Origin of the sequence: Halopseudomonas aestusnigri (genome assembly GCF_002197985.1) — a bacterium.
GTDB classification, from domain to species: domain Bacteria; phylum Pseudomonadota; class Gammaproteobacteria; order Pseudomonadales; family Pseudomonadaceae; genus Halopseudomonas; species Halopseudomonas aestusnigri.
On record NZ_NBYK01000008.1, the window covers coordinates 21,187 to 73,727 of the forward strand.

Below are 52,541 nucleotides of genomic sequence, written 5' to 3' on the forward strand. Positions count from 1 at the left end.
TAAAAGGCGAAAAGCCATCCGTCAGACGACACCGCAGCCGGCAATGCCATGCAAAACTGAACGCACCCGAGATGCACGTCCTGACGGGCGCTCCCACGCAGAGCATGAGAGCGATCAACGATTCAGCAGCTACCGCCCCAACAACACCTGCACACTCACCAACTGCACACCCTCTCCCTCCAGCTGCGGCAAACGACGTTCCAGGTAAGCCAGGGTTTCCGGGTAAGGATGGCCGATCAGCACAGCTGCGCCGTCCTTGCGCGCCTTCGCGACAGCCAGAGCGAACTCGTGATTGATCTCCGCCTCGGTCCGCTGGTTATCGAGGAACACGTCGCGTGACACGCTCGGCACCTGTGCAGCCTTGGCGGCAAAAACAGCCTGAGTCTGAGCGGTGGTGCGACTGTCGACAAAGAACAGCTGCCGCTCGGCGAGCACCTGCATCAGCCAGTCCATGCGCTGACGATCCGAAGTCAGACGACTGCCCATGTGGTTGTTGACACCCTGAATCGGACTGAAGGCATTCAGGGCGAGTTGCAAACGGGAGCGAAACTCGGCTTCCGGCATGGCCGTGGTCAACCCGCCGGGGCCAATCGACAGGCCGGCCATGTTTTCCATCGGCAGATGCAGCATCACCGGCTTTCCGGCTGCCGCAGCTTCGGCGGCCAGCAGCTGTGAGTGGGGAAGAAACGGCAGGATGGCCAGTGCAACCGGCCCGGGCAATGCCACCAACTGGCGGCCAACCGGCAGGCTCTGACCCACGTCATCAATGATGATCGCCAACTGCGGCATCAAGGGCGGTGCGATGGGCAACACCGGCGGAACCGGTTCGGGCTCGACAACCACCGAGGGCACCTCGTCCGCTGAGGCCGGCGGCGCATCACCCGGGACGACGGGACCAACAGCAGCGTCCGCCTCGACCACGGGCAGGTCAGACGACTCGGTTGATGGTGCCGTTGCTGTCACCGGGACGGGCGCTGACTTTTCAGGCGATTCCTCGTCCGAGCAGGCGCCCAGCAACAGCGCAAAACCCAGCGCAAGCGCAGGCAACACGCCAACGCGCGACAGAAAGGTCCAGCTCATTTGTCAGTCTGCGGAGCGCGCACGCGTGGCGATGTTCAGCCCCTTGAGCAGGCTCAGCGCCTGGGTCAGTTGATAGTCGTCGTCGAGCAGGCTGCGCTCCGGCTTGGGCTCGCTGCCCGTGGGCCGCTCGTTGCCACTGGCGTTATTGATGTGGCCAGCCAGATCGGCCTCACGGAAGCCGACCTCGCCCTCGTCGACTGTCAGATGTCCGCGCTCGACACGGATATCCGGCACGATGCCCTGGGCCTGAATCGAGCGTCCGCTCGGCGTGTAGTAAAGCGCGGTGGTCAGCTTGAGTGCCCGGTCATTGTTCAGCGGCAATACGGTCTGCACAGAGCCCTTGCCAAAACTGTCGGTACCCATGATCACACCGCGTCCCAGATCCTGCAGGGCACCGGCAACGATCTCGGAAGCCGAGGCCGAGCCACCGTTGATCAGCACCACCAGCGGCACGCTGCCGGAGGGATTGGCACTGGTCGCATTGAAACGCATCTCGGCGTTACTGAGGCGGCCCTTGGTGTAGACGATCAGGCCGCTGTCGACAAAGCTGTCGACCACCTCGACCGCCGCCTGCAAAACGCCGCCGGGGTTGTTGCGCAGATCGAGCACCAGCCCCTTGAGCTGACCGTTGGCATTGAGGCGATTGATCGCCGCCCGCACCTCGTCACCGGTGTTGATCTGAAACTGGGTAACGCGCAAATAGGCATAGCCCGGCTCAAGCTCCTCGGTCTTGACGCTCTTGACCTTGATGATGGCGCGCGTGAGGGTCACCTCAAACGGACGTCCTTCGCCACGCACCAGGGTCAGCCGAACCTCGGAACCCGGCTCGCCGCGCATGCTGTCGACCGCGTCCATCAGACTCATGCCCTTTACCGGCTGATCGTCGATCTTGATAATCAGGTCCCCGGCCTCGATACCCGCCTCGGCGGCTGGAGTGTCGTCAATCGGAGATACGACCTTGAGGAAGCCGTCTTCCTGCCCCACTTCAATGCCCAACCCGCCAAACTGACCTTCGGTGGAGTCTTGCAGGCCGGTGTAATCTTCCGGGGTAAGGTAGGCAGAGTGCGGATCAAGACCCTCGAGCATGCCGCGAATGGCGTTTTCCAGCAGGGTGGCGTCATCCACCGGCTCGACATAGGATCCGCGAATGCGTTCGAATACCTCAGCGAAGGTGCGCAGCTCGTTCAGCGGCAGCGGTGCGGCAGCGGGCTGGGAAGCCGACTCCTGAGCCTGAACCTGTGACAGGCCAAAGGCCAGGGCAAACCCGGCCACCAACAGACGACGCGCTGCGATCATGTAACTCTCCAGTCCGGAATATTCAACAACCACCCGTGATCTGCAGCGGGCGCTGTCACCCGGACAGCATACACCAGCCCAGCGGATCCAGCGCCTGACCACGGTGACGAATGGCAAAATACAGTGACGGCTCGCTCAATCCGCCACTGCTGCCGACGGTGGCAATGGGCTCACCGGGCTGCACCCAGGCTCCCACTTCCTTCAGCAAGGTTTGGTTGTGACCATACAGGGTCAGATAGCCACCGCCGTGATCAAGAATCAGCAGCAACCCAGAGCCACGCAGCCAATCGGCAAACACCACCCGGCCACCGTGAATGGCATTGACCGGAGTTCCGCTCGGCGCATTGATTACCAGGCCATCCCACTTCAATCGGGAATCGGCACCGCGCTGACTGCCGAAACGCGCCGCCACCTGCCCCCTGACCGGCAACGGCATCTTGCCACGTGCCTGGGCGAAGGGCAGGTTGCCTGCCGGTACCGGGATGCTGACTACCGCTTCCTCGAGACGCTTGATCAAGCGTGTCAGCTCGGCGCGCTCGGCTTCACGGGCGCGCAGCTGTTCGGCCTGACTGCGCTGCTGACCTTGCAGTGACGCCAGCAACTGGCTGCGCTTGCGCTGCTGAGTTTCAAGCGCGGCAGTACGTTCGGCCAGCCCTTCGCGCTGCTGCTGCAGGCTCGTCTGCTGGGTGACTATCTGTGCGCTGGCCTGCTGCAACTCGGCGATGGTGTCGTTGAAACGGGTGATTTCCCCGACCCGCGCCTGGCCGACGTAGTCGTAGTAGCGCAGCATCCGCGCCATGCGGCCCGGGTCATCCTGATTCAGCAGCAACTTCAAATAGCTCTGCTGACCGGCCATATAGGCGGCGCGCACCTGACGGGCGATCTGCTCCTGCTGAGCCTTGAGCGAAGCCTGCAGGGTGCGGGTCTGCTCTCGCAGGTCGATCAGACGGCTCTCGCCATCGCGAATCTGCTGCTCAAGCTCGCGTCGTTCGCGCTGCAGGCGACCAATGTCCGTCTCGCTTTCCTTCAGCTCGGCCTCCATGCCGGAGACCTCCTGCCGCAGGCCCTGCAACATGTCCTTCAGCCGCTCAATATCCGCCTGGGCCTTCTCCAGCTCGGCACGGGCAGCACGCGAATCTGACGGCTGATCTGCGGCCAGTGGTGCAACCCAACCACATATCGCAGCCAGCAGCATGGCCATCAGCGGCCGACGCCAGCGTCCCTGCTGAGCACTGGGCATCGGCGCTTACTTCACGCTGGTGATAATGCTGCGACCCGTCATCTCGGCCGGTTGCGGCAGGCCGAGCAGGGTCAGCAGGGTTGGTGCAACGTCGGACAGGATGCCGCCGTCACGCAGCTCGACCTGACGCGGGCCGACATAGACGAAGGGCACCGGCTCGCAGGTGTGCGCCGTGTGCGCCTGCCCGGTATGCTCGTCGGACATCTGTTCGACGTTGCCGTGGTCGGCGGTGATCAGCGCCTCGCCACCGACCTTGGCCAATGCGGTGCTGATACGGTCAATGCAGCTGTCGAGACATTCGACTGCAGCAACTGCCGCGTCGAAGACACCGGTGTGGCCGACCATGTCGCCGTTGGCGTAGTTGACGATGATCACGTCGTAGCGCTGCTGCTCGATAGCCTCGACAATGCGATCGGTCACTTCCGGCGCACTCATCTGCGGCTGCAGGTCGTAGGTCGCCACCTGCGGGGACGGGATCAGGATCCGCTCTTCGCCTTCGAACGGTTCTTCACGGCCGCCGGAGAAGAAGAAGGTCACGTGGGCGTACTTTTCGGTTTCGGCGATACGCAGCTGGGTCTTGCCCTGCTTGGCCAGGTATTCACCCAGCACGTTTTCCAGTGTTGCCGGCGGGTAGGCGCAGGGCGCCGGAATGTCGGCGGCGTACTGGGTCAGCATCACGTAGCCGGCCAGCTTCAGCTCGCGCTGGCGAGCAAAGCCGCTGAAACCCGGTTCAACGAAGGCACGGCTCAGTTCGCGGGCGCGGTCGGCGCGGAAATTCATGAAAATGACAGCGTCACCATCCTCGACTCTGACCGGCGCACCGATAGTGGTGGCCTTGACGAATTCGTCACTCTCGCCGCGCTCGTAGGCGGCAGCCAGACCATCGGCTGCGGTCTGCGCGCCGAACTCGCCGCGACCCTCGGTGATCAGATTGTAGGCCGACTCAACCCGCTCCCAGCGGTTGTCCCGATCCATCGCGTAATAGCGGCCGATCAGGCTGACGGTGCGACCCTTGCCGAGGCGGGCATAGGTATCTTCCATCATCTGCAGCGAGGGCTCGGCACTCTTTGGCGGCGTATCCCGACCATCGAGGAAGGCGTGCAGATAAATGTGCTCGGCACCACGGCGGGCCGCCAGCTCAACCATCGCCGCCAACTGCTCTTCATGGCTGTGCACACCACCCGGCGACAGCAGCCCCATGACGTGTATTGCGCGACCGGCAGCCACGGCCTTGTCAACCGCGCCGCAGATCACCGGATTCTCGAAAAAGTCGCCGTCCTGAATCGACTTGGTCACGCGGGTGAAGTCCTGATAGACGACACGGCCAGCACCCAGGTTCATGTGGCCAACCTCCGAGTTGCCCATCTGACCGTCAGGCAGGCCTACATCCATGCCGGAACCCGACACCAGGGTATGCGGCGCGCTGGCCCAGAGTTTGTCCCAGACTGGCGTCCTGGCAGCCATGATGGCGTTGGAGTCGGGGGATTCACTGTAACCGAAGCCGTCCAGAATCATCAAAACCACAGGTTTGGGCGCTGCTGTCATGGCAAAAACTCGCGTTGGAAAGATCGGGAAAGGGTACTGCGTGCCTGTCGGCCGCCAACAAGGGTCCCAGTTTACTGGTCGGGCGGCGGCCTGTCATGCTCGGTTCCCGCCAACCTTGGTGTATACTCGCGAGCTTTCAGCGTCCCGGAAGCCAGTTCAATGCAGTTTCTCCAACATCTGATCGAATTCATCGGCAATCACTATCTGCTGACCACCGCCTTTCTAATCGTGCTCGCCCTGCTGCTGTTCACCGAGGGCCGCAAGTCAGGCAAGGCCCTGACTACCAGCCAGGCCACCACCCTGATCAACCGGGAACAGGCGGTTGTGATTGACCTGCGCTCAAAGAAGGACTTCAGCGCAGGCCATATCGTCGACTCCATCAACATTCCCTACGACGCGCTCGAAAAACGCATGGGCGAACTGGACAAGCACAAGGGCAAGCCGTTGCTGCTGGTCTGTGCTGCAGGTCAGCACGCGGGCAGCTGCGCCAAGCAGCTCAAAGCTGCCGGACACGAGAACGTCGCCCGCCTGGCAGGCGGTATCTCGGGCTGGCGTGCAGACAACCTTCCGTTGGTCAAATAACATGGCAGACGTCGTCATCTACAGCAGCAATTATTGCCCTTTCTGCATGCGCGCCAAGCAGCTGCTGGCCAGCAAGGGCGTGCAGTTCCGCGAGATCTGTGTCGATGGTCAGCCCGCCGTGCGCGCCGAGATGACCCGCCTGACTGGCGGGCGCACGTCGGTTCCGCAGATCTGGATCGGCAACACCCATGTCGGCGGCTGTGATGACCTGGTCGCCGCGCAGCGCTCTGGACAACTGGATGCGCTGCTGGCAGGGTAAGCAGCGCTTTCAACCCGAAAAAACAACCATCACTTCAAGGATTTTTCACGATGGCCGAAGAACAGAACAATCAAGCCGCCAACGGCGCACAGGCAGGTCAGCCGCAGTTCAGCCTGCAGCGCATCTACGTCAAGGACCTTTCCTTCGAGTCGCCGAAGTCGCCAGCCGTTTTCCAGAGCCAGTGGAATCCTCACGTCAATCTGGATCTCAATACCCGCAACACCGAGCTGCAGCCGGGTATCTATGAAGTGGTTCTGACCGTCAACGCCACCGTGACCACTGGCGAGAACGAAGTCTGCTTCATCGCTGAAGTACAACAGGCCGGCATCTTTGCCATCGACGGCCTGGATGAAGCGGCCATGCGTCACACCCTCGGCGCGTTCTGCCCGAACATCCTGTTCCCCTACGCCCGTGAAACCATCGACAACCTGGTACTGCGTGGCAGCTTCCCTCCCCTGATGCTGTCCCCGGTCAACTTCGACGCCCTGTTCGCCCAATCCGAACAGCGTCGCGCTAACGAAGCGGCGGGCACTGCCTGACAGGCCGCTGTTTGCCGGGCCGCAGAGCCCGGCAAACGCCTCGCATCAACACCGGTAACCACCGGACCTTGTGCGCTCCAAGGCGCATGCTCTAAGGTAGGCGTCCGCCCCCGAACGAAGACGGAATCTCGCATGACCCTGCCGGCCTCTCGCCCCCTCTATCTGCTTGCCCTGATTGTCTCCGTCCTGCTGATGGCTGCCGCTCTTTACCTTGAGCACGTCGTTGGTCTGGAGCCCTGCCCGCTGTGCATCATTCAGCGTATTGCCCTCATCGTCGTCGGTCTGATCTGCCTTGCCGCAGTGCTGCATAACCCCGGCCCGAAGAACGGCAAGCGCACCGGCGCACGAACCTACGGCGCCCTGCTGATGCTGGCCAGCCTTTTTGGGGCAGGCACTGCCGGCCGCCAGGTCTGGCTGCAGCACTTGCCACCAGATCAGGTGCCATCATGCATTCTGCCGCTGGACTACATGCTCGAAACCCTGCCCTTCTGGGATGTGCTGAGCCAAGTCTTCAGCGGCACCGCCCAGTGCGCAGAAGTGACCTGGACCTTTCTCGGCCTGAGCATCGCCGAAGGCACCCTGATCGCGTTCATCTGCTTCTCTGTCTTCGGTGTAATGCAGATCCTGCGCAAGGTCGACTGATTGCAGCACAACCGGCATCAGAAGCCTTGATGCGGCGATACCGACTGGCCTATTCTGATGCCAGCCCGGGATTCATTCACACCCACTAAGTCGGCCAGACCGACACTGCCGAAAAGAGGTGGAAGATGCTGGAAACCTGCAGAACCTCCCAGGAGCGCTGGGGCGGTGTTCACCAGTTGATCGACCGCTGGCTAGCCGAACGCAACCAGCTGATCCTGGACTACACCCAGCTGCGCAAACGCACGCCGGTGCCCGACTCCGCCGACACGGCACTGTCGGCCTTCTGTGACGTGCTGGTCGACTACGTTTCCGCCGGTCATTTCGAAATCTACGAACAGCTGCTGCGTGAAGCACAGGACTTCGACGACCAGCGCGGCATTGAGCTGGCTCATCAGGTCTATCCGCGCATCGAAGCCATTACCCTCGAAGCCGTTGCATTCAATGATCGCTATGGTCAGACAGCCAGCATCATCGACGAGACGCAGATGCAACAGCAGCTGGAACAACTGGGCGGCCTGCTGCATGAACGTTTCGAGCTTGAAGACTGTCTGATCGAAGTACTGCATACCGCTCACAAGGATCTGCTCGGCGCCGTCTGAGCAATCCGCAGACCAAGGAACAGCTGCTCGTGACCAGCACAGACAAGCCGAAAACCGCCGACAGGGTTGCCTCACCTCTGCATCTGCTGAAGACCCTGACACGTACCCTCAACGAACACCTCACCGAGGCCTGCGAGAAAGCGATCAAGGATGCGGGCAAGGCCCTGGAGAAGCTCCAGCGCCAGCAGGAAAAGCTCGAGGAAAAGCTCAAACAGAGCGAAGCAAGGCTGGCCGAGCGCACCGCCGAGGATCCGAACAAGCCGGCAAGCAAGACGCGCCGCAAGATCGCCGACCTGCGCGCAGCGCTGGAAACGCTTGAGCAATCACGCAACAACGCCGAGCGCTATATCGCTCAGCTGGAAGCCGACGTGCGTCAGACCCTGCGCCTGGCCAAGGGGCTGGACCGCATCGACGCCCAGGTGACCCAGGCCCTCGACAAGCGCGACGCGCCCAAACCAGCCGCCAAGCCGCGCAACCGCCGCGCTCCGACCAGACGCAAACCCTCGGCAGCCAAGCCTGCAGCTCAGCCCGCTACTGAAGCGAACTGAGCTGACGCTCCAGGCATAGCGCCAGCTGCTCCACCAGCTCGGCGCGACGCCCGTCCATCTGCCCGATGCAGCCCGCCGCAAGGCATTGCTGCAGCCCTGCCGCCGTCAACTCGCTGCGCTCAAGCCAGACAGCCAGACGCGCCAACTGACTCAGTTCCGCCTCGACCTCCGCCTGCTTGGCTATCTGATACAGCGCCTGAGACTGGGGGTCGCCGGCGAGACCGCGACGAGCCTCACGCGCCGGCAGAATAACCGCATCCCGCCAGGCTGCCTGCTGCAGATGCAGCGCCTGCCATTGTGGCGCCGGCAGGGCACACCGCTGCAGCCAGAGCCAGATAGTCAGCAACAGAAGCAGCACGTCTTCGTCGCACTCGTCCTGCAGCGCCAGCAGCAGAGGCGCTGCACCCGGCCTGGCGTACAGCCATTGCGCCCATTGCGGCAAGCCGATGGTTGTCTTACTCATTGTGCTTCTCCCGCCTTGCGGCGCTGATATACTCCCGCCCCATGATAAGCATCGACTCCCTTACCCTGCAGCGCGGCCCCCTGCGACTGCTTGAACACGCCAACCTCACCCTGCATGCCGGCCAGAAAGTCGGCCTGCTGGGGACCAATGGTGCCGGCAAATCCAGTCTGTTCGCCCTGTTGCGCGGCCAGATCGAACCCGACGCCGGCAGCTGCAGCGTACCGGCCGACTGGCGCATCGCGCACATGCAGCAGGAAGTCAGCGCGCTGGACCGCAACGCGGTCGACTATGTGCTCGACGGCGACCAGCGCCTGCGCGATATCCAGCGGCGGCTGGCCGAGGCCGAGCGCCTGGAGCAGGCCGAGCAACTTGGCGCACTATACGCCGAACTGGAAAGCCACGGTGGCTTCAGCGCCGACAGCCGCGCGCGTACCCTGCTTGCCGGCCTGGGGTTCACCACCGAACAATGCAGCCGCCGCGTCGGTGACTTCTCCGGCGGCTGGCGGATGCGCCTGAACCTGGCGCAGGCGCTGATGTGCCCCTCCGACCTGCTGCTGCTCGACGAACCGACCAACCACCTGGACCTGGACGCCATCCTCTGGCTGGAAGACTGGTTGCGCAACTACCCCGGCACCCTGCTGCTGATCTCCCACGATCGCGACTTCCTGGATGCGGTAGTTGAGCACATCGTGCACTTTGAAAACCGTACACTGCACCTGTACCGCGGCGGTTTCAGCCAGTTCGAGCGTACCCGCGCAGAGCGCCTGGCACAGCAGCAGTCAGCCTTCGAGAAGCAGCAGGCCGAGCGCGAGCACATGCAGAGTTACATTGCCCGCTTTCGAGCCAAGGCCAGCAAGGCCAAGCAGGCGCAAAGCCGCCTGAAGGCGCTGGAGCGGATGGAGGAGCTAAGCCCGGCGCATATCGACTCGCCCTTCTCGTTCAGCTTCCGTGAGGCCAGTAACCAGTCAACCCCGCTGCTCGACCTGCATCAGGGCACCCTTGGCTACGCTGGAACGGCGATTCTCGAGCAGGTCAAACTGCAGCTCGCGCCGGGCGCGCGCATCGGCCTTCTGGGCCCCAACGGCGCCGGCAAGTCTACCCTGATCAAATCGCTGGCCGGCAGCCTGCCGCTGCTTGGCGGCGAACTGAAGACCGGCGAGCATCTGGCCATCGGCTACTTTGCCCAGCACCAGCTCGACAGCCTCGACCCGCAAGCCAGCCCGCTACTGCATCTGGCACGCCTGGCACCGGATGAGCGCGAGCAGGTATTGCGCAACTTCCTCGGCGGCTTTGACTTCAAGGGTGACCGCATCGAAGAGCCGGTGCTGAATTTCTCCGGCGGCGAGAAGGCCCGTCTGGCACTGGCGCTGATTGCCTGGCAACGCCCCAACCTGCTGCTGCTGGACGAGCCAACCAACCACCTCGACATGGAAATGCGTCACGCGCTGACCGTCGCCCTGCAGGCCTTTGAAGGGGCCATGCTGCTGGTCTCACACGACCGCGCCCTGATCCGCGAGACCACCGACGAGCTCTGGCTGGTCGCTGATGGCCGCGTACGCAACTATGAAGAAGACCTCGACAGCTACACCCGCTGGCTGGCGCAGTTCCGGCAGCAACAGGCCGCGGCGGCGGCCCCGGAAGCGAGCTCAGGTGCGCCCAAGGTAGACGCCAAGGCCCAGCGCCGCGCCGCGGCCGAACAGCGCCAACTGCTGGCGCCGCTGAAAAAGGCCGCAGAAAAGCTGGAGAAGGAACTGAACAAGGTCAGCGACCTGAACGCCGAGGTGGAGAACGCGCTGGCCGACAGCAGCCTGTACGAGGCTGCCAGCAAAGACAAGCTGAAGGAGCTGCTGAACCGTCAGGCCGAGTATCGCCAGCAGATCGCCCAACTGGAAGAAGACTGGCTGATGGCTCAGGAAGAGCTCGAAGCCCTGCAACAGGAACTCGGCAACAGCTGAGCGAGGAGCCCGCATGACCCTCTGGATCGACGCCGACGCCTGCCCCAGGCCGGTACGTGACGTTACCGTCAAGGCCGCCCGACGCAAGCAGATCGAACTGGTACTGGTGGCCAACAGCGCCCAGCAACTGCCGCCGGGCCCCGGCATACGCCAGGTAACAGTAGCCGCCGGCGCCGACGCTGCCGACCATTACATCATCGAGCACTCACGACCCGGCGACCTGGTGGTCACAGCCGACATCCCACTGGCTGCCGGCCTGGTCGACCGCGGCGTCACTGCCATCAACCCCCGGGGCCAGATCTACGACAAGGGCAGCATCGGCGAGCGCCTGGCAGTGCGCAACCTGATGGACGAACTGCGCGGTGCCGGACTGGCCGGCCGCAGCGGCCCGGCCCCCTACAGTGACAAGGACAAGCAGGCCTTCGCCAATGCCCTGGACCGCCTGATCGCGAGACTCTGAGGCCTCAGCGGCCGGTCCGGAACTGAGCCGCATCGCGCATCAGTACCACTCGCACCTTCTCCAGCTCGGCGGACAGGCGATCCAGCTCGACAGCCTCGGCGGTGTTGGCCAGCGCAACGGCTTCGACCTCGTGCAAATGGGTAGCGACATCTTCGCCGACCGCCGACTGCTCCTCCGTCGCGGTGGCGATCTGCGCGTTGCGCCCGACGATACTGGCGATCTCGCTGACAATGCCGGCAAGAATCTCGGCGCTGCTTTGCGTTACCTGCAGACAACGATGCACCGAGGTGCGACTCTGCTCCATCGCGCTGCGGGCCGACTCGGAGGCCTGCTGCAGACGGGAGATGAAGTCCTGGATCTCGCTGGTCGACTGCGCCGTGCGCTGCGACAGATTGCGCACCTCGTCGGCCACCACGGCAAACCCGCGGCCCTGATCACCGGCGCGCGCGGCCTCGATGGCGGCATTGAGCGCCAGCAGGTTGGTTTGCTCGGCGACACCCTTGATCACATCGACCACCTGGTCGATATCGATGGCGAGCTGCGCCGCGCCATCGACCGCCTCGCCGGTTTGCGCGATGTTATTCTCCAGTGACGCCACCTCGCGGGCAATCTCCTGCATCGCCGCATGGCCGTCCTGGGCACGCTTGTCAGCCTCACTGGAGGCCCGCGCCGCATCGGCCGCATTGCGCGCGACGTCGGCAGTCGCCTGGCTCAGCTCCAGCATGGCCTGCACCATATACCGCGTCTTGTCCTGCTGCTGCTCCGAGCCCTGACGCAGATCACTGGCGCCCTTGCTGACCGAACTGCCGAGCTGGCCAAGTTGCTGCATGCTGGAGCTCAAACCGGAGACCATATTTTCCAGGGTATCGAGCAGGGCATTGAAAGAATCAAGCATGGGCGAGCGCATATTGGCCCGACAGGTGAGATCCACGCCGCTGCCGTCACCGATCATACGGGCGACGGTCTGCCCCATGACTTCGCCTTCGCGCGCCTCATTGAAGGACATGCGTGCCAGATACACCAGCACGCCCGCTTCGATGATGACGTATCCGGCGTGCACCATTACCAGCCCGAAGGTCACGCCCTGAGCCAGCCAAACCCCGGCCTCCTGCATCTGCAACACATAAAACGCCAGGTGATGCACGGCAATGACGATGGTGGCTACGACGATCGGTCGCCAGTCGCGATAGATGATCAGGAACGCCAGCAGCACGAAGATCGAAAAGTGCATCTCCAGCGTGCCCTGCGCCTGATTGATGTGCAGCGCCGCCATGACCATAAACGCGGCGGCGACAAAACAGCGGAACAACAGGCTGCCGCGGATCAGCGCATAAAGGCTATGGGCCAGCAGCACCGTTCCGCCACCAACCAGCATTGCCTGCAACCAGGTGCCGTGCCAGGCGGCGAGCCCCAGCGCACCCAGCAGGCAAAGCCAGAGTACGCCCAGCATGGCGCGATCGGCATGCAGGTAGTGCGCTTCAAGGGTCAGACTTTCGGGAACCGGTTTCGACATCAGCAGAGCTCTCCAAGGCAGGCAGATCACACAGACAGGCAACGGCATCCTGCCGGGTGATGGTCACCTTGCGCCCCGCCAGCAAAGCCTGAACAACCGGCTCCACAAAACTGCTGTCGGCACTGCAGTGCGCTCCATCGCTGTAAGGTCCAACATAGGCCAGACTTCCGTCCGCTGCCCAGATGGCAATAGACGGCGCACCCGGCCAACCGGACCATGCTTGAGGTATCGGCCAGTAAGGCAGGTTACTCAAGCCGGCCGGCATACCACTCGTCGGATACTGTCCGGAGCGGGCGAAACGCACGCCCTGCTCCGCGAAGCGTCTGGTCATTTCCTCAACATAGGCCTCGTGGCCGGCGCTGCAGGGGCAGTTTGACTGCCAGACATGCACCACCTGCACCTGCCCGGGAGCAAAAGGCGGCGCCACCTGCTCGGCCTGAAAGAAAACAGGTCGCTCAAATGCCTTGATATAGCGCCCCTCAAACCGCCAGTAGGCCCACACCAGACCAGCCAGCCAGGCAAGCAACGCAACTCCGACAAGCACTCTGCGCAGCCAGATATTCATTTCTTATTCACCCCGCGATTGGACACGGCATTGTGCCACAGCCGAACGACGGCAAAACCGGGTGCGGCATTCTGGCCTGATCAGGATTTGTGCAAACCCGACCACATCTCGGCGCCCTTCAAGTTGGCAGCGCGGCGGTGATGATTTAAGGTCTGCCGCACCGGTGGCCGGGTATGACCGCCGCCCCCCGTCACGGACGAAACAGCGCTGACGGCCTGCCAAGGTCGAGGATGAGTGCGCACATGCTGGCTGATCTGGATATCAAGACCCTCACCGTCACCCTGACAGTCGTTACCCTGGCTGTAACCCTGCTGCTCGCTCTGGCAGCCTGGCAGGCACCTGCCGAACGCGGCGTGCGGCAATGGGCTCTGGGCAATGCATCGCTGATGCTGGGTCTGCTGCTGAATATCAATCAGGACCGTATCCCGCACGGGCTGTCGATTATTCTGGCCAACGGCCTGATGACCCTGGGACTCGGGCTGGTATGGCTGGGCCTGCGTCAATTTCGAGGCCGCACCCAGCCGCAGTGGGCGCCAATAGCAGTCAGCCTGATCACCATGCTGCTGCTTTGGGTGTTCCGCTATCAGATCGACAACCTGACAGTACGCTATGCCATCAGTTCGCTGGTGCTGGGCGGATTCTGCCTGCTCTGCGCAACCGAGCTGCTGGTTGCCGAACGGCCGCCGATGCGCACCGCCAGCTGGTTCAGCGGGATCATCGCACTGACCTACGGATTCATCCTGGTTGCCCGACCGGCAGCCTCGCTGACCGGCTGGAACGGCCCAAACGACCTGCTCGGCGGGCCGCTTCAACTGATTACGGTGCTTGGCGCAATGGCCGCACAAATCGGCATGGCCTGCGGCCTGATTCTGATGACCCACTACCGCCACCTCGACAGCCTGCGCAGGCTGTCGGAACTCGACCCGCTGACCGAAACGCTGAACCGACGCAGCCTGCTGCTGCAGGCGGAACAACTACTCCGGCGCATGGCGGCGAGCAACGAGCCTCTTACGCTGATCATGCTCGACGCTGATCACTTCAAGCATATTAACGACGAATTCGGCCACCAGATCGGTGACGAGGTGCTCTGTCACCTGGTCAACCGGGTTCGCCTGCTGCTGCGCGGCCGGGATCTGCTCGGGCGCTTCGGCGGCGAGGAGTTCATCGTCGTGCTTCCCGGGCTCGACAGTGTCGACGCCGGCCAGGTAGCCGAGCGCATCAGACAGTCGATCTGCCAGCATGACGGACAGTCCCTGCAACGGCCAATCCATCTGAGCGTCAGCCTTGGAGTAGCCTGTTCCGAACATCACGGTTATGATTTCAATACGCTGCTCGGCGCTGCCGATGCCGCGCTCTACCGTGCCAAGGCGCTTGGACGCAATCGCGTCGAGCTGGCACCTGGTCCTGATGGTGCCCCACAGGAGCAGGTTGCCCTGCGCCTGTTGTCACATTTCCGTCACAATCTGGACGTATAACGTCAATCAGACAGGTGCACAGCGGCCCGCACCCCCCTGGAGTCCCCGTGAGTTATTCCCCTGTTCAGCGCCCCTTCCCATTCAGCCGTCCCCGTCGCATGCGCAAGGATGACTTTTCCCGCCGCATGATGCGTGAAAACACCCTGACCGCAGACGACCTGATCTATCCGGTGTTTGTCCTGGAGGGCGAGCAACAGCGCGAAGCCATTGCCTCCATGCCCGGCATCGAGCGGCTGTCGATCGATCTGTTGCTGGAGGAAGCCGCCGAACTGGTGGAGCTGGGCATCCCGGCCATCGCCCTGTTCCCGGTCACGCCGCTGGAGAAGAAATCGCTGGACGGCGCCGAAGCCTGGAATCCCGACGGCCTCGCACAGCGCGCCGTGCGCGCCCTCAAGGCTCGCTTCCCGGAGCTGGGCGTCATTACCGACGTCGCCCTGGACCCGTTTACCACCCACGGACAGGACGGCATCATCGACGACAACGGCTATGTGATGAACGATGTCACGGTCGACGCGCTGGTGAAGCAGACCCTGTCCCACGCCGACGCCGGGGCCGACATCGTTGCCCCGTCGGACATGATGGACGGCCGGGTAGGCGCCATGCGCGAGGCGCTGGAAGCCGCAGGTCACATCCACACCCGCATCCTTGCCTACTCCGCCAAGTACGCCAGTGCCTACTACGGGCCATTCCGTGATGCGGTCGGCTCCGCCGGCAACCTTGGCAAGGGCAACAAGTCGACCTACCAGATGGACCCGGCCAACAGCGACGAGGCACTGCACGAAATCGCCATGGATCTGTCCGAAGGGGCTGACATGGTGATGGTAAAGCCCGGCATGCCGTATCTGGATGTGGTGTACCGGGTGAAAGACACCTTCAAGGTACCCACCTTCGTCTATCAGGTCAGTGGCGAGTACGCCATGCACTGCGCCGCCATCAACAACGGCTGGCTCAGCGAAGCGGTGATTCTGGAGTCACTGACCGCCTTCAAACGTGCAGGAGCCGACGGCATCCTGACCTATTTTGCCAAAATCGCGGCGCGTCAGTTACGCAGCCGTCAGTAGCTGCACAGAGGAAACCATGTCAGAGCTCAACAGCACCCGTGATACCAGCAAGGACGATATCGCGCCGCCAGCCGAAACCAGCGCACGCAGTGATCTGGTTACCCGTCCGGCGCAGCTCAGCGAGAAGGTGGTCGAAGCCACCCCGGTTCCCGATCTGAACGCGCCTGAGCTCTACATTCATCGCGAACTGTCGCAACTGCAGTTCAATATCCGCGTGCTCGAACAGGCGCTCGACGAATCCTATCCGCTGCTTGAGCGGCTGAAGTTTCTGCTGATCTTTTCCAGCAACCTGGACGAGTTCTTCGAGATCCGCGTTGCCGGTCTGAAGAAGCAAATTACCTTTGCCCGTGAACAAACCGGTCCAGACGGCCTGCAACCGCAGCAGGTACTGAGCAAGATCAGCGAGACCGCGCACTATCAGGTCAGCCGCCAGTACAGCATCCTCAACGACATTCTGCTGCCGCAGCTGAATGAGAAGGGCATTCGCTTCCTGCGCCGCTATCAGTGGACGCACAAGCAGACCCTGTGGATTCGCCGCTTCTTCCGCCAGCAGGTCGCGCCGATCATCAGCCCGATCGGGCTGGACCCGACGCATCCCTTCCCACTGCTGGTGAACAAGAGCCTGAACTTTATCGTTCAGCTCGACGGCATCGACTCCTTCGGTCGCGACTCCGGCATGGCGATCATTCCTGCGCCGCGCTCGCTGCCGCGCCTGATTCGCCTGCCCGACGAGCTGTGTGATGGTGGCGACAACTTCGTGTTCCTGTCGTCAATGATCCACGCCCATGCCGACGAACTGTTCCCCGGCATGAAAGTCCTCGGCTGCTACCAGTTCCGCCTGACCCGCAACGCCGACCTGATTGTTGATCCGGAAGAAGTCGACGATCTGGCACGTGCGCTGCGCGGCGAGCTACTGTCGCGCCGTTACGGTGATGCAGTACGCCTGGAGGTTGCCGACAACTGTCCGAAACCGCTGACCGACTTCTTGCTACGCCAATTCGGCCTGACAGAGGCGGAGCTGTACGAGGTCAACGGTCCGGTCAACCTGACCCGGCTGTTCTCGATCACCGGCCTGGAAAATCACCCGCAGCTGCAGTTCCCGCCATTCAGTCCGGGGCTGCCGCGGGCGCTGTCCGGCGCCGACAACCTGTTCCAGGCCATCAGCAAGCAGGACATCCTGCTGCAGCATCCCTATGAGTCATTTTCACCGGTCGTCGACCTGCTGCGCCAGGCGGCCCAGGATACGAACGTGCTGGCGATCAAGCAGACCCTGTATCGCACCGGTGCCAACTCCGAAATCGTCAACGCGCTGGTCGATGCCGCCCGTAACGGCAAGGAAGTGACCGTGGTGATCGAGCTGCGGGCACGCTTCGACGAAGAGTCAAACCTGCAGCTGGCGAGCCGTCTGCAGCAGGCTGGGGCGGTAGTGATCTATGGTGTGGTCGGTTTCAAGACCCACGCCAAGATGATGCTGATCCTGCGCCGCGAAGAGCGCAACCTGAAACGCTATGTCCACCTCGGCACCGGCAACTACCACGCAGGCAATGCGCGACTGTACACCGACTACAGCATCCTGACCTCTGACGTGGCGCTGACCGAAGACGTGCACAAGCTGTTCAACCAGCTGATCGGCATGGGCAAGACCCAGCGCATGAAGAAACTGCTGCAGGCGCCTTTCACACTGAAGAAACGCCTGCTGGAACTGATCAATCGGGAAACCCTCAACGCCCAGGCCGGCAAGCCCGCGCATATCATCGCCAAGGCCAACTCGCTGACCGATGCCAAGGTGATCAAGGCGCTCTACAAGGCATCCCAGTGCGGCGTGAAAGTCGACCTGATTATCCGTGGCATGTGCTGTCTGCGCCCGGGCATTCCCGGCGTATCACACAACATAACCGTGCGTTCGATCATCGGCCGCTTCCTGGAGCACAGCCGGGTCTACTACTTCCTCAACGACGGCCAGGAACAGGTCTGGATGTCCAGTGCCGACATGATGGAACGCAATCTCGACAAGCGGGTCGAGACCTGCTTCCCGCTTGAGGGCAAAAAGCTGATCACCCGCGCCAAGCAGGAACTGCAGGTCTTTCTGACCGACAATACCCGCAGCTGGATTCTGCAACCTGACGGCTCCTACGTGCTGAGCTCACCGAGCGGCAACCAGATTCCCCGCAGCGCCCAGGCAACGCTGCTGGAGAAGCTGGCCAACTCGTCTCAGCGAACCGTCAACCTGTAACCGGCCTTGGCCCAGTACTGCGCTTCTCGCTCGAAGTCAGCCTGGGTCAGCGGGTTCTGCTCCAGCCAGCCGTCAGGGAAGGTCACGGCCAGCGCGTCCTGACTGGCCTCGACCGCCATTTCCGGCATGTCCTGATAACCGCGGATATGGTGATAGAGAATCGCCAGCCGCAGAATCATGCACAAGCGCAGCAGGTTGACCGCCTCATCACCGAATTCGGCCAGCCGGTCGGCGCTCGGCATATTGCGCCGGTGCCCGCGCACCAGCAGTGCCAGCGCCTGCTGGTCCTGGCGCGAAAACCCGGGCAGATCGGAGTGCTCGATCAGATAGGCGCCGTGCTTGTGGTACTGGCTGTGGGCGATATCCAGCCCGATTTCATAGACCCGCGCCGCCCAGGTCAGCAATGGTGCCTGTTTGCTGGCGACCAGTTGCCAGGCGTCATCCACCTTGCCCAGCAGTTTCTGGGCCTTGGCCTCGACGCGGGCGGCCTGTTCCAGGTCAACGTGATATCGCTCCATCAGCGCGCTCAGCGTGCGCTCACGCACATCCTCATGGCTATGGCGCCCCAGCAGGTCGTAGAGCACTCCCTCACGCAGGGCACCCTCGGAGTGGTGCATGGATTCCACTCCGAGGGCGTCGAACAGCGCTTCCAGAATGGCCAGCCCAGCCGGCAGGATCGGCTGGCGATCCGCCTTCAGCCCCGGCATATCCAGCTTGTCGACGTGGGCTGCCTTGAGTAGTCTCCGCTTGAGCCACTGCAGCCCTTCGCGGGTTACCTCTCCCTGGCCGCGACCGCCGGCCTGAATGCACTGACCAACCGCGCGAATGGTGCCCGAGGCGCCAACCGCCTCGCTCCAGCCCAGGCGCTGAATGGCCTGTTCAATATTCATCAGTTCGAGGCGGGCCGCGGTGTAGGCCTGGCTGTAGCGGGCGGCGGTAATCTTGCCGTCGGAAAAAAACTGGCGAGTGAAGGATACGCACCCAACGCTCAAGCTCTCACGCAGCAGCGGCTCAAAGCGCTCGCCAACGATGAACTCGGTACTGCCACCACCGATGTCGACCACCAGGCGCTTGCCTTCGTCGTCAGCCAGGGTGTGGGATACGCCCAGGAAAATAAGCCGCGCTTCCTCACGGCCGGAGATGACCTCCACCCGGTGCCCGAGCACCTGCTGAACCTGACGAATGAACTGGCCACGGTTGCGCGCCTCGCGAAGGGCGTTGGTCCCGACGATCCGTACCGCGCCCTGTGGCAGACCATTGATCAGCTGGGCGAAGCGGCGCAGGCAATCCAACCCGCGCTGCATGGCTTCGTCACTGAGCATGTTGTCGTCATCGAGTCCGGCGGCCAGCTGTACCTTTTCACCCAGCCGCTCGAGGATCCGTATTTCCCCCTGATCAACCCGCGCCAACACCATGTGAAAGCTGTTGGAGCCCAGATCAATTGCGGCTACCAGCGAAAAATCATTCGGCTGTGCGTCTGCCATGCACTCTTCCTGTCAGGTCTGAATTGGTTCGATTCTAGCACCTGCTCGATGACAATTGCCTGCACAAGGGGACTGATCATCGCCTTTCGCAGCCGTATAGGGTGGTGCTATGATTCGGCAATTCCGCCTTTTTATCCCTCTGGAGAAACACATGAGCGATCTGATTGTGCACGTCACTGACAGCAGCTTCGAAGACGAAGTGCTCAAGTCCGATACCCCTGTTCTGGTTGATTACTGGGCAGAGTGGTGTGGTCCCTGCAAAATGATCGCCCCGGTACTGGACGAAATTGCCAAGGACTACAGCGGCAAGTTGAAGATCTGCAAACTGAATATCGACGAAAACGCAGAAACCGCACCAAAGTACGGCGTGCGCGGCATTCCGACGCTGATGCTGTTCAAGGACGGCAACGTTGAGGCCACCAAGGTCGGCGCCCTGTCCAAGTCGCAGCTGGCAGCCTTCCTCGACAGCAACATCTGATGTATCAAGCCCTGGCGAATCCCGCCGGGGCTTTTTTTGCACCCGCAATGCTGGACGTCACCGGCCGGCGGTGCTAGATTTGGCTTCCAACGCCCTGACGCACCCTGCGCAGCGGCTTCTCAAAACACACCGCAGCCAAGCTGATCGCCCCATGTTCCATGGCGGCCGAAAAGAACCTTTCCTGCCGAAACCCTTACATCACTCTCCGAACCTATGAACCTGACCGACCTCAAACAAAAACCTATTACCGAACTGTTGGAAATCGCCAACCAGATGGGCCTCGAAAACATGGGCCGATCGCGAAAACAGGATGTGATTTTCGGCATCCTGAAAAAGCACGCCAAGGGCGGTGAAGACATTCTCGGTGACGGCGTTCTGGAGATTCTGCAGGACGGCTTCGGCTTTCTTCGCTCGGCTGACTCTTCCTATCTCGCCGGCCCGGACGACATCTACGTCTCGCCCAGCCAGATTCGCCGTTTCAACCTGCGTACCGGTGATACCATTTCCGGCAAGATTCGTCCGCCGAAAGACGGCGAGCGCTACTTTGCCCTGCTGAAGGTTGATTCGATCAACTTCGACAAGCCGGAAAACACCAAGAACAAAATCCTGTTCGAAAACCTTACCCCGCTGTTCCCCGATGAGCGCCTGGTCATGGAGGCCGGCAACGGCTCCACCGAAGATCTGATGGCCCGCATCATCGATCTCTGCGCCCCGATCGGCAAAGGCCAGCGCGGCCTGCTGGTTGCACCGCCGAAGGCCGGTAAGACGCTGATGCTGCAGAACATCGCTTCGAACATCGCCCGCAACAACCCCGAGTGCCACCTGATCGTTCTGCTGATCGACGAACGCCCGGAAGAAGTAACCGAAATGCAGCGCACCGTGCGCGGCGAAGTGGTTGCCTCCACCTTCGACGAGCCGCCGGCCCGTCACGTTCAGGTTGCCGAAATGGTGATCGAGAAGGCCAAGCGCCTGGTTGAACACAAGAAAGACGTGATCATTCTGCTCGACTCCATCACCCGTCTGGCCCGCGCCTACAACACCGTGATCCCGAGCTCCGGCAAGGTGCTGACCGGTGGTGTTGACGCCCACGCCCTGGAGAAGCCCAAGCGCTTCTTTGGCGCCGCGCGCAACATTGAAGAAGGCGGCAGCCTGACCATCATCGCCACCGCGCTGGTCGACACCGGCTCGAAGATGGACGAGGTGATCTACGAGGAGTTCAAGGGCACCGGCAACATGGAGATCCACCTGGATCGCAAGATTGCCGAGAAGCGTACCTTCCCGGCTATCAACATCAATCGTTCCGGCACCCGTCGCGAAGAGCTGCTGACCAGCGAAGACGAACTGCAGCGCATGTGGATTCTGCGCAAGATTCTGCATTCGATGGACGAGATCGCGGCGATCGAGTTCCTGCTGGACCGTCTGAAAGATACCAAGACCAACGACGAGTTCTTCCTGTCGATGAAGCGCAGCAAAAACTGAAACCCAGCCGCAAGCTGCAAGCCTCAAGCGGTAAGTTTTCCGTGCGGGCTTGCAGAAGCGCGCTGGGCCCGCCGCCCCGCTGCCAACCCGGCGGGCGGGTCAAACTCCCAAGCGGCATGCATGCCTCGTCCAGCTTGCCGCTTGCAGCTTGAGGCTTGAAGCTAGATGCAATATTCCGATCTACGCGATTTCATCAAGGGCCTGGAACAGCGCGGCGAACTCAAGCGCATCCAGACTCCCATCTCTCCCGTGCTGGAGATGACCGAAGTCTGCGACCGCACCCTGCGCAAGGGTGGCCCTGCCCTGTTGTTTGAAAATCCCACCGGTTTCGACATGCCAGTGCTCGGCAACCTGTTCGGTACGCCAGAACGCGTCGCCATGGGCATGGGCGCCGAAAGTATCAGCGAGCTGCGAGAAATCGGCAAGCTGCTGGCCTTTTTAAAGGAACCCGATCCGCCAAAAGGTCTGAAAGACGCCTGGTCCAAGCTGCCGATCTTCAAGAAGGTCATCAACATGGCGCCCAAGGTCGTCAAGGATGCCCCTTGCCAGGCGCAGGTATTCGAGGGCGACGACGTCGACCTCGGGCGCATTCCGGTGCAGACCTGCTGGCCCGGCGACGCCGGCCCGCTGATCACATGGGGGCTGGTGGTCACCCGCGGCCCGCACAAGGAACGGCAGAACCTGGGCATCTATCGCCAGCAGGTGATTGGCCGCAACAAGGTCATCATGCGCTGGCTGAGCCATCGTGGTGGCGCACTGGACTTTCATGAGTGGCAAAAGGCCCACCCGGGCGAGCCCTTCCCGGTTGCCGTGGTGCTGGGCGCCGACCCGGCCACCATTCTCGGCGCCGTGACCCCGGTGCCAGACAGCCTGTCCGAATACGCCTTTGCAGGCTTGCTGCGCGGCCAGCGCACCGAGCTGATCAAGTGTCGCGGCTCAAACCTGCAGGTTCCCTCGAGCGCCGAGATCGTGCTGGAAGGTGTCATCCATCCGGGCGAGATGGCCGACGAGGGTCCGTTTGGCGACCACACCGGGTACTACAACGAAGTGGATCGCTTTCCGGTGTTTACCGTTGAACGCATTACCCAGCGCGAGAAGCCGATCTACCACAGCACCTACACTGGCCGGCCGCCGGATGAGCCGGCGGTGCTGGGCGTGGCGCTGAATGAGGTTTTTGTGCCGCTGCTGCAGAAGCAGTTTCCCGAGATAACCGACTTCTACCTGCCACCGGAAGGCTGCTCCTACCGCATGGCGGTGGTGTCGATGAAGAAACAGTATCCGGGCCATGCCAAGCGCGTGATGCTCGGCGTCTGGAGCTTCCTGCGTCAGTTCATGTACACCAAGTACGTAATCGTGGTGGACGATGACATCAACATCCGCGACTGGAACGACATTATCTGGGCCATCACCACCCGCATGGACCCCAAACGCGATACCGTGATGATCGACAATACACCGATCGACTACCTCGATTTCGCCTCACCGGTCTCCGGTCTCGGCAGCAAAATGGGGATGGATGCCACCAACAAGTGGCCGGGGGAAACTACCCGCGAGTGGGGCGTGGCGATTGAACAGGACGCGCAGGTACGTCAGCGCGTGGACGCACTCTGGGCAGAGCTGGGTATTGATTGATGAGAATTACACTGGAGCCGGGCGGCCTAGACCTGGAGACCGCACCAGGCGAAACCATTCTGGATGCAGCGCGCCGCCAGGGATTTGATGCGCCCAATAGTTGCCGCAACGGCAACTGCCATGTCTGCGAAGCGGTATTGCTGCATGGCCGCGTGAAACTGCCGGACAGCCGTGAGGCCGGCCCGGGCGAAGAGATATTCACCTGCGTGGCCGAGCCGCTAGAAGACTGTGCGCTGCATTGGGAAGGGATCCTGGCGCCCGGCCAACTACCCGTGCGCAAACTGGCCTGCCAGGTGGTTGAATGCAGCCCGATTGGCGGCGACGTCTGGCGGGTGCGCTTGCGCACGCCGGCTGGCAAACCCCTGCGTTATCACCCAGGCCAGTATCTGCTGCTGGAGCGCGACGGCGCAGAACCCGCCGCCTTTTCCATTGCCTCCGCGCCCAGCGAAGAGCGCATGCTCGAGCTGCATATCCTCACCCGCGACCCGGTCACACAAGCAGTCATCGACTATCTGCAGCAACACAAGGTGGCACGCATCCAGGCGCCCTTCGGTGAGGCATGCCTGTCGGAGCTGCCGGATCAGCCACTGGTATTGATTGCCGCCGGCACCGGACTGGCCCAGATGCAGAGCATCGTTGAACAATGTCTGCAGCAGGGCTTTGCCCACGCGATCCATCTCTACTGGGGCGTGCGCCACAGTGATGACCTGTATGAGGCTCCACACTGGCAACGCTGGCAGCAGGCACCTAACCTGTACCTGCACAGAGTCATCAGCGACCAGCCGGACTGGCCGGAGCGTCAGGGAATGCTGCACCAAGCAGTTTGTGAGGATATCGCCGATCTGGCCGACTACCGCTTTATTGTCAGCGGCTCCCCTGCCATGGTCTACGGGACACTGGACGCGCTGGTGGCTTCCGGCATGCCGGAAGATCACATGCTCGCCGATGCCTTCGCCTACGCGCCACGTCAGCCCTGACAGGACATGACAGCGGTTGTCCGGCGACCTAGACTGAACGCCATCAGACACCGCTGAGATCAGGGAGGTCCCATGCGAACTGCCAAGCTGAGAGCATCGCTGCTGAGTCTGCCATTGCTCTGCACCCCCGCCGGAGCGATGGAGCTGAGCAGCCTGGAGTGGCCACCCTACAGCGGCGCGGAACTGCCGGAGCAAGGATCCCTGTCGCACCTGTTGCATCAGGCACTGGCGACACAGAATGAACCGCTGCTGATCCACTTCCAGCCCTGGAGCAGAGCCATCCGGTCGGCAACAACCGAGCCGGAGATCGTGGGCTATTTCCCCCGCTACTTCGCCAATGACAACCTGTGTCTCTACTCCGACAGCATTGGCACCAGCCGCGTCGGCCTGGCAGTTCGCAGTGATATATCTGTGCGCTGGGATAAGCTGGAGGACTTGGCGCAGTACCGAATCGGCGTGGTACGCGGCTATCGCAACGCGCCCGAGTTCGATGCTCTGGTGGCCGACGGCACGCTCAAGGTCAAAGAAGCCGCCAGCGACGAACTGAATCTCCTGAAGCTGGTGTACGGCAGACTGGATGCAGCAGTCATCGATGAGCAGGTCATGCACTACTGGATGGCCGACGACCCTCAGCTGCGCCAGAGTGCAGACAAGCTGGCGTTTGCACCTCAACTGCTGGCCGAGCCGACCATGCACGTTTGCTTCACCCCGGGTGAGGCGGGAGAGCAGGCCCGCTTGCAGCTCAACCGGGGCCTGCAACAGGTCGCACAGTCTCAGGCGTCAGGCAACGGTAACGTCGGCAGGTGATCTTCCAGCATTTCGAAGCCGTCCCGAATAGTCCGCTGAGCTCCTGCGCTATCCCCCATGCGATCCAGCAGGCGAGCCAGCTCGGCGCAGGTCTGGATATCCCGACGGCTGGCGAAGCTCGCTTCCAGATAATCACGGGCCTTACCCCACAGACTGTTTCGCTGGGCCAGCCGTCCCGCCGCCAGCAGCAGCGTTGCGTTATGCGGATGCTTGAGTAGCCATTGCTCGGCATTGGCCAGCTGACGCGCGCAGTCCTTGCCCCTGACCAGCCCATAGAGGTTCGCAAGGCGCTCGTCGAACTGCTGCAACAAGGCGGCTCGCAGCACCTGCTCGGCCATTTCCTCACGACTGTGCCCGCGCAACTGCAAGGCATAGGCTTCGATAAGCTCGGGATCCTCACGCAGCCGGGCCGGCATCCGCTCCCAGGCAGCAATGACCAGACTGGCCGGGTCGCTATCGGCGGCTGCCAGGCGCTGACCAGCCTGCGCCAGCAACGCGGCATGCACCCGGCGCTCCAGCGCCTGCAGTTCGTCCTCGCGCAACGCATTCTGCCTGCGCAACTCCGGCAGCAGTTCCAGCAGACGCGCCCAGTCCTCCAGACGCAAATAGACCTGGCTCATCAACTTGAGCGCGTAGAGGTGCTTGGGGTGATCCTTGCGCAGGCGAGTGAGCGTCGCCAGCGCCTGCTCGAACTGGCCACGGACCATCTGCAGCTGCGCCTGAGTCACCGCAATGGCTACATCGGCCTCGGGGGTAACCTCATAGGCTTCACGCAGCAGCGCGTCGGACTCGGCATAGTCTTCCAGTTCGTTGGCAGCCCGGGCAGCAGCAAGATAGTTGATCAACGGCAGCTCGGAGTGCGGGGCAGATCGCTTGAGCAGGCGCACGGCCTGCTTCCAGTGCCCTTCGGCAAATTCCAGCAGCCCGCGGGTAGCCAGCGCACTGGCGCGCTGCTGCAGGTTGCGGCGCGACCACGGGTTGATTCGGCGACCAGACGCCGTCAGCAAACGCCAGAGCGAGCGCGCAAGCCAGAGCAACAGCCAGCACGCCAGCAGAAAGCCGATACCGACCCAGATGCTGGTCTCGATCGACACATTGCGCCAGGCAATCAGCAGGTATCCCGGGTCCTCGGCGATCGCCATACCGAGCAATGCGGCGACCAGTACGACCGCCAGGATGGCCACATAGCTTTTACTCATCAGCAGGCTCCTCCGCCTGCGGCGCCCCACGCGACTGCAGGTAGTTGGCCAGACTTTGCTGCAGCGGTGTCAGATCCGGCGGCGACAGGCTGACTGCACGCTCACGCAGCCCCTGCAACTGGGCCTGCATGGCTTGCACTCTTGGGTTCTCCAGCTCGAAGTACTGGGCCAGCAATTTTTCCGCCTGCGTAAGACTGGCCTGATAGACCTCTTCCTCTCCCCTGAGCGCGGCCCACTGGGCCTGTTCCAGGGTCAGCTGCAGCGTACGACGAACCCGCTGCAGCTCCGCATCATCAAGCAGCGGAGTGATGACCTTGCCACGCTGGAAATCGACCCGCACGTAACGCTCAAGACGCATCAGCACACGATCCCAGCGATCACGGCGCTGCAGGCGATCGGCGTATTCCTCTTCGGTGCTGAGCTCACCGGGATCAAATTCGGGCACCGGTAATGCAGCCAGAGTCTCGGCCTGATCACGCAGGGCACCCAGGCGCAGGAACACGCCGGCACGATCCAGTTCGGGCAAGCTTTCCAGCTCGGCCTGATAACTGGCCAGTTGTTCGCGGACGCCATACAGGCCGCTGTCAGGCATCGACTTCAGAATGCCGTCGACGGTTCCCAGTAATTCACGCGCGGCGGCGACATCCTGCACCGCCAGCAGCCGGAGCGAGGCCAGGCGCAGCAGATACTGTGCCTCGGCCAGTTTCCATTCGTCACGGCCATCACCCTGCAGGACTTTCAAGCGGTCAGCCAGCGCCTGCTGACCACGCTGCATTTCGGCGATCAACCTCTGTGCCGCCGCCCAGTCACTGCCCTGCGGCACGCCATCAAGGCGCTGATCAAGGCGGGCATTGGCGCTGGCGAGCTGACTCGCCTGCTGCTCCAGCAAATCAAGCTGGGCCTGCTGTTGCTGGCGGGCCTGCTGCCATTGCCAGCCGGACAGTCCCAGAGCAGCGGCAGCCAGCAAAAGCGCCAGCAAACTCACCCCGCGGCCGCCTCCACCAGTGCGCGCCGGTTTACGGCTGGCTGCAGGGTTCGGCTTGCCCGGCTCGGCCTTGTCGACTTCGGGCTTGGCCACACTCGGCGGCTGTTCGGTCTTGTTATTCGCTTCGCTCGGTTCCACACGCATCCCCTTTGTCATCCCGACGAGCCAGTCAGCACGGCCTCGACCAGCGCGGCATCATCCGCACCTCGACAGGTTACTACATCTGTACAACCCCAGGCGGCGGCCTGCGCCGCAATCCGCTCACTCGGCACCCAGCAGCGCCAGTGGCGCTGTTGCTCCCAGTGCGCTCCGGCGGCCACGCGCCAGTTGCTCAAGGCCTGCACGCTGAGCACGATCAGCCGGTCCACCCGCGGAGCTACAGCTGCCAGTTCCGCCGGCAGCGACTCCGGCGCGCTGCGCGCGTAAAGTGGCAGATAGTGCACCGTACCACCGGCAGCGCGAATCCGGTCAGCCAAATGCTCACGTCCGTCCTCGCCGCGCCAGATCAGCACACGCAGATCCGGTCTGGCAAAGTGTGCCTGCCACAACGGCATGGCAAGCAATGCCTCGCTGTCCTGCCCCTGCGCCGGGCACTGCGCCGCAAGCCCGTAATCGCGCAGCACCTGCGCGGTTCCTGCGCCAACCGCCAGCCAGTCGATACCAACCGGTGGCTGAGGCCAGTAGCGGTCGAGCCGCTCCAGACCCAACCGGGCAGCGGTCGGACTGACCACAACCACCGCGTGATAGCGATCCAGGTCAAGCATGTGTTGGCGCTCGACCGGCCCTTCCTCGCAGGGCCGCAGCTCAAGCAACGGCACGCTGCAGGTCTCGACGCCTTCGGCTGCAAAACGTGCAGCCAATCGCTGATTGTCCGCCGCCTGACGGGTCAGCAGCAAACACCCGCTCACCGCGCAGGCGCCTCCTCGTATACGGCGTCCAGAATAGCCTGTGCACCCTGCGCCAGCAGGTCCTCGGCGACCGAAATGCCGAGCGTCTCCGGGTCGCTCTCCGGGCCGCGCGCTTCGGCCCGCAGCAGGCGCTGACCATCCGGATCGCCAACCAGTCCGCGCAGCCATAGCTGGCCATTCTCGCGCTCGGCATAACAGGCAATCGGCACCTGGCAGCCACCGTTCAGACGGGTATTGAGCGCTCGCTCGGCACGCACGCGCAGCGCGCTATCCTCATCGTTAAGCTGAAGCAGCAACGCCTGAAGCTCGATATCGTCACTGCGGCACTCGATGCCGACCGCGCCCTGCCCACCCGCTGGCAGGCTCTCCTCAGGCGGCATCGAATAGCGAATACGCTCGCCAAAGCCAAGACGCACCAGACCCGCCGTAGCCAGAATGATCGCGTCATATTCACCGGCATCCAGTTTGGCCAGGCGCGTATTCACATTGCCGCGCAGGAAACGGATCTGCAGATCAGGTCGACGCGCCATGATCTGCGCCTGACGGCGCAGACTGGATGTACCGACGACGCTGCCCGCAGGCAGGCTGTCGAGATGATCGAAGTTGTTGGAGACAAAGGCATCGCGGGGGTCTTCACGCTCGCAGATGGCATACAGCCCGAGGCCATCAGGGAACTGCATCGGCACGTCCTTCATGGAGTGCACGGCCAGATCCGCCTCGTCGTTCAGCATGGCGGTTTCCAGCTCTTTGACAAACAGACCCTTGCCGCCGATCTTGGCCAGCGGCGAGTCCAGCAACTGGTCGCCACGGCTGACCATCGGGACCAGACTGACGCTGAGCGCCGGGTCAAGCTGTTCGAGACGCGCCTTAACATACTCGGCCTGCCACAGGGCCAGGGCGCTCTTTCGGGTGGCAATTCGCAGATGTCGACTCATGGGACTCTCGCTTCAAACCAGGTCGCATCATACGCCATGGTCAGGCAGGCATCCACGCGGGCGGGTGTCGCAGGTCACTCACAGGCGATCCATGAGCCTGCGCACACCGGGAACATGACGACGACTGACTGTCAGCGTCTCTCCTTCCAGGTCCTTCAGACACAACTCGAAGTGACCCATTGAGGTGCGTTGCAGGCACTCGATACGCGACCGCGCCACAAGGGCGTTACGATGGATGCGGACAAAGCGGTCGCCAAACTCCTCCTCCAGCGCCTTGAGCGGTTCGTCGAGCAGCACCTCGCCGTTGACATGCCGAAGGGTGACGTACTTGTGATCGGCAATGAAATACAGCACGTCCTCAATCGGTATCAACTCGATGCCCTTGCGGGTCCGCGCGCTGATGTGGCTGCGGGCCGGCATGTCATCGCCAGATGCCGTAGCCTTGCCGAGACTGGCCAGCTGCATGCGGTTGGGCCGCTGAGCCTTGGCCAGCGCCTCTTCCAGCGCTTCGCTGCGCACCGGTTTGAGCAGATAGCCAACCGCGCTGACCGCGAAGGCGTCGAGCGCATACTCGCCGTGAGCGGTACAAAACACGACGGCCGGAGCCTCCGGGCTTTCACACAACTTGGCCGCCGTCTGCAGGCCATCCAGTCCGGGCATGCGGATATCCAGCAGAACAATGTCCGGATGATGCTCCTGCACCAGCTGCAGCGCCTCGTGACCGTTGCTGGCCATCTCCGGTAAGACCTTGTAGCCCGGCAGTGAACCGACCAGTCGCGCCAGCCGCTCGCGGGCCAGCGGTTCATCATCAGCGATCAGTACTTTCATTCGGTAATGACTTCTCTGCCATTGTTGGACGTTGTTTAACAGGATAGACCAGCCTGCTGAAGAAGCATTCCCCATCCCGCCAGCCTGTCAGCTGCGCCTGCTCACCGAACAGCGCCTGCAGCCGAGCCCGGATATTGCTCATCGCCATGCGCGAGCCGTGATGGGTGTCTGTCTGTTCAGGACAGGTATTGCGCACCACAAGTTCCACCTGCCCCTCATGCAGCCGACCCTCGATATAGATATCGCCCCCGTCGAGCCGGGGCTGCAGTCCGTGCAAAATGGCATTCTCCAGCAGGGGCTGCAGCGTCAGCAGTGGCATCGGAACCTCATCCGGCAACGCAACGACCGACCAGTGCACGCGCATGCGCTGCCCCAGACGGTACTGCTCGATGCGCAGATAACCTTCGCACAGGCGGCGCTCCTCCCCCCAGCTTGACAACGTATCCGGGCTGGCCAGATTGGCGCGAAACAGGTCCGACAGATCGAGCACAGCCTGCTCGGCCTTGGCAGGATCAATCTCGATCAGGCTGGCAATACTGTTGAGGCTGTTAAACAGAAAGTGAGGACGAATGCGCGACTGCAGAGCCTGCAGCCGCGAGCGCAATTCGGCCTGATGCTGACGCTGCCATTGCTGCTGCAGATAAAAGTAGCGCAGCAGCAAACTGGTCATGATCAACGCAATCAGGCCATGGCGAAGCAACTGCTGAGCATCCCAGTGCAAGGCGCCCTGCAAGCCGCGGTAGATAACCCAGTCGCCGAGCACGGTAAACAGCAGGGTTGGCGCAATGACTACCGCGTAGCAGACTGCTACCGCCAGTGCCAGCGGCCGACGCTGCATCCAGCCGCGCAAACGGCACAGCGCGGCGGCCGACAGCAACACAATCCACTGCACGAACAGCGACGCCATGGCCAGCTGGACCCAGTCAAAGACACCGGCGACCGGCTGTGCCAGCACCCACACCAGCACTACCAGCTGCGCCAGCACGATCAGGGTAAAAACGGCCACGGACGAGCACAGATCGGGGAGAAAAAAGTCCTCTCCGTCGTAGGGTTGTTTGAGCAACGTCCAGAATCCGTTCTTCATGTCATCAGTGTCTGCCAGCCCGCCGCCATCGTGCAAGCGTGAAGTGGTATGCTACCCGTTTTCTGATACTACACGCAGCGGACCCATCCGAGACATGACCCAAGACAAGACAACCAACCAATCCTGGGGTGGCCGGTTCAGCGAACCGGTCGACGCCTTCGTTGCCCGTTTCACCGCCTCGGTGGATTTCGACAAGCGTCTGTACAAGCACGACATTCAGGGCTCGATCGCCCACGCCACCATGCTGGCCAAGGTCGGCGTACTGACCGATGCCGAGCGCGACACCATCATCGACGGGCTGAACGCCATTCGCGCTGAAATCGAAGCCGGGCAGTTCGACTGGCGCGTCGACCTTGAAGACGTGCACATGAACATCGAAGCCAGGCTGACCGACCGCATCGGCATCACCGGCAAGAAGCTGCACACCGGTCGTTCACGTAACGACCAGGTCGCCACCGATATCCGCCTGTGGCTGCGCGAAGAGATCGACGCCATCGTCGCCGAGCTGATCCGCCTGCAGACCGGCCTGCTGGATCAGGCCGAGCGTCACAATGCCGTAATCATGCCCGGATTCACCCATCTGCAGACTGCCCAGCCGGTAACCTTCGGCCACCACCTGCTGGCCTGGTTCGAAATGCTGCAGCGTGACCGCGAGCGCCTGGTCGACTGCCGCAAGCGGGTCAACCGCATGCCGCTCGGTTCAGCCGCACTGGCCGGCACCACCTACCCTATCGACCGCAGCGTGACCTGCGAGCTGCTCGGTTTTGAAGCCATATCCGGCAACTCGCTGGACGGTGTTTCCGACCGCGACTTCGCCATCGAATTCTGCGCCGCGGCCTCGCTGGCGATGATGCATCTGTCGCGCTTCTCCGAGGAGCTGGTGCTGTGGACCAGCGCCCAGTTCAACTTCATCGCCCTGCCGGACCGCTTCTGCACCGGCTCGTCGATCATGCCGCAGAAGAAGAACCCGGACGTCCCGGAACTGGTACGCGGCAAGTCCGGCCGCGTCTATGGCCACCTGATGGGCCTGCTGACCCTGATGAAGAGCCAGCCGCTGGCCTACAACAAGGACAACCAGGAAGACAAGGAACCGCTGTTTGACGCGGTAGACACCCTGCGCGACAGTCTGCGTGCCTTTGCCGACATGATCCCGGCCATCGAGCCGCGTATCGAGATCATGCGCGAAGCAGCGCTGCGCGGTTTCTCCACCGCCACCGACCTGGCCGACTATCTGGTACGCAAGGGCATTCCGTTCCGCGACTGCCACGAAATTGTCGGGCATGCGGTCAAGTACGGTGTCGACTCAGGGAAGGATCTGGCAGAGATGTCGCTGGATGAACTGCGCCGCTTCAGCGACCAGATCGAACAGGACGTATTTGACGTGTTGACGCTGGAAGGATCGGTCAACGCCCGTGACCATATCGGCGGCACCGCACCGGCTCAGGTGCTGGCAGCCGTCCAGCGCGGCCGCGCCCTACTCAACGGCTGATCTGCCGTTGATAACCGGCAGCCCGAGCGGGCTGCCGGCCTTACCTCTTACTGCTCGCGTTCGGCGCTGATCACAAAGCTGCCACGACCATTGTTGTCGTAGCTGCTGGCAGTCAGCGTGTAACGGCCAGCTTCCAGATAACTGCTGATGCGCGAGTTGGTACCGCCCGCGCCATCGTCGTCTTCCAGCTCGACACCGTTGCCGCTCAGTTTGAGCATGGCGTCAAAGTCACCGGCATACAGCTCGACCTTGTAGGCACCCGCCTCGCTGATCACCAGCGTCTTTTCGGCACTGGCACCGGCCAGCGAGCCGGAGACCGCTTCACCCGGACGCAGGGTTGAACCGCTGCCGCTGACCGGCTGGGTCGCAGTGGTCAGGGTGAACAGACCGGCACTGCCGTCGGCAGTAGACGCACTCAGGCGGTAGGTGCCGGGACTGACCAGCGTGGTGATGCCGGCATCCAGGTTGTTGCCCGCGCCGTCATCATCGGTAACGTCAACCCCCGGCCCCTGCAGGCTGAGGTAGCTGTCAACCACCGGCGAGGACATGACCACCCGCAGCAGCGCGCGCTCGGTGATGGTCAGGCTGTAGACCTTCGGGCTGCTGTCGGCCAGACCGGTAATGCTGGCACCCAGCTCGATCGGCCCGCCATTAACCAGCTCAACGCCCTCCGGCAGCGGCCGACTGGTGACGTTCAGGTCGTAGGCGCCCTCTGCCGGATCATCCAGAGCGGTTGCGGTGACCTGGTAGGTACCCGGCTCCAGCTGCACGGTAATGCGCGAATTGGTACCGCCGCCGCTGTCGTCATCCTCGGCAGAGACTGCTCCGCCATTGAGCTTGAGTACGGTATCCAGCTCATCGGAGGTCATCAGGATTTCGTACAGACCGGCCTCGGCCACATTCAGAGTGTAGGTGTTGGCGTTGCCATTACGGGTCAGCAGGCCAAACACCGACTGATCCAGTTCAAGCGCGCCACTGTTGCGTGGAGTGACCTTTTCCAGGCTCAGCTGGAAGGGACCGAACGTGCTCGGGCTGCTCCCGCTGACACCGAGACGATAGGTACCGTCGGCTTCAGGGGTCAGGTGCAGCGCGCCCTGGTTAGGGCCATTGACCAGTTGATTGCGCTCGTCGACGAGGGTGAGTACCGCACCGTCAAGCGCACCGCTCTGCTGCACACGCACCAGATCACCCTGCTTGAGCTTGAGCGCGAACACCTGGTGGTGCGAACCATCGCTGAAGTTCACCGGACTGCTGCTGGTGATTTCGCCCTGCAGACGCGCCTGGCCGGAAGCGTCAAAGCCGCTGGTGCCTTGGGTTGCGGCGCAACCGGCGAGGGTGACCGCCATACCCAGCGCCGCAGCGCCGCGAATCAGCGGAAAGGGAAGGGACTTGGTAAACGACATGGAAATTCCTTCTGGACGGATAGACATCCTGAAACCGCCGGGCTTGACCGCCCGGCTCCGTAGTGGTGCCCGCTGATTATGCCCGCTGACCCGATCCGGCTCCAGTACTCGAACCGGGTATGTGAGCCAGGTCCGCTTGGCCTACCCGACCAACGGCTGTTGCTGGGTAATGCAGTGAATATTGCCACCGCCGAGCAGAATTTCCCGCCCCGGCACCATAACCACCCTGCGCTCGGGAAACACCCGCTGCAGCACCTCCAGCGCCTCGGCATCAATCGGATCATCGAAGCTGGGCGCGACAATGCCATCGTTGACGATCAGAAAGTTGACATAGGATCCCGCCAGACGAATGGTCGGGTCACGGGGCTGACTGCCTTCCACCACCAGCACATCCGCGCATTCCTCAGCGGTTGCATGAAGCGGCCCGGGAATCGGAATTTTGTGGATGACAAGCTCACGGCCCTGCGCATCGCGCTCGGCGTCCAGCACAGCCGCCGCCGCCTGACAACGCGGATAATTTGGATCCTCGGGATCATCTGTCCAGGCCAGCAACACTTCACCCGGGCGAACGAAACAGCAGAAGTTGTCGACGTGCCCATCAGTTTCGTCATTGAACAGGCCCTCGGGCAGCCAGATGACCTTGCTGATACCCAGATACTCGGCCAGCCTGAACTCGATTTCCTCTCGCTGCAGATGGGGATTGCGATTGGGGTTGAGCAGGCACTCCTCGGTCGTGATCAGCGTGCCTTCGCCGTCAACGTGTATCGAGCCGCCCTCAAGCACAAATCCTTCAGTACGATAGCGCGGGCAGCGCTCCATCGACAAAATCTTGCTGGCTACCTGATCGTCCAGCGCCCAGTCGCTGTAGAGGCCACCCAGCTCGCCGCCCCACGCGTTGAAGGCCCAGTCGACGCCGCGCAATCCGCCCTGACCGTTGATGACAAAGGTCGGGCCGGTATCCCGTACCCAGGCATCGTTGCTGCTCAGCTCAACCACTCGGATACCCGGATGATCCAGCTGGGCACAGGCGCTGGCATACTGCGCCGCCGAGACGCCCACAGTGACCGGCTCAAAGCCGGCTATCGCCTGCGCCACAGCGGCAAAGGCGGTCTGCGCCGGCACCGCCTGCTGGCGCCAGTTGTCCGGCCGTTCGGGCCAGATCATCCAGGTCTGGCTGTGCGGTGCCCACTCGGCGGGCATGAAGTAGCCATCGTGGCGCGGCGTGGTATGCAGGTTGAACATCGACTCAGGACTCCAGCTCGCCATCCAGGGTTTTGACCGGGCCGTACAGGTTTGGCCGGCGGTCGCGGAATACACCCCAAGCGCTGCGGATGTGCTCCAGTTCGTCCAGATCAAAGGTCTGCACCAGCACGCCGGTGTCCGTTTCATTCAGTTCCTGCACCTTTTCGCCAAACTGATTGGCGATAAAGGACGAGCCGTAGAAGGTAATGTCGTAGCCATCCTGCTCTTCGCGACCAATGCGGTTACTGGCAATCAGCGGCATCAGGTTGGCACCGGCATGCCCCTGCTGCACGCGCTGCCAGTGATCACGGGAGCTAATGCTGCTGTCGTGCGGCTCGCTGCCGATCGCCGTCGGGTAGAACAGCAGCTCAGCCCCCATCAGCGCCATGCTGCGCGCGCACTCGGGGAACCACTGATCCCAGCAGATACCAACGCCAATCTTGGCGTAGCGGGTTTGCCAGACCTTGAATCCGGTATCGCCCGGATTGAAGTAGTACTTCTCATGATAGCCGGGGCCATCGGGAATATGGCTCTTGCGGTAGATACCCAGGTTGCTGCCGTCGGCGTCAATGATGGCCACACTGTTGAAGCGCGCCCGTCCGGCCAGCTCGAAGAAACTGATCGGCAGCACGACCTCAAGCTCCCTGGCCAGCGCCTGAAAGTGCCTGATCGCCGGGTTGTCTTCGACCCGAGTCGCGAGCTGCAGGTAGTCCGGATTGGGCTTTTGACAGAAGTACGGGGTTTCGAACAGCTCCTGAATCAGGATGATCTGCGCGCCCTTGGCTGCCGCCTCACGCACCAGCCTTTCTGCCTGTGCGAGGTTGGCCTGACGGTCCCAGGAACAGCCCATCTGGGTTGCGGCTACGGTAACGGTACGGGTCATGACGCTCTCCTGAAGGTAGAATTCGAACAAAGCCGATATTTATCGATTTATACTCAATCAAAAACTGATTGGCAATGCTTTTACCGCCGCCTCATCGATATTTAACGAGAAATCCGGCATAACATCAGCCGTAAGCATAGCGTTGCCTGCGTACCACCACCGCTCAGGCGTGCCAGCGCAGCGGATCCTGCCGATAAAAATCGGCCAAATGCCGATAAACTGCCGGCCAACTGCGGTGCAGCACCTGTGGGCATTCGAAAAAGCTCTCCGACAACACGGCAAAGAACTCGGCCGGCGCCTCCAGCGCGTAGGCATCCAGGGGCAGGTGCTCACCGCGCTCGGCACGCTGGGCCAGATCATCCCAGGCGGCTTGCATGTCACGCGCCCAATCGGCCTGACTCATGCCGCGGTGCAGCGGCGGCGAACCATTGGCGGCGGATGAGCGCATATCCAGCGTATGCGCCAGCTCATGAATAACCACGTTGAAGCCGTCCGCTTGCCCAGAATGGCGAACATCCTCCAGCGACAGCACCACCGGGCCATGCAACCAGGCCTCGCCGCTCAGCTCGCGCACCGCTTCGTGCACCACGCCGGCCTCGTCACGCCATTGCTGCCGGGTGCGGAACGGACCGTCGTAGAGCACCAGCGTCTGCCAGCCGTCGTACCAGTGCAAACCAATCTCCAGCACCGGCAGAACAGCCATTCCGGCGACCCGCAAACGCAGAACATCGTCCAGCTCAACACCCTCCAGCGGATGCAGATGCTTGCGCAGCAAAAAACGCAGCGCGGTGTCATGCAGACGCTCACGCTGGGCCGCGTTCAGGTACCGGTAACAGGGCCAGTCACCCAGCGCCTGCTGCCACAGATCCGGATCAAGCTCACCCTGCACGCGCTGCAAGCGACGCTGTTCGCTGCGCTCACGCCACCAGCGCACCAGCCCCACTCAGCGCCCCTCGACCCGCGCCAGTACCGGCGGCAGATAGACGCCCAGGTAGGCGGTCATCAGCCGTGTTGCTTCACGGCAAATGGGGTCGCTCACCTCGCCAGACTGCTGATAACCGACGGCGAGCAGCTTGTCTGCCGCCTGCATGGCCAGCGCGAAGATATCCACATCATTCGGCAACGGCGGCAGCACGAAGACCTCGGCCAAGCACTGCTGAAACCGCCGCCCAAGCAGTTGATCGTGCTGCTGGTCGGCTTGGCGAATGGCGGCCAGATCATGCCCGCCCAACAGCAGCTCACGGGCGGCCGGATTGCCGCGGTAATAGTCCTGAAAACGCTGTTCGATGTCGGCGACCAGCGCCATCCAGCTGGACGGGTGGGAGACTGGAGGTGTCTGGAGAATCCCGTCCAGCTCAAGGAACAGGCGCTCGGCCAGCGCCGCCAGCACGTCGCTGACCTGAGGAAAAAAGTGATACACCGAAGACGGGGGAATGGCGGCCTGCTCGGCGATGGCGTAGATCGACAGCGCGCTCAGCCCGCCCTGGTCAAGCAACGCAGTGGTCGCCTCGAGGATACGGTCGATCCGCTCCTGACTGCTGGCGCGGCGTTTCGGGGCGGATCTGCTCATAGGGGTTCCGTATCAACGACTGTCCTGCAGACGATACCACAGCAGCGCCAGCGCCCGGATAGCGGTCTGCAGCGGCGCACCCGGCGGAACCGGCAGGTGACGCCAGCGCGCCATCAGGTCAAAGTTGCGGGCATCGCCCAGCACCGTCTCGGCCATCAGCTTGCCCGCCAATCCGGCCAGCGCCACACCCTGCCCGGAATAGCCCTGGGTAAACAACACCCGCTGCCCCAGCCGACCAAACACCGGCGCCTTGCTCATAGTCATCGCGACCTGACCACCCCAGAGGTATTCGAAATCCTCACCCGCCAGTTGCCCAAACACCTGCGCCATGCGCTCACGCATGGTCTGGCGCAATGCATCGGGACGGGCATCGCGGGCACTGGCGCGCCCACCGAACAGCAGACGATTATCCGGCGTCAGCCGGTAGTAATCGATCAGGGTGTTCATGTCGCAGACCGCTGCACGGGAGGGAATCAACTGTTCGGCCAGATCGCCGAGCGGCCGAGTCGCCCCGATATAGCTGCCGATCGGCATAAAGCCCTTGCGGTACCAGGGCAGCAGCTTGCCGAGGTAGGCGTTACCCGCCAGCAGCAGATGACCGGCGCGTACCTGACCGCCAGCCGTACAAACCTGAACCTGCCCGCGCTGCTCGCGATAGCTGCGGACCGCGGAGCGCTCGAAAATGCGCACACCGGCCTGCTCGGCAGCACGAGCCAGCCCCTGTACATACTTGAGCGGGTGCAGATCGCCACCACCCAAATCCATCACGCCGGCCTGATAATCCGCGTTCAGCAAGCCCTGCAGCGCCGCCCGATCATGAAACTCCAGCCGGTCGTAGCCAAGCTCACCCAGCTCCTGCTGCCAGGCCCGCAACTCGGGAACCTGCCGCGCCTTGTTGGCAACCAGCAAAATCCCCCACTTCAGATCACAGTCGATGCCGTAGCGCTCGACCCGGTCGCGCAGCAGGTCTACACCATCGAGCCCGAGCTGCCAGACGCGGCGAGCGTCCTGCTCGCCCAGCTCACGAACCACCCTGGCATGATCGCAGGCCACCCCGGGATTGATCTGCCCGCCATTGCGACCGGAGCAGCCCCAGCCGACATCCTCTGCCTCGAGCACAATCACGCTGCGCCCGGCCTCGGCCAGCTCCAGCGCCGCAGACAGGCCGGTAAAACCGGCGCCGACAATACAGACATCCGCATCCAGCACACCCTGCAGCTGTGCGCGGGGCGGAACAGCAGGCACGCTGGCCCGATACCAGGAATCATTCATCACAAAGGCTCTCGCATAACGAACAATCCCGCCGGAGGGCGGGATTGTGATTGGCCACGACGTGGTCAGACGGTGTGCAGGTACCACATGTACTCAAGGTCGGAAATGGTCTTCTCGAACTCCTCCATCTCACTTTCCTTGCAGAGTACAAATACGTCGAGATATTCCTCGCCGATGTACTCCTTCATTACCTCGGAGGCTTCCAGCTCACGCAACGCATCACGCAGGTTGGTCGGCAGCGACGGCTCATGCTGATCGTAAGCGTTGCCCTCGGTCATCTCCGGCGGCTCGACCTGATTGCTGATGCCGTAGTGAATGGCCGACAGCAATGCTGCCATCAGCAAGTACGGGTTGGCATCGGCGCCGGCCAGGCGGTGCTCGATACGCATTGCCTCCGGGTCGCCACCGGGCACACGGACTGCCACGGTGCGGTTATCAATACCCCAGGTCGGCGCACAGGGCACGAAGAAACTCGGGCTGAAACGACGATAGGAGTTGATATTCGGACACAGGAAGGCCATGTACTGCGGCAGGGTTTCCAGCAGGCCACCGACAGCCCAGCGCAGGCGATCGCTCAAACTGCCGTCGGCATTGGGCGCAAAGACATTGCGGCCGTTCTCGTCCATCAGGCTGATATGAACATGCATACCGTTACCGGCCTGATCGTGATAAGGCTTGGCCATGAAAGTGGTATCCATTTCATGGTCGTAGGCCACGTTCTTGATCACCCGCTTGAGCAGCACGTTGAAGTCACAGGCCTTAACCGGATCATCAACATGGTGCAGGTTGACCTCGAACTGCCCAGGTGCCGACTCGGCCACGATGGCGTCAGCGGGGATGCCCTGCTCGTGGGCAGCTTCGATGACGTCCTCAAGGAACTCGGCGTATTCGTCCAGATCATCCATGGAATAGACCTGCACCGAATTGGGACGCTTGCCGGACATCGGAGAGCGCGGCGGCTGCGGGCGGCCGGTAATGTTCTCCTGGTCAATCAGGTAGAACTCCAGCTCGAAGGCAGACACCGGGGTCAGCTTGAGATCCTTGAAGCGTTCTACGATACGTTGCAGAACATAGCGGGGGTCGGCGAAGAAGGGGGTCTTGCGGTCCAGCTCGTACATGGTCATCAGCAGTTGTCCGGTTGGACGCTTCTGCCATGGTTCAACCGTCAGGGTTCCGGGAATCGGCAGGCAAATGCGGTCCGCATCGCCGATTTCCAGACCGAGACCGGTCTCTTCTACGGTCGTACCCTGAATGTTTAGCGCAAAGACCGATGCCGGCAATGCGATGCCCTTCTCGAAGGCTTTGGCCAACGCAGAACGATCAATGCGCTTGCCGCGCACGATACCGTTCATATCGGCAATAAGAAGGTCAATAAAATGAGTTTCCGGATGCGCGGCCAGAAAGGCCTCCGCTTCCTGGATGCCTACCGGCTCACTGGGCGTGGCGGGGACGGCGGTTACAGCATCCGCTCCGGCTTGGGGCTGCATGGGATTTCACCTGTTATTTGTAAAATATATCAATCACAGAACTTACACGATGTGAGTTAATCCGAAAGGCCCTTCGGAGTCAATAGAACTGATACCGCACAAACATGGTGCGCACTGCCCTATAAAAGGCCACAGACGGGCATTAAAGACCAAAATGGCTACCTCGCGTGTTCGTTATTTTTGCTCTTTGTGTTAATTATTTTTTATTGCTATTGTACGAAAAAACGAACAACAATCGGTTCGCATTCACTTTGTCACTGACTTGCTGGAACATCAAATGTCCGTCGTACGCAAACCCGTCATTGGTATCGTCTGCTGCTCGGAACAGCTCGGGCTGCACCCTTTCAACATCGTCGGCGAGAAATACATTCTCGGCGTCGTGGACGGTGCCAACGGCCTGCCGCTGCTGATTCCGGCCTTGGGCGAGCGACTGGACAGCGATCAGCTGCTGGACCTGCTGGACGGCATCCTGTTTACCGGCTCACCGTCCAACGTTGAGCCCCATCATTACAGCGGACCGGGCAGTGCCGAAGGCACCAAGCACGACCCCAAGCGCGACGCGACCACCCTGCCATTGATTCGCGCCGCAATTGACCGCGGCGTTCCGGTACTCGGCATCTGCCGAGGCTTTCAGGAAATGAACGTCGCCTTTGGCGGCACTTTGCATCAGCGACTGTACGAAGTCGGCGGTTATATCGAACACCGCGAGGACAAGAATCAGCCGGTCGACATTCAGTATGGCCCAGCTCACGAGGTTCGTCTTGAGCCCGGGGGGTTGCTCTACGAAATTTCAGGCTGCAGCTCGGCTCAGGTCAATTCCCTGCACACTCAGGGAGTCGCTACACTGGGAGCCGGTCTGCAGCCTGAAGCGACAGCACCCGATGGACTGATTGAGGCCTTCTCGGTCAGCCAGGCAACCCAATTCGCTCTCGGCGTACAGTGGCACCCCGAATGGCAGGTAACCCGCAATCCGTTTTACCTGTCGATCTTCCAGGCGTTCGGAAACGCCTGCCGGGCCCGTGCGTCGCGACACTCCTGAGGCGGTTATGAACAAGATTGAAAGCTGGCTTAAAGAAAACAAGATTACTGAGGTGGAATGCATGGTGGGCGACCTGACCGGTATTGCCCGCGGCAAGATCGCTCCGACCATGAAGTTCATCTCGGAGAAAGGCATGCGCCTGCCCGAAAGCATCCTGCTGCAATCGGTTACCGGCGACTATGTAGAAGATGACATCTATTACGACCTGCTCGACCCGGCCGATATCGACATGATCTGCAAGCCGGACGAGACCGCCATGTTCATGGTGCCGTGGGCGCTGGAACCGACCGCGCAGATCATCCATGACTGCTTTGACAAGATGGGCAATCCCATCGAGATGGCGCCACGCAACGTGCTCAAGACCGTGCTCAAGCTGTATGAGAAAAAGGGCTGGAAGCCAATCGTCGCGCCCGAGATGGAATTCTATCTGACCCGCCGCAACGAAGACCCGGACCTGCCGCTGCAGCCGCCGATCGGCCGCTCCGGCCGCCAGGAAACCGGCCGCCAGTCCTTCTCCATCGACGCCGCCAACGAATTCGACCCGCTGTTCGAAGACATGTACGACTGGTGCGAGGCTCAGGGCCTGGATCTGGACACCCTGATCCACGAGGAAGGCACCGCGCAGATGGAAATCAACTTCCGTCACGGTGACCCGCTGCATCTGGCCGATCAGATTCAAGTGTTCAAGCGCACCATGCGCGAGGCCGCTCTCAAGCACGACATGACCGCGACCTTTATGGCCAAGCCGATCACCAATGAGCCGGGCAGCGCCATGCACCTGCACCAGAGCATCGTTGACGCCAAGACCGGCAAGAATATTTTCTCCAATGATGATGGCAGCATGAGCGAACTGTTCCTGCACCACATCGGCGGTCTGCAACGCTACATCCCGGAAGTGCTGCCGCTGTTCGCGCCGAACGTCAACTCGTTCCGCCGCTTCCTGCCTGACACCTCGGCACCGGTGAACGTCGAGTGGGGCGAAGAGAACCGTACCGCCGGCCTGCGCGTGCCGGACTCCAACCCGCAGAACCGTCGGGTCGAAAACCGCCTGCCCGGCGCAGATGCCAACCCCTACATTGCCATTGCGGCCAGTCTGCTGTGCGGCTACCTGGGCATGGAAAACCGCATGTCACCGTCGGCACCGGTCAAGGGCCGCGCGTATGAACGCCGCAACCTGCGCCTGCCGCTGACCATCGAATCGGCACTGGAGCGCATGGAGCAATGCAAGGACATTGAAGCAGTGCTCGGCAGCAAGTTCTGCCGCGGCTATGTGGCGGTCAAGCGCGCCGAACACGAAAACTACAAACGGGTGATCAGCTCCTGGGAGCGCGAGTTCCTGCTGCTGTCCGTCTGATCCCTCAATCCTGTAACGGTCGCTGCCGGAGGGCAGCGACACCACGGAAACCGGAGTACCGTATGAGCAAACTCAATACCGCCGAACTGCAGGCCATGGACGCCGCCCACTATCTGCACCCCTTCACCGACCACAAGGAGCTGGGTGAGCGCGGCACGCGCATCATCGAGCGCGCCGAGGGCGTGTATCTCTGGGACAGCGAAGGCAACAAGGTGCTCGACGGCATGGCCGGTCTGTGGTGCGTGAATATCGGCTACGGCCGCAAGGAGCTGGCGGAGGCCGCCTACCAGCAGATGCTGAAGCTGCCCTACTACAACAGCTTCTTCCAGTGCGCCAACCCACCCGCCATCGAGCTGGCCACGGCTATCGCCGAAGTCGCACCGAAGCATATGAATCATGTGTTCTTCACCGGCTCAGGTTCCGAATCCAACGATACCGTGCTGCGCATGGTGCGCCGCTACTGGGACCTCAAGGGCAAGTCAACCAAGAAAACCATCATCAGCCGTATCAACGGTTATCACGGCTCGACGGTAGCCGGCGCCAGTCTCGGCGGCATGTCGGTAATGCATGAACAGGGTGACCTGCCGATCCCCGGTATCGTGCACATCCCGCAGCCGTACTGGTATGGCGAGGGTGGTGACATGTCGCCGGACGAGTTCGGCATCTGGGCGGCCCAGCAGCTGGAAGCCAAGATTCTCGAACTGGGCATCGATCAGGTCGCAGCCTTCATTGCCGAGCCGATTCAGGGTGCCGGCGGCGTGATCATTCCGCCGGATACCTACTGGCCGGAAATCAAGCGCATTCTGGCCAAGTACGAGATCCTGCTGGTCATCGACGAGGTGATCTGCGGCTTTGGTCGCACCGGTCAGTGGTTTGCCAGCCAGCACTATGACCTGCAGCCCGACCTGATGCCGATCGCCAAGGGCATGACCTCCGGCTATCTGCCAATGGGCGGGGTGATCGTCAGCGACCGCGTTGCCGAAACCATGATCGAGCACGGCGGCGAGTTCTACCACGGCTACACCTACTCCGGTCATCCGGCATCCGCAGCCGTCGGCCTGGAAAACCTGCGCATCATGCGCGACGAGAAAATTGTCGACTACGTTCGTAATGAAGCGGCACCGTATTTGCAGGACAAGATTGCCGGCCTGGCAGCACATCGCCTGGTCGGTGAAGTTCGCGGTGTCGGCCTGCTCGGCGCCATCGAGCTGGTCAAGGACAAGGCAACCCGTGAGCGCTTCCCGGACAAGGGTACCGTTGGCACACTGTGCCGTGATCTGTGCGTCGCCAACGGTCTGGTGATGCGCGCGGTCGGCGACACCATGATCATGTCGCCGCCGCTGATCATCAGCCGCGCCGAAATCGACGAACTGGTCGACAAGGCCTGGAAGGTGCTGGATCTGGTAGCCGAGCGACTGGGAGTCTGATCGCCCCGAGTCCGACCAGCGGCTATGCTGGCCTGTAGGGTGCCTTTTTCGCTCATTGAAATGGCACCCATGCCAACACCGCGTTTCCAAACAATGGATGGAGAGTTGAAACGATGATGAAACATCTGGGCAAGACCCTGCTGGCAACAGCCACCGCTGTATCCATCAGCACCGCCGCCACCGCAGAGGAAGTGGTAAACGTTTACAACTGGTCGGACTACATCGCCGAGGACACGCTCGACAACTTCCAGAAGGAAACCGGCATCCGCCCGGTCTACGACGTGTTCGACAGCAACGAAGTACTGGAAGCCAAGCTGCTCTCCGGCAGCTCCGGATTCGACATCGTCGTCCCCTCCAACCAGTTCCTCGGCAAGCAGATCAAGGCAGGAGCCTTCCTGCCGCTGGACCGCAGCAAGCTGCCGAACTGGGAAAATCTGGATCCGACGCTGCTCAGGGCACTGGAAACCAACGACCCTGGCAACCAGTACGCCTTCCCGTATCTGTGGGGCACCACCGGCATCGGCTACAACGCCGAGAAGGTCAAGGCAGCGCTGGGCGAAGATGCACCGCTGAACTCATGGGATCTGGTATTCAAGCCGGAAAACATGGAGAAGCTGGCGTCCTGCGGCGTGGCGTTCCTCGACGCACCGGCCGAGATTATCCCGTCTGCCCTGTTCTACCTCGGGCTGAACCCGAACAGCACCGACGCTGCGGATTATCCGAAGGCCCAAGAGCTGCTGATGAACGTGCGTCCGCACATCACCTACTTCCACTCCTCCAAGTTCATTACCGACCTGGCCAATGGCGACATCTGCGTTGCGGTTGGCTGGTCCGGGGATATTCTGCAGGCCGCAGCGCGGGCTGAAGAGGCCGAAAACGGGGTTGAAGTCAGCTACGTGATTCCGAAGGAAGGCGCGGCCATGTGGTTCGACATGATGGCCATTCCCAAGGATGCAAAAAATGTCGATAACGCCTACGCGTTTATGGATTATATTCTGCGCCCCGAGGTGATCGCCGGCATATCCAACTATGTTGCCTATGCCAATGGCAACGCGGCCTCCAAGCCGATGATTGATGAAAGCGTGCTAACCGATCCGGGCGTATACCCCAGCGACGAGACCCTGGCCAAACTCTTTACTCTGGCAGAGCTGCCGGCCAACATCGAGCGCACCCGGACCCGTGTCTGGACGCGCGTCAAGTCCGGTCAGTAACACCAAAGAAAGTAACAAGAAACGGTCGACTGCAGGACTCCCCTCCTACATCGACCAGAAACCAGAAGGGCCCGGCGCAAGCCGGTGTCCGAATCAGGAGACACCATGAAGCATCCAATGCAAAAGTCGCTGCTGGCACTGACCACTGCCGCCCTGCTGGGCGGAGCCGGTGTCACGCATGCCGCAGGCCAACTGAACATTTACAACTGGTCGGACTACATCGCCGAGGACACCATTGCCAACTTCGAGAAGGAAACCGGCATCAAGGTGACCTACGACGTCTATGACTCGAACGAAGTGGTCGATGCCAAGCTGCTGACAGGTCGCTCCGGCTTCGACATCGTCGTACCGTCCAACAACTTCCTGACCAAGCAGATCAAGGCCGGTGTCTACCTTGAGCTTGATCACAGCAAGCTGCCCAACATGGTCAACCTCAATCCCGAGCTGATGAAGCAAATGGAAAGCATCGACCCGGGCAGCGCGCACTCCATTCCCTATCTGTGGGGCACCAACGGTATTGGCTACAACGTCGAGAAGGTTAAAGCCGCTCTCGGTGACGACGCACCGCTGGACTCCTGGGCGCTGATCTTTGATCCGCAATACGCCAGCAAGCTGGCCAGCTGTGGCGTGAGCGTGCTGGATTCGGCGGATGAAATGCTGCCCTCAGCGCTGAGCTACCTCGGCCTGGACCCGAACAGCAGCGATGCCGATGACCTGAAGAAGGCCGAAGAACTGATGCTGGCGGTTCGTCCGTACATCACCTACTTCCACTCCTCGCGCTACATTTCCGATCTGGCCAACGGCGACATCTGTGTCGCGGCAGGCTACTCGGGCGATGTTTTCCAGGCCGCTTACCGCGCCGAGGAAGCCGAGAATGGCGTCGAGATCAACTACATCATTCCGAAGGAAGGGACTGCCCTGTGGTTCGACATGATGGCCATCCCGAAGGATGCGCCGAATCCGGAAGAAGCCCACGCCTTCATCAACTACATCCTGCGCCCGGACGTAATCGCACCGATCACCGACTATGTTGCCTACGCCAACCCGAACAAGGCATCCGACGAGCTGGTTGACCCGGAAGTGCGCAATGATCCGGCAATCTACCCGAGCGACGAGGTGATGAGCCGACTCTACGTCAACGTGCCGCGTCCGATGGCCGCACAGCGACTGATGACCCGCACTTGGAGCCGCATCAAGTCAGGTCAGTAAGACACTCAAGGGGCTGCCTTCCGGCAGCCCCTTGTTGAATCAGCAGAACAAACACGCAAGGTGCCGCTGCGGCGGCCCGCCAATATCTTTGTGTGCAGCGGTGCTGCACAGGTGGAAAGAGATCCGGAGACGACTATGGTTGGTGCAGCAGGAGCCATGAAACAGGCAATGGCCAAGGCCGAGCCCAATGACTTTGTGAAGATTGAGCGCATCAGCAAGCGGTTCGATGAAGCGCTGGCGGTAGACGACGTCAGTCTGAGCATCAATCGCGGCGAAATCTTCGCTCTGCTCGGCGGCTCGGGGTCGGGCAAGTCGACCTTGCTGCGCATCCTCGCCGGATTCGAGCGCCCAACAGAGGGCCGCGTACTGCTCGATGGTCAGGACATCACCGATCTGCCGCCCTACGAGCGCCCGATCAACATGATGTTCCAGTCCTACGCGTTGTTCCCGCATATGACGGTCGAACAGAACATCGCCTTCGGCCTCAAGCAGGACAAACTGCCAAAGGCCGAAATCAACGAGCGCGTGAAGGAAATGCTCAAGCTCGTGCACATGACCGAGTACGCGCGGCGCAAGCCGGATCAGCTCTCCGGCGGGCAACGTCAGCGTGTGGCCCTGGCCCGCTCGCTGGCAAAGCGTCCGAAAGTCCTGCTGCTGGACGAACCCATGGGCGCGCTGGACAAGAAGCTGCGCACCCAGATGCAACTGGAGCTGGTCGAGATCATCGAGCGCGTCGGCGTGACCTGCATCATGGTCACCCACGACCAGGAAGAGGCCATGACCATGGCCCAGCGTATCGCCATCATGCACCAGGGCTGGATTGCCCAGGTCGGCACGCCGATGGATATCTATGAAAGCCCGGTCAGCCGTCATGTCGCCGAGTTCATCGGCAGTGTGAACATCTTTGAAGGCGAGATCAGCGCCGACATGGAAGACCACGCGATCATCCAGTGCGACTGCCTCGACAAGCCGATCTACGTCGGCCACGGCATCACCACCCGCGCCCAGGACAAAAGCATCATCTACGCCCTGCGCCCGGAGAAAGTCTGGGTCAGCACCGAGAAGCCCGAGGGCAAGTACAACAGCTCCCACGGCGTAGTCCATGACATCGCCTATCTCGGCGGCCACTCGGTCTACTACATCAAGCTCGACAGCGGCAAGATGGTCCAGGCCTTCTTCGCCAACTCCGAGCGTCGCCTGCCTCGCCCGACCTGGGAGGACGAGGTGTACATCAGCTGGGAAGACGACAGCGGGGTCATTCTGCACTCATGAAAATGCCACGCCTGACACCGCCGGGGCGCTTCTGGGTCATCAGCGTCCCCTATCTCTGGCTGTTCCTGTTCTTCCTGCTGCCCTTCGCCATCGTGCTGAAGATCAGCTTTTCGGAAGCCGCGATCGCCATTCCGCCCTATCAGCCGATTTTCCAGTACGTCGAGCAGAAGCTCAACGTCATGCTCAACCTCGGCAACTACATCTTCCTCAGCCAGGACGGTCTCTACCTGTCTGCCTATCTGGGTTCGCTGAAAATTGCCTTTTTCTCGACCCTGATCTGCCTGCTGGTCGGCTACCCGATGGCCTATGCCATCGCCCGGGCGCCGCGCGAGAAGCAACTGGTCTACCTGCTGCTGGTGATGATGCCGACCTGGACCGCGATCCTGATCCGCGTCTACGCCTGGATGGGTATCCTCAGCAACAACGGCCTGCTCAACAGCACCCTGATGAGTCTGGGTCTGATCAGCGAGCCGATGCAGATCCTCAACACCAACACCGCAGTCTATATCGGCGTGGTCTATGCCTACCTGCCGTTCATGGTGCTGCCGCTGTACGCCAACCTGGTCAAGCACGATCACAGCCTGCTCGAAGCGGCCATGGATCTGGGCGCCGGTCGCATCAAGGCGTTCTGGAGCATTACCGTGCCGCTGTCGAAAACCGGCATCATCGCCGGCTCCATGCTGGTGTTCATTCCGGTGGTCGGCGAGTTCGTCATCCCCGAACTGCTGGGCGGCCCGGAAACCCTGATGATCGGCAAGGTGCTCTGGCAGGAATTCTTCAACAACCGTGACTGGCCGGTTGCCTCGGCGCTCGCCATTGTCATGCTGGTTATCCTGATCGTCCCGCTGGTGCTGTTCCACTACAACCAGGCCAAGGAAATGGAGAAAAAAGCATGAGCAAGCGCCCCAACTTCTCCACCGTCATGCTCTGGCTGGGCCTGGTGTTCATCTACCTGCCGATGATCATTCTGGTGATCTACTCGTTCAACGCCTCCCGGCTGGTTACCGTCTGGGGCGGCTGGTCGGTGCACTGGTATGTCGGTCTGCTGGACAACACCCAGCTGATGAATGCGGTCAAACGCAGCCTGCAGATTGCCTTCTTCACCGCCACAGCGGCGGTGGCGCTCGGCACCCTGGCGGCCTTCGTCATGACCCGCATCAAGCGCTTCAAGGGCCGCACCCTGTTTTCAGGGCTGGTCACTGCACCGCTGGTCATGCCCGAGGTGATTACCGGTCTATCGCTGCTGCTGCTGTTCGTCGCCATGGCGCAGATGATCGGCTGGCCGGCAGAGCGCGGCATGGTGACCATCTGGATCGCCCACGTGACCTTCTGTACCGCCTACGTGGCGGTGGTAGTCAGCGGTCGCCTGAGCGAGCTTGACCAGTCGATCGAGGAGGCCGCGATGGACCTCGGCGCGCGCCCGTGGAAGACCTTCCTGCTGATCACCGTGCCGATGATCGCGCCATCGATCGCCGCTGGCTGGCTGCTGTCCTTTACCCTGTCGCTTGATGACCTGGTATTGGCCAGTTTCGTATCCGGCCCGGGCTCCACCACCCTGCCGATGGAAGTGTTCTCCGCCGTGCGTCTGGGCGTGAAGCCGGAAATCAATGCGGTCGCCAGTCTGATCCTGCTCGCCGTGTCGATCTTCACGTTGATCGGCTGGCTGATTGCGCGCAGCGCCGACAAGCGCCGTTCGCAGCCGCCGGAGGACGAGGACGTCATCACCTGGCAAGCGGTTATCGACAGCCGTCGTAACTGATCAAATCGCGGCAAGCACGGGGCAGTCAGACTGCCCCGTTTGCCGTTAACAGGTCCCCCTCCCCACTCTGCACAAACCCGGCGCTGGTCGCTAGAATGCCAACATGAAGACACCGACTGAAACCGGGAAAGCAGCCCGACCGCGCATCAGGGACAAACGCCAGGCCATTCTGGACGCGGCCCTGAAGGTATTTGCCGCCGGTGGCGTAAACGGTGTGCCAATACCTGCCCTGGCCGAACAGGCACAGGTGGGTACCGGCACCATCTATCGCTATTTCAGCAGCAAGGAGGCACTGGTCAACGAACTGTTTCGCAGCCAGCGACAGTTCAAACGCGACCTGCTGTTCGACGGTCTCGATCGCAGCCTGCCAGCCCGGGCGCAATTCGACATTGTCTGGCAGCGCATGATCGACTACAGCCGTCAGCATCCAGACACCTATCGTTTTCTCGAGATGCAGGATCACCGGCCCTATCTGGACGAACAGAGCCGGCAACTCGAACAGCAGTTCTTTACCCCGCTGGTCAGACAATATCGGCAGTATCAGGAGCAAGGCATCTACCGTCGCGACCTGCGGGCCGAAGTACTCATGGCCATGGTCTGGGGCAGCTTTGCCAATCTGGTCAAGTGCGAACGCGAAGGCCTGCTGGTCTTGCAGCCGGAAGACCTGAAGGCTGCCTGCGAAACCTGCTGGTCAATGCTGACCGGCTGAGCCCCTGCCAATCCGGTCTGGGCGCACAACCTGGGCGAAACGGATACGCGCCCGGGCCACTGTTCCCGGAGTTAACAAAACGCCGCTTTTCCGAACTGCGTCCGGCCCGGAATCGGGGTAGGATTGTCAGCACATCAACGCAGGCAACGCCGGCGTTTCCTGTCAACCGTCTGGAGAAACCCCGTGTCCAAACTGGTTCCCGCCATCGATCCCGAAGGCTTGCTGGAATACTCGGTCGTCTTTACCGATCGCTCGCTCAATCACATGTCGCAAACCTTCCAGCAGGTCATGCGTGACATTTCCACTACGCTCAAGAGCGTGTACAACGCCCACGCAGTGGCAGTGGTTCCCGGTGGTGGCACCTATGGTATGGAAGCCGTTGCGCGCCAGTTTGCCCAGGACAAGACGTGTCTGGTCATTCGTAACGGCTGGTTCAGCTATCGCTGGAGTCAGATTTTCGAGATGGCGCGCATCCCGGCCAGCGAGACCGTACTCAAGGCGGTCAAATCCGATACCGGCAACCAGCCAGCGTTTTCCCCGGCGCCGATTGATCAGGTTGTCGCCGAGATTCGCGCCAGCAAGCCGGATGTGGTGTTCGCCCCGCACGTCGAAACCGCCGCGGGTATCATTCTGCCCGATGACTACCTGCGCGCGGTTGCCGATGCCGTACACGACGTCGGCGGCCTGTTCGTCCTCGATTGCATCGCCTCCGGCACCGTCTGGGTCGACATGCAGGCCTGCGGGATCGACGTGCTGATCAGCGCGCCGCAAAAGGGCTGGAGCGCCTCCCCGTGCAGCGCACTGATCATGTTCAGCGAACGCGCCGAGCAGGTTCTGGAACAGACCACCAGTACCAGCTTTGCCGCCGATCTGAAGAAGTGGCGGCAGATCATGCAGGCTTACGAGAACGGCGGCCACGCCTACCACGCCACCCTGCCGACCGATGCCCTCAAGGCCTTTCGCGACACCATGCTCGAAACCCGCGACTACGGCTTCGACAAGGTCAAGCAGGAACAACTGGCGCTAGGCACCGCCGTGCGCGAGCTGATGCAGGAGCTGGGCTACAAGAGTGTTGCGGCTGACGGCTTCGGCGCCCCCGGGGTCGTCGTCAGCTACACCGACAACGATGGTATCCAGAGCGGTAAGGCCTTCGCCCCGCTCGGCCTGCAGACCGCAGCCGGCGTCCCGCTGATGTGCGACGAACCGGAAGGCTTCAAGACCTTCCGCCTCGGCCTGTTCGGCCTGGACAAGCTGCACAACCCCGAACGCACGGTTGCCACGCTGCGGGAGGCCTTTGCTGCGCTGTAGGCGCGGTAAAAGCAGCGACAAGCCTCAAGCTGCAAGCTACAAGCAAACCCGGTCTCGATGCCGGGTTTTGTTTTTGCGCTGGAAAATGGCGGCTGCGCTGCATGCGGCCCTGCTGTTACACCCGTCCACTATCTGCCCCCATGCAACCGTAAAAAAACCCGCACGGCTGAACACCGCGCGGGTTTGCTTGTAGCTTGCAGCTTGTGGCTTGCCGCTTGCAGCTTGTGGCTTGCCGCTGGCTAGCCCACCTAGCTCCGCTAGCCCTTTTGCTGCGCCATGATCTCTTCCATACTCAGACCGGTCAGGCCATGGATGGTGCGCCAGAGGTAAAACAGAATGGCCATCATCATGATCATCGACGGGATGGCGATCATCGGATAGCTGACCAGCGTCATCTGCCCCAGCTCTTCATTGAAGGCTTCGGTACCAGCCGGGCTGACGACGATCCATTTGGCGACGATGTAGTTCATCGCCGAAGAAAAAAAGAAGGTGCCGGCCAGAAAATAGGTCGCACGCAACAGGCGCAGATTGAAGATGTCGGCCAGACCGCGTTCCTGCAGGCGCTCCTGCACCAGCGCGACGTTGATCACCTTCTCGTTGTACAGCAGGGTACGAATCAACGGGTAACGCGTGCGGGTAGAAATCAGCACGGCCAGGCCGATGACACCCGGTACCGCGGCTTCCTTGATCGCCAGCCAGCGGGTATCAAGCTGCAGCACGCCGATGCCACCGGTCAGCAGCACGCTGATCACGCCCAGCAAGGCAATGAAGTTGAACTTGCGATACTGCACCAGTTCGAACAACCCCCAGCCCACCGGAAAAGCCAGCGCCAGCAGCAGCGCATTGGTAGCGCCGAGGTTGTCGTCGCCACTGAGCTTCATGAGAATGATCGAGGGCAGGAGGATGCTGACCAGCAGGTCGATCAGCGGGCGCGGCTTGTGCTGCGCAGGGGCGGTTTTCGCGTCAGACATGGCGGAACAGAAAGTCTCTGGCGGAATGAAGATGGGCCATCATACACCGGCTGGGCGGCTCGCATAACACCACGAGCCAGCCAGC

49 protein-coding genes are annotated in these 52,541 nt (G+C 61.8%); 27 read left to right on the forward strand and 22 right to left on the reverse strand.

Features of this window, described 5'->3' with window-relative positions; all coding sequences use genetic code 11:
* Positions 1-129 precede the first annotated feature (129 nt).
* The 4 genes from B7O88_RS11860 to gpmI are packed head-to-tail and all read right to left on the reverse strand — an operon-like array spanning position 130 to position 5,161.
* Entirely contained in the window at positions 130-1,080 is a 951-nt protein-coding gene (locus tag B7O88_RS11860; RefSeq protein WP_088276180.1) for a divergent polysaccharide deacetylase family protein, read from the reverse strand.
* A 3-nt stretch (positions 1,081-1,083) separates the two neighbouring features.
* Positions 1,084-2,376, reverse strand: a complete 1,293-nt coding sequence (locus B7O88_RS11865; RefSeq protein WP_088276181.1) for a S41 family peptidase — start codon at positions 2,374-2,376, stop codon at positions 1,084-1,086.
* A 55-nt stretch (positions 2,377-2,431) separates the two neighbouring features.
* Entirely contained in the window at positions 2,432-3,616 is a 1,185-nt protein-coding gene (locus tag B7O88_RS11870; protein WP_088276182.1) for a murein hydrolase activator EnvC family protein, read from the reverse strand.
* 6 nt (positions 3,617-3,622) lie between these two features.
* A complete protein-coding gene (gpmI, locus tag B7O88_RS11875) occupies positions 3,623-5,161 on the reverse strand; it encodes a 2,3-bisphosphoglycerate-independent phosphoglycerate mutase (RefSeq protein WP_088276183.1) in 1,539 nt (512 codons plus the stop codon).
* A 159-nt stretch (positions 5,162-5,320) separates the two neighbouring features.
* Between gpmI and B7O88_RS11880 the strand changes: the two genes are divergently transcribed.
* From B7O88_RS11880 to B7O88_RS11905, 6 genes are all read left to right on the forward strand, one after another.
* Complete coding sequence (locus B7O88_RS11880; protein WP_088276184.1) at positions 5,321-5,743, forward strand: rhodanese-like domain-containing protein; 423 nt, start codon at positions 5,321-5,323, stop codon at positions 5,741-5,743.
* 1 nt (position 5,744) lies between these two features.
* Complete coding sequence (gene grxC, locus B7O88_RS11885) at positions 5,745-6,002, forward strand: glutaredoxin 3 (protein ID WP_088276185.1); 258 nt, start codon at positions 5,745-5,747, stop codon at positions 6,000-6,002.
* Positions 6,003-6,052: 50 nt separating this feature from the next.
* A complete protein-coding gene (gene secB / locus B7O88_RS11890; RefSeq protein ID WP_088276187.1) occupies positions 6,053-6,541 on the forward strand; it encodes a protein-export chaperone SecB in 489 nt (162 codons plus the stop codon).
* Positions 6,542-6,673: 132 nt separating this feature from the next.
* Positions 6,674-7,183 carry a disulfide bond formation protein B gene (locus B7O88_RS11895; RefSeq protein WP_088276188.1) on the forward strand — a complete coding sequence of 170 codons (510 nt, stop codon included), beginning with the start codon at positions 6,674-6,676 and terminating at the stop codon, positions 7,181-7,183.
* A 125-nt stretch (positions 7,184-7,308) separates the two neighbouring features.
* Complete coding sequence (rsd, locus tag B7O88_RS11900) at positions 7,309-7,782, forward strand: sigma D regulator (protein WP_088276189.1); 474 nt, start codon at positions 7,309-7,311, stop codon at positions 7,780-7,782.
* A gap of 29 nt (positions 7,783-7,811) precedes the next feature.
* The gene (locus B7O88_RS11905) at positions 7,812-8,330 is read left to right on the forward strand and encodes a hypothetical protein (RefSeq protein ID WP_088276190.1); all 519 of its coding nucleotides are present in this window, start codon (positions 7,812-7,814) and stop codon (positions 8,328-8,330) included.
* Here B7O88_RS11905 and B7O88_RS11910 read toward each other — a convergent pair.
* Positions 8,314-8,793, reverse strand: a complete 480-nt coding sequence (locus B7O88_RS11910; RefSeq protein ID WP_088276191.1) for a TIGR02444 family protein — start codon at positions 8,791-8,793, stop codon at positions 8,314-8,316. The two genes, B7O88_RS11905 and B7O88_RS11910, sit on opposite strands and share 17 nt — an antisense overlap.
* A gap of 41 nt (positions 8,794-8,834) precedes the next feature.
* Between B7O88_RS11910 and B7O88_RS11915 the strand changes: the two genes are divergently transcribed.
* Positions 8,835-10,748, forward strand: coding sequence for an ATP-binding cassette domain-containing protein (locus B7O88_RS11915; RefSeq protein ID WP_088276192.1), 1,914 nt, complete (start codon positions 8,835-8,837; stop codon positions 10,746-10,748).
* A 13-nt stretch (positions 10,749-10,761) separates the two neighbouring features.
* Positions 10,762-11,208: a YaiI/YqxD family protein gene (locus B7O88_RS11920; RefSeq protein WP_088276194.1), complete on the forward strand. Its 447-nt coding sequence runs from the start codon at positions 10,762-10,764 to the stop codon at positions 11,206-11,208.
* 4 nt (positions 11,209-11,212) lie between these two features.
* Here the strand turns inward: B7O88_RS11920 and B7O88_RS11925 are convergent, their stop codons facing one another.
* Both B7O88_RS11925 and B7O88_RS11930 read right to left on the reverse strand, forming a co-directional pair.
* Positions 11,213-12,721: a methyl-accepting chemotaxis protein gene (locus B7O88_RS11925; RefSeq protein WP_160003180.1), complete on the reverse strand. Its 1,509-nt coding sequence runs from the start codon at positions 12,719-12,721 to the stop codon at positions 11,213-11,215.
* Positions 12,687-13,286 (reverse strand): DUF6436 domain-containing protein, encoded by a 600-nt coding sequence (locus B7O88_RS11930; RefSeq protein WP_088276196.1) that lies wholly within the window; start codon positions 13,284-13,286, stop codon positions 12,687-12,689. The genes B7O88_RS11925 and B7O88_RS11930 overlap by 35 nt, the downstream gene beginning before the upstream one ends.
* Before the next feature lie 230 nt (positions 13,287-13,516).
* On the opposite strand from B7O88_RS11930, the gene B7O88_RS11935 reads away from it, so the two are divergent.
* The 3 genes from B7O88_RS11935 to ppk1 are packed head-to-tail and all read left to right on the forward strand — an operon-like array spanning position 13,517 to position 18,055.
* Positions 13,517-14,761, forward strand: coding sequence for a GGDEF domain-containing protein (locus tag B7O88_RS11935; RefSeq protein WP_160003181.1), 1,245 nt, complete (start codon positions 13,517-13,519; stop codon positions 14,759-14,761).
* Between the two features lie 47 nt (positions 14,762-14,808).
* On the forward strand, positions 14,809-15,822 hold the full coding sequence (hemB, locus tag B7O88_RS11940) for a porphobilinogen synthase (RefSeq protein ID WP_088276198.1): 1,014 nt from the start codon (positions 14,809-14,811) through the stop codon (positions 15,820-15,822).
* A 16-nt stretch (positions 15,823-15,838) separates the two neighbouring features.
* Positions 15,839-18,055 carry a polyphosphate kinase 1 gene (gene ppk1 / locus B7O88_RS11945; RefSeq protein ID WP_088276199.1) on the forward strand — a complete coding sequence of 739 codons (2,217 nt, stop codon included), beginning with the start codon at positions 15,839-15,841 and terminating at the stop codon, positions 18,053-18,055.
* On the opposite strand, the gene ppx is transcribed toward ppk1, so the two are convergent.
* The gene (gene ppx, locus B7O88_RS11950) at positions 18,034-19,539 is read right to left on the reverse strand and encodes an exopolyphosphatase (RefSeq protein WP_088276201.1); all 1,506 of its coding nucleotides are present in this window, start codon (positions 19,537-19,539) and stop codon (positions 18,034-18,036) included. The two genes, ppk1 and ppx, sit on opposite strands and share 22 nt — an antisense overlap.
* Positions 19,540-19,690: 151 nt before the next feature.
* Between ppx and trxA the strand changes: the two genes are divergently transcribed.
* From trxA to B7O88_RS11975, 5 genes are all read left to right on the forward strand, one after another.
* Positions 19,691-20,017 (forward strand): thioredoxin TrxA, encoded by a 327-nt coding sequence (gene trxA / locus B7O88_RS11955; RefSeq protein ID WP_088276202.1) that lies wholly within the window; start codon positions 19,691-19,693, stop codon positions 20,015-20,017.
* A 213-nt stretch (positions 20,018-20,230) separates the two neighbouring features.
* Positions 20,231-21,496 (forward strand): transcription termination factor Rho, encoded by a 1,266-nt coding sequence (gene rho, locus B7O88_RS11960; RefSeq protein WP_088276203.1) that lies wholly within the window; start codon positions 20,231-20,233, stop codon positions 21,494-21,496.
* Positions 21,497-21,661: 165 nt separating this feature from the next.
* A complete protein-coding gene (gene ubiD, locus B7O88_RS11965) occupies positions 21,662-23,128 on the forward strand; it encodes a 4-hydroxy-3-polyprenylbenzoate decarboxylase (protein WP_088276204.1) in 1,467 nt (488 codons plus the stop codon).
* A complete protein-coding gene (locus tag B7O88_RS11970) occupies positions 23,128-24,105 on the forward strand; it encodes a 2Fe-2S iron-sulfur cluster-binding protein (RefSeq protein WP_088276205.1) in 978 nt (325 codons plus the stop codon). Before ubiD ends, B7O88_RS11970 begins: the two co-directional genes overlap by 1 nt.
* 72 nt (positions 24,106-24,177) lie before the next feature.
* Positions 24,178-24,912, forward strand: coding sequence for a substrate-binding periplasmic protein (locus B7O88_RS11975; RefSeq protein WP_088276206.1), 735 nt, complete (start codon positions 24,178-24,180; stop codon positions 24,910-24,912).
* On the opposite strand, the gene B7O88_RS11980 is transcribed toward B7O88_RS11975, so the two are convergent.
* The 6 genes from B7O88_RS11980 to B7O88_RS12005 all read right to left on the reverse strand — a co-directional run bounded on the left by B7O88_RS11980 (position 24,879) and on the right by B7O88_RS12005 (position 30,851).
* A complete protein-coding gene (locus tag B7O88_RS11980) occupies positions 24,879-26,111 on the reverse strand; it encodes a heme biosynthesis HemY N-terminal domain-containing protein (protein ID WP_088276207.1) in 1,233 nt (410 codons plus the stop codon). The two genes, B7O88_RS11975 and B7O88_RS11980, sit on opposite strands and share 34 nt — an antisense overlap.
* The gene (locus B7O88_RS11985) at positions 26,104-27,240 is read right to left on the reverse strand and encodes a uroporphyrinogen-III C-methyltransferase (RefSeq protein WP_216359010.1); all 1,137 of its coding nucleotides are present in this window, start codon (positions 27,238-27,240) and stop codon (positions 26,104-26,106) included. Before B7O88_RS11985 ends, B7O88_RS11980 begins: the two co-directional genes overlap by 8 nt.
* An 8-nt stretch (positions 27,241-27,248) precedes the next feature.
* Positions 27,249-28,004 (reverse strand): uroporphyrinogen-III synthase, encoded by a 756-nt coding sequence (locus B7O88_RS11990; RefSeq protein WP_088276210.1) that lies wholly within the window; start codon positions 28,002-28,004, stop codon positions 27,249-27,251.
* Positions 28,001-28,939 (reverse strand): hydroxymethylbilane synthase, encoded by a 939-nt coding sequence (gene hemC / locus B7O88_RS11995; RefSeq protein ID WP_088276211.1) that lies wholly within the window; start codon positions 28,937-28,939, stop codon positions 28,001-28,003. Before hemC ends, B7O88_RS11990 begins: the two co-directional genes overlap by 4 nt.
* A 78-nt stretch (positions 28,940-29,017) precedes the next feature.
* Positions 29,018-29,767 (reverse strand): LytR/AlgR family response regulator transcription factor, encoded by a 750-nt coding sequence (locus B7O88_RS12000; RefSeq protein WP_088276212.1) that lies wholly within the window; start codon positions 29,765-29,767, stop codon positions 29,018-29,020.
* Positions 29,748-30,851: a sensor histidine kinase gene (locus B7O88_RS12005; protein ID WP_088276213.1), complete on the reverse strand. Its 1,104-nt coding sequence runs from the start codon at positions 30,849-30,851 to the stop codon at positions 29,748-29,750. Before B7O88_RS12005 ends, B7O88_RS12000 begins: the two co-directional genes overlap by 20 nt.
* Before the next feature lie 94 nt (positions 30,852-30,945).
* Here B7O88_RS12005 and argH point away from each other — a divergent pair, with 94 nt between their 5' ends.
* Positions 30,946-32,340, forward strand: coding sequence for an argininosuccinate lyase (argH, locus tag B7O88_RS12010; protein ID WP_088276214.1), 1,395 nt, complete (start codon positions 30,946-30,948; stop codon positions 32,338-32,340).
* Between the two features lie 47 nt (positions 32,341-32,387).
* Here argH and B7O88_RS12015 read toward each other — a convergent pair whose 3' ends face one another.
* The 7 genes from B7O88_RS12015 to B7O88_RS12045 all read right to left on the reverse strand — a co-directional run bounded on the left by B7O88_RS12015 (position 32,388) and on the right by B7O88_RS12045 (position 40,197).
* Entirely contained in the window at positions 32,388-33,743 is a 1,356-nt protein-coding gene (locus tag B7O88_RS12015) for a hypothetical protein (RefSeq protein ID WP_088276216.1), read from the reverse strand.
* Positions 33,744-33,884: 141 nt separating this feature from the next.
* Positions 33,885-34,985, reverse strand: coding sequence for an agmatine deiminase (gene aguA / locus B7O88_RS12020; protein ID WP_088276217.1), 1,101 nt, complete (start codon positions 34,983-34,985; stop codon positions 33,885-33,887).
* A 4-nt stretch (positions 34,986-34,989) separates the two neighbouring features.
* Positions 34,990-35,868: an N-carbamoylputrescine amidase gene (gene aguB, locus B7O88_RS12025; protein ID WP_088276218.1), complete on the reverse strand. Its 879-nt coding sequence runs from the start codon at positions 35,866-35,868 to the stop codon at positions 34,990-34,992.
* A gap of 163 nt (positions 35,869-36,031) precedes the next feature.
* Positions 36,032-36,811: a M90 family metallopeptidase gene (locus tag B7O88_RS12030; protein ID WP_200818456.1), complete on the reverse strand. Its 780-nt coding sequence runs from the start codon at positions 36,809-36,811 to the stop codon at positions 36,032-36,034.
* Entirely contained in the window at positions 36,812-37,438 is a 627-nt protein-coding gene (locus B7O88_RS12035; RefSeq protein WP_088276219.1) for a TetR/AcrR family transcriptional regulator, read from the reverse strand.
* 12 nt (positions 37,439-37,450) lie between these two features.
* Complete coding sequence (locus B7O88_RS12040) at positions 37,451-38,710, reverse strand: NAD(P)/FAD-dependent oxidoreductase (RefSeq protein WP_088276220.1); 1,260 nt, start codon at positions 38,708-38,710, stop codon at positions 37,451-37,453.
* A gap of 65 nt (positions 38,711-38,775) precedes the next feature.
* Positions 38,776-40,197 carry a glutamine synthetase family protein gene (locus B7O88_RS12045; RefSeq protein ID WP_088276221.1) on the reverse strand — a complete coding sequence of 474 codons (1,422 nt, stop codon included), beginning with the start codon at positions 40,195-40,197 and terminating at the stop codon, positions 38,776-38,778.
* A 277-nt stretch (positions 40,198-40,474) separates the two neighbouring features.
* Here B7O88_RS12045 and B7O88_RS12050 point away from each other — a divergent pair, with 277 nt between their 5' ends.
* The 10 genes from B7O88_RS12050 to B7O88_RS12095 all read left to right on the forward strand — a co-directional run bounded on the left by B7O88_RS12050 (position 40,475) and on the right by B7O88_RS12095 (position 51,485).
* Positions 40,475-41,236, forward strand: a complete 762-nt coding sequence (locus B7O88_RS12050; protein ID WP_088276222.1) for a gamma-glutamyl-gamma-aminobutyrate hydrolase family protein — start codon at positions 40,475-40,477, stop codon at positions 41,234-41,236.
* 7 nt (positions 41,237-41,243) lie between these two features.
* Positions 41,244-42,590: a glutamine synthetase family protein gene (locus B7O88_RS12055; protein ID WP_088276224.1), complete on the forward strand. Its 1,347-nt coding sequence runs from the start codon at positions 41,244-41,246 to the stop codon at positions 42,588-42,590.
* A gap of 62 nt (positions 42,591-42,652) precedes the next feature.
* A complete protein-coding gene (locus B7O88_RS12060; RefSeq protein ID WP_088276225.1) occupies positions 42,653-44,017 on the forward strand; it encodes an aspartate aminotransferase family protein in 1,365 nt (454 codons plus the stop codon).
* 116 nt (positions 44,018-44,133) lie between these two features.
* The gene (locus B7O88_RS12065) at positions 44,134-45,228 is read left to right on the forward strand and encodes an extracellular solute-binding protein (protein WP_088276313.1); all 1,095 of its coding nucleotides are present in this window, start codon (positions 44,134-44,136) and stop codon (positions 45,226-45,228) included.
* A gap of 117 nt (positions 45,229-45,345) precedes the next feature.
* Positions 45,346-46,437, forward strand: coding sequence for a polyamine ABC transporter substrate-binding protein (locus B7O88_RS12070; RefSeq protein WP_200818459.1), 1,092 nt, complete (start codon positions 45,346-45,348; stop codon positions 46,435-46,437).
* A 135-nt stretch (positions 46,438-46,572) separates the two neighbouring features.
* On the forward strand, positions 46,573-47,709 hold the full coding sequence (locus B7O88_RS12075) for an ABC transporter ATP-binding protein (protein ID WP_088276227.1): 1,137 nt from the start codon (positions 46,573-46,575) through the stop codon (positions 47,707-47,709).
* A complete protein-coding gene (locus B7O88_RS12080) occupies positions 47,706-48,605 on the forward strand; it encodes an ABC transporter permease subunit (protein WP_088276228.1) in 900 nt (299 codons plus the stop codon). The genes B7O88_RS12075 and B7O88_RS12080 overlap by 4 nt, the downstream gene beginning before the upstream one ends.
* Positions 48,602-49,468 carry an ABC transporter permease subunit gene (locus B7O88_RS12085; protein WP_088276229.1) on the forward strand — a complete coding sequence of 289 codons (867 nt, stop codon included), beginning with the start codon at positions 48,602-48,604 and terminating at the stop codon, positions 49,466-49,468. Before B7O88_RS12080 ends, B7O88_RS12085 begins: the two co-directional genes overlap by 4 nt.
* A 103-nt stretch (positions 49,469-49,571) precedes the next feature.
* Positions 49,572-50,177 (forward strand): TetR/AcrR family transcriptional regulator, encoded by a 606-nt coding sequence (locus tag B7O88_RS12090; protein ID WP_088276230.1) that lies wholly within the window; start codon positions 49,572-49,574, stop codon positions 50,175-50,177.
* A gap of 183 nt (positions 50,178-50,360) precedes the next feature.
* Positions 50,361-51,485: an aminotransferase class V-fold PLP-dependent enzyme gene (locus tag B7O88_RS12095; RefSeq protein ID WP_088276232.1), complete on the forward strand. Its 1,125-nt coding sequence runs from the start codon at positions 50,361-50,363 to the stop codon at positions 51,483-51,485.
* A 257-nt stretch (positions 51,486-51,742) separates the two neighbouring features.
* Here the strand turns inward: B7O88_RS12095 and B7O88_RS12100 are convergent, their stop codons facing one another.
* A complete protein-coding gene (locus tag B7O88_RS12100; protein WP_088276233.1) occupies positions 51,743-52,456 on the reverse strand; it encodes a VC0807 family protein in 714 nt (237 codons plus the stop codon).
* Between the last annotated feature and the right edge of the window lie 85 nt (positions 52,457-52,541).

What these genes read in the sequence shown, in the direction of transcription:
- B7O88_RS11970 (WP_088276205.1), top strand. Translation starts at nt 23,128, where the DNA reads ATGAGAATTACACTGGAGCCGGGCGGCCTAGACCTGGAGACCGCACCA.
- B7O88_RS12055 (WP_088276224.1), top strand. Translation starts at nt 41,244, where the DNA reads ATGAACAAGATTGAAAGCTGGCTTAAAGAAAACAAGATTACTGAGGTG.
- B7O88_RS11985 (WP_216359010.1), bottom strand. Translation starts at nt 27,240, where the DNA reads ATGCGTGTGGAACCGAGCGAAGCGAATAACAAGACCGAACAGCCGCCG.
- B7O88_RS12040 (WP_088276220.1), bottom strand. Translation starts at nt 38,710, where the DNA reads ATGAATGATTCCTGGTATCGGGCCAGCGTGCCTGCTGTTCCGCCCCGC.
- B7O88_RS11935 (WP_160003181.1), top strand. Translation starts at nt 13,517, where the DNA reads ATGAGTGCGCACATGCTGGCTGATCTGGATATCAAGACCCTCACCGTC.
- B7O88_RS12100 (WP_088276233.1), bottom strand. Translation starts at nt 52,456, where the DNA reads ATGTCTGACGCGAAAACCGCCCCTGCGCAGCACAAGCCGCGCCCGCTG.
- aguB (WP_088276218.1), bottom strand. Translation starts at nt 35,868, where the DNA reads ATGACCCGTACCGTTACCGTAGCCGCAACCCAGATGGGCTGTTCCTGG.
- B7O88_RS12070 (WP_200818459.1), top strand. Translation starts at nt 45,346, where the DNA reads ATGCAAAAGTCGCTGCTGGCACTGACCACTGCCGCCCTGCTGGGCGGA.
- ppx (WP_088276201.1), bottom strand. Translation starts at nt 19,539, where the DNA reads ATGGCAGACGCACAGCCGAATGATTTTTCGCTGGTAGCCGCAATTGAT.
- B7O88_RS11910 (WP_088276191.1), bottom strand. Translation starts at nt 8,793, where the DNA reads ATGAGTAAGACAACCATCGGCTTGCCGCAATGGGCGCAATGGCTGTAC.
- trxA (WP_088276202.1), top strand. Translation starts at nt 19,691, where the DNA reads ATGAGCGATCTGATTGTGCACGTCACTGACAGCAGCTTCGAAGACGAA.
- B7O88_RS12015 (WP_088276216.1), bottom strand. Translation starts at nt 33,743, where the DNA reads ATGTCGTTTACCAAGTCCCTTCCCTTTCCGCTGATTCGCGGCGCTGCG.
- B7O88_RS12075 (WP_088276227.1), top strand. Translation starts at nt 46,573, where the DNA reads ATGGTTGGTGCAGCAGGAGCCATGAAACAGGCAATGGCCAAGGCCGAG.
- B7O88_RS12035 (WP_088276219.1), bottom strand. Translation starts at nt 37,438, where the DNA reads ATGAGCAGATCCGCCCCGAAACGCCGCGCCAGCAGTCAGGAGCGGATC.
- rho (WP_088276203.1), top strand. Translation starts at nt 20,231, where the DNA reads ATGAACCTGACCGACCTCAAACAAAAACCTATTACCGAACTGTTGGAA.
- B7O88_RS12080 (WP_088276228.1), top strand. Translation starts at nt 47,706, where the DNA reads ATGAAAATGCCACGCCTGACACCGCCGGGGCGCTTCTGGGTCATCAGC.
- B7O88_RS12050 (WP_088276222.1), top strand. Translation starts at nt 40,475, where the DNA reads ATGTCCGTCGTACGCAAACCCGTCATTGGTATCGTCTGCTGCTCGGAA.
- B7O88_RS12045 (WP_088276221.1), bottom strand. Translation starts at nt 40,197, where the DNA reads ATGCAGCCCCAAGCCGGAGCGGATGCTGTAACCGCCGTCCCCGCCACG.
- B7O88_RS11870 (WP_088276182.1), bottom strand. Translation starts at nt 3,616, where the DNA reads ATGCCCAGTGCTCAGCAGGGACGCTGGCGTCGGCCGCTGATGGCCATG.
- B7O88_RS11895 (WP_088276188.1), top strand. Translation starts at nt 6,674, where the DNA reads ATGACCCTGCCGGCCTCTCGCCCCCTCTATCTGCTTGCCCTGATTGTC.
- B7O88_RS12065 (WP_088276313.1), top strand. Translation starts at nt 44,134, where the DNA reads ATGAAACATCTGGGCAAGACCCTGCTGGCAACAGCCACCGCTGTATCC.
- B7O88_RS12085 (WP_088276229.1), top strand. Translation starts at nt 48,602, where the DNA reads ATGAGCAAGCGCCCCAACTTCTCCACCGTCATGCTCTGGCTGGGCCTG.
- ppk1 (WP_088276199.1), top strand. Translation starts at nt 15,839, where the DNA reads ATGTCAGAGCTCAACAGCACCCGTGATACCAGCAAGGACGATATCGCG.
- B7O88_RS11865 (WP_088276181.1), bottom strand. Translation starts at nt 2,376, where the DNA reads ATGATCGCAGCGCGTCGTCTGTTGGTGGCCGGGTTTGCCCTGGCCTTT.
- argH (WP_088276214.1), top strand. Translation starts at nt 30,946, where the DNA reads ATGACCCAAGACAAGACAACCAACCAATCCTGGGGTGGCCGGTTCAGC.
- rsd (WP_088276189.1), top strand. Translation starts at nt 7,309, where the DNA reads ATGCTGGAAACCTGCAGAACCTCCCAGGAGCGCTGGGGCGGTGTTCAC.
- aguA (WP_088276217.1), bottom strand. Translation starts at nt 34,985, where the DNA reads ATGTTCAACCTGCATACCACGCCGCGCCACGATGGCTACTTCATGCCC.
- ubiD (WP_088276204.1), top strand. Translation starts at nt 21,662, where the DNA reads ATGCAATATTCCGATCTACGCGATTTCATCAAGGGCCTGGAACAGCGC.
- B7O88_RS12005 (WP_088276213.1), bottom strand. Translation starts at nt 30,851, where the DNA reads ATGAAGAACGGATTCTGGACGTTGCTCAAACAACCCTACGACGGAGAG.
- B7O88_RS11925 (WP_160003180.1), bottom strand. Translation starts at nt 12,721, where the DNA reads ATGTCGAAACCGGTTCCCGAAAGTCTGACCCTTGAAGCGCACTACCTG.
- secB (WP_088276187.1), top strand. Translation starts at nt 6,053, where the DNA reads ATGGCCGAAGAACAGAACAATCAAGCCGCCAACGGCGCACAGGCAGGT.
- B7O88_RS11920 (WP_088276194.1), top strand. Translation starts at nt 10,762, where the DNA reads ATGACCCTCTGGATCGACGCCGACGCCTGCCCCAGGCCGGTACGTGAC.
- B7O88_RS11860 (WP_088276180.1), bottom strand. Translation starts at nt 1,080, where the DNA reads ATGAGCTGGACCTTTCTGTCGCGCGTTGGCGTGTTGCCTGCGCTTGCG.
- B7O88_RS11980 (WP_088276207.1), bottom strand. Translation starts at nt 26,111, where the DNA reads ATGAGTAAAAGCTATGTGGCCATCCTGGCGGTCGTACTGGTCGCCGCA.
- gpmI (WP_088276183.1), bottom strand. Translation starts at nt 5,161, where the DNA reads ATGACAGCAGCGCCCAAACCTGTGGTTTTGATGATTCTGGACGGCTTC.
- grxC (WP_088276185.1), top strand. Translation starts at nt 5,745, where the DNA reads ATGGCAGACGTCGTCATCTACAGCAGCAATTATTGCCCTTTCTGCATG.
- hemC (WP_088276211.1), bottom strand. Translation starts at nt 28,939, where the DNA reads ATGAGTCGACATCTGCGAATTGCCACCCGAAAGAGCGCCCTGGCCCTG.
- B7O88_RS11915 (WP_088276192.1), top strand. Translation starts at nt 8,835, where the DNA reads ATGATAAGCATCGACTCCCTTACCCTGCAGCGCGGCCCCCTGCGACTG.
- B7O88_RS12060 (WP_088276225.1), top strand. Translation starts at nt 42,653, where the DNA reads ATGAGCAAACTCAATACCGCCGAACTGCAGGCCATGGACGCCGCCCAC.
- B7O88_RS11880 (WP_088276184.1), top strand. Translation starts at nt 5,321, where the DNA reads ATGCAGTTTCTCCAACATCTGATCGAATTCATCGGCAATCACTATCTG.
- B7O88_RS12090 (WP_088276230.1), top strand. Translation starts at nt 49,572, where the DNA reads ATGAAGACACCGACTGAAACCGGGAAAGCAGCCCGACCGCGCATCAGG.
- B7O88_RS12000 (WP_088276212.1), bottom strand. Translation starts at nt 29,767, where the DNA reads ATGAAAGTACTGATCGCTGATGATGAACCGCTGGCCCGCGAGCGGCTG.
- B7O88_RS11930 (WP_088276196.1), bottom strand. Translation starts at nt 13,286, where the DNA reads ATGAATATCTGGCTGCGCAGAGTGCTTGTCGGAGTTGCGTTGCTTGCC.
- B7O88_RS11975 (WP_088276206.1), top strand. Translation starts at nt 24,178, where the DNA reads ATGCGAACTGCCAAGCTGAGAGCATCGCTGCTGAGTCTGCCATTGCTC.